Raw genomic sequence first — 56,086 nt, 5'->3', positions numbered from 1 at the left:
ATTGGCCCCGGCTGCTGGCAGATTTTCAGGCGTTTTCGGCGGAGCAAATTTCGCTTTTCGGCGGCTTTCCAGTCGCTGATTATCACTTTCTTAATCAGTTCTTATCCTATAATCATTACCACGGCGTAGAGCACCACAACTCGACCGTGATTGTGCTGGGGCCAGCCGAAGCGCTGATGCAGGAGGCACTGTATAAAGAGCTGCTGGGCGTGAGCTGCCACGAGTTGTTTCACACCTGGAACATCAAAGCCATCCGGCCGGCCGAGATGCAGCCCTATGACTATGCCCGCGAGAATTATTTCCGCACCTGCTACATCGCCGAGGGCCTCACCACCTATTACGGCGAATACCTGCTGGCGCGCAGCCGCGTGCGGACGCCGGCCCAGTACTTTGAGGAGTTGAATACCGTGCTGCGCAAGCACTACGACGACGCGGGCGGCCAAAACCTGAGCCTGGCCGATGCCAGCATGGACCTCTGGCTCGACGGCTACCGGCCCGGCGTACCCGACCGCAAGGTGAGCGTGTACCACAAAGGCGCGCTGGCCGCGCTGCTGCTCGACCTGACCATCCGGCAGCTGCACGGCCACGCCCGCAGCCTCGACGACGTGATGCGCCGCCTCTACGAAGAATTCGGCAAAACCGGCATCGGCTACACCGAGGACGATTACGCCCGCATTGTGAGCGAGGTGGCCGGCCGTAAGATGCAGGTCTATTTTGATAAATTCATCAACGGTACCGCGCCCTTACAAGAGCCGCTGGATAAGGCGCTGCGCACCGTGGGCTGCCAGCTAGTGGCGTATGAAAACGCCTCGGCCTCGGAGGGAATCTTCGGCTTCCGCACGCTGACGAAAGGCGGCCGCACCGAGGTCACCTACATCTGGCCCGGCTCGCCGGCCGCCGCCTTCCTCACCGTGGACGATGAGCTAGTGGCCATCAACGGCCGCCGCCTCGATAGTAATTTACAGTCCCTGCTCAGCACCGACGCGCCGCACTACGAAGTAACCGTATTCCGCCAAAACCGACTGCTGCTGGTGGACCTGGTGGCGCAGCCGGGGGTAGGGTTCGGTCCGCGCTACGCGGTGGAGAAGCTGACGGAGGCCGATGAGGCGCACCGGGCAGGGTTCGAGAAGTGGCTGGGGTGGGAGTTCTAGGCAACTTGCTTCTCAGCTAGTAAGCTGATACTTTTCCCCTATGAAACACTCTTATTGGCTGTTACTGGCATTGACTGCGTGCGAACCTATTACTCCTGATTCTCAGCAGGTAAGCCAGCAAGTCAGGCCGCGCCGTGCCGATAAGCAGCCAACTACTAAGGTTAAGCCCACGATATCTTTCACTTCCGGCGACCGCACTACTTATGGGCCACATGACACGTTGCACGTTGGCCGGGGCATCGTGCTTCGGCTGGAACTAGGTAGCAAAAGCGACTTTGCCAAAGTATCGCGCAGCCGAATGCCTTATTCAGAGGCACGTACTATGCGGCAAGAGGGAAATGGCCGGGTGTACCGCGCAGGCCATACGCTGGTCCTAAACCCTTTTAATCATCCGGCATTGCGATTTCCTGATAATACTTCTCAAATACGAGGAGATGAGAATGAAGTCGAAGGTATTAGTTATACGTTTTCAGGCAGCGTCCCTGGCCGACCTTATTGGATGGTAGACAGCCTAATGTACGAATACTATCACCCCTTTCTCATCAACAAATATTCAGGCCGTGCAACGCCTTTGTGGAACACTCCGGATATTTCACCGAATCGGCAGCAAATACTGGTTGCTACGCCGGGATTAGACGGTGAGAGTTCACCCAATGGCTTACAGCTATTTATTATATCTAGGCAGTCAGTCCATTATGGATGAGGGACTTCCTCAACTGGCAACCGCAGCAGGTCCGGTGGCTCGATAATCATACCATAGCCATTGAGCAGTTGCGTTTCGAGCCTAAAATGGATACCACTTATGTACGGCTGCTGCTTCCTAACTAAAAACGCCCCGTTTCATCGGCAGACCGATGAAGCGGGGCGTTTATCTAAAGTGTTTGCTCCTTAATGCTTGGCGTCGCCGCCTTTGCCTACTTTGCCTTTATTGACGGACATTGGATTGTTGCCCTGCGGGTTGCTGCGAATCTTGTTGACACCGTGGCCGGCATCGTTACCGTCGGTCGTGTTGCCGTGGCTCGATACCTGGTTGTCATTCGGATTTTGCACCTGCGTGCTTTTCTTCTTGGTATTCTCAGCCGGGTTGACAGACGAGGATTTATCTTGTGGGCCGGATTTTTTGTGAGCTAAGGACATGGCGGGAAAAGGATTAGTGAGCGTATCCTTAGTGTACCTCCCAAGCGGTAGCAAAGTTGCCTTTACCCCTCCAAAGCACCGTTCTCCTGGCAATACCAACTCATTCAGCCAGCTTCTCCAGCGCCGCTCGGAATTCCGGCGTATCGTAGTCGGCCATCCCGTCGTGGCGGTCAGCCAGCCGCCCGGCGGGCGTGAGAATAACAGTGGACGGAATTGAGGGCGAATCGAACGGCGCGAGTAACGGCGCGGCCGGGAAGAAAACCGGCAGCGTGTAACCCTTGCGCTTTAGTAGCGCCCGCGCCTTATTGGGGTTGGCATCGAGCGAGATGAGCACGAAGGCGACTTTGGCGGTGTCCGTTTTTTGGTAGAGAGCTTGCAGGCCGGGCATTTCGGCCAGGCAGGGCGGGCACCAGCTGGCCCACAGGTTCACAAGTACCGCCTTGCCCCGAAACTGGCGCAGGTTGGCCGGGCGGCCATCGAGTGTGTAGAGTGGTAGGGGGTAGGGATAGTCGGCGCGCACGCTGGCAAAGCGCACAGGTAGCGTCTCCCTACCCCCCGCTGGCGCGGCGGGCGGCGCGGCGCGCCACAGGCCGGTGGCTAGCAACCCGCGCTGCATGGTGCTGAGCACGGGCAGGCGCAGGCTGGTCGTCATCACTAGCGCGAAGGCGGCGAAGAAGAGCATTTCGCTGAGGTTTTTGCGCAGCCAGGTGGGCATAGGTTGAATTTCTAAAAAATCAAAAGAACTTCCTGCTTCCTTCGTCAGCAGGAAGTTCTTTTGATTTAACGGCTCTACGCCGGGACGCTCATTGGCTGCACGCGCACCAGCTCTTCAAACTGCGCTTCGCGGGCTTCTATTTCTTCCTGCGTCAAATTCAATAACCGCTCGGTGCCGAACTTCTCGACGCAGAACGAGGCCATTGCCGAGCCGTGGATAACGGCGCGCTTGAGGTTCTCAAACGAGCAGTCGTCGGTGGCGGCGATGTGGCCGATGAAGCCGCCGGCGAAGGTGTCGCCCGCGCCGGTCGGGTCGAAGACTTCCTCCAGGGGTAGGGCCGGGGCGAAAAATATTTTGTTCTTATGAAAGAGTAGCGCGCCGTTTTCACCCTTCTTAATAACCAAAAACTTTGGTCCCAAAGCCAGGATTTTGCGGGCCGCTTTCACCAGTGAGTGCTCGCCGGAGAGCTGGCGGGCCTCTTCATCATTGATGCTGAGTACGTCAATCATCTCGATAGTGGCCAACAGCTCATCAGGAGCCGAGTCCATCCAGAAGTTCATGGTGTCGAGCACGATGAGCTTGGGCCGGTTGATGAGACGTTCAATGACGAGGCGCTGTACCTGCGGGGCCAAGTTGCCAAGCATCAAGAACTTGCAATCCTGGTAAGCATCGGGAATAATAGGGTCGAACGAGCCGAGCACGTTCAGCTCAGTGGTAATGGTTTCGCGCGAGTTCAGGTCCTGGCTATACTTGCCGGACCAAAAAAACGACTTTTCATCGGGCTTAATTTGCAGGCCCTCGGTATCCACGCCGTGGCTTTGCAGTGTCTGAATGTCGGACGGCGGAAAGTCACCGCCCACCACGGCCACCAAGTGCACGGGCTTGGTCGAGTACGAGGCCGACAGGCTGATGTAGGTAGCCGCGCCACCGATAATTTTGTCGGTTTTGCCGAAGGGAGTTTCCAGGGCATCAAATGCCACGGAGCCGATAACGAGCAGACTCATTGCGGGAAATTAGAGTGGGTAGGGAGTTGGGCGATGGGTACCCAACTATGCAAATAACAAAAAAAGTCCCCGGACTCGCATCCGGGGACGTTGAAGAGGGTAAATAATGGGGCTCGAACCCACGACCTTCGGAATCACAATCCGACGCTCTAACCGGCTGAGCTATATCTACCGTGTGTGCTTTAGGAATGCAAAGATACGCGAAGGGCACGGAAACTCGCAAAGAATTTCAACGAAAAACGTCTGTCCTTGCGACCGCAACGCAGTGGAGCGCGGCAATCTTTCCTTCCCATCGGACTACTAATCCCAACGGGGAGGAAAGATTGCCGCGCTCCACTGCGTTGCGCTCGCAAGGACAGGGGAATCGCGGTTGCGCAGCAAAATAGCCCGACCTTTGCCCGATGGATACCCCCGCCGCGTTCGCCGATTTCAAGCTTAATAAGCAATTACTCACCGCCGTAGCCGAGGCCGGCTTCACGGAGCCTACCCCCGTGCAGGTACAGACGATTCCACTGCTGCTGGCCGGGCACGACGTGCTGGGCATCGCCCAAACCGGCACCGGCAAGACGGCTGCCTTCGGCCTACCCCTACTCATGAAGGTGAAGTACGCGCAGGGCGAGCACCCCCGCGCCCTGGTGCTGGCCCCCACCCGCGAGCTGGCCATTCAGCTCGAAAAACACCTCAAAGCGCTGGCCACGCACACCGATTTGCGCATTTATGCCATTTATGGTGGGCTGGGGCCGAAGACGCAGATTGAAACCATCAAGGCAGGACTAGATATTCTCATCGCTACCCCCGGCCGGCTGCTGGAAATTTATTTGAAGGGCGATTTAGTTTTCAAAAGTATTCAGACGCTGGTGCTGGATGAGGCCGATAAAATGATGGACATGGGCTTCATACCTCAGATTCGGCGCATCCTGGAAGTGATTCCGCGCAAGCGGCAGAACGTGCTGTTTTCGGCTACCATGCCGGAGCGGGTCACGATTTTGAGCGAGGAATTTCTGGAATTCCCGGTGCGGGTGGAGGTGACGCCGCCCGCCCAGCCGGCCCAGACGGTAACCCAAAGCCTGTACGAAGTGCCCAACCTGGCCACCAAAATCAACCTGCTCGACTACCTGCTGCACCGCGACGCGGCCGAGATGACGCGGGTGCTCTTCTTCACCCGCACCAAGGAAAGTGCCGACGAGGTAGCCCGCTTTCTGCAGCGCAAAGCGCCTGTGGGCGAGGTGCGCGTCATTCACGGCAACAAGGGCCAGAACGCCCGCCTCAACAGCATGGATGCCTTTAAGGAGGGTAGCATCCGCTACCTAGTAGCTACCGACGTGGCCGCCCGCGGCATTGACGTGCCGCAGGTAAGCCACGTAGTCAATTTCGACGTGCCGCTGATTTACGACGACTACGTGCACCGCATCGGGCGCACGGGCCGGGCGCGGCACACGGGCGCGGCCATCACCTTCGCCAACCCCGCCGAGCGCCAGCACATCGAGCGCATCGAGGAGATGATTCGGCAGGAAATTCCGCTGTTGCCCATCCCGGAGGAAGTCGAAATCACCAATACCCCCTTTGTGGAAGGCCAGCAGCACGCCCGCGTGCTCGACGAGCAGCGCCGCCGCGAAGACCCCGAATTCAAGGGCTCCTTCCACGAGAAAAAGGAGTGGATAAAGCCCGGCGTGACGATTGACAAGCGCACTGGCAAGCCCTTCGAGGAAGGCAAGCACCACAAGAAAAGCCAGAAGGGAGCCAAGAAAAACCCCGGTAAGAAAGGAGCGTCCGCACCGGGCATGAAGGCCATCAAGGCGCGGCCTAAGCGACGGAGTAGCTAGTCGCTTTGCCGGGAGCGAATGTTACTGTTTTTCCAGCTTGGTTACTTGGATGAATCTATCACATCCAGTAGAAATAGTTACGTAGGTAACTTTAACGTAAAATGGAAATGTTTGCTGAGGACTAATATTCAAGTCAGCCATGTTGCTTATGATCTTAAACGCGCTGGAGTAAGGTTTTGGGTCGTTGGTGAAAGTTATCATAAATCCCCCGCAACATGCACATAGCTGATTATTATAGCCGGTGATAATGGCGCTCGTCATGGGCGCTGCTTCTTTCTTGCAAGAGCTACCAAGCAGCAGGAGTATTGCCAGGCCAGACAGGGGTAGGGAAGACAATTTCATGGCGCGTTTCTTCTCACGACTTCCTGAAGGCCGCTAAGGTTGCATTACCCACGAAAAAATCCTTGATAGCCAGCAGCTTACGCCTCCAAAACCTAGTGGTGGTGCAGCAAATGCCCGATTTCGGCGCTAGCTAGGGTGAGGATGCTGCCCCAGAGCACAGCACTCCACAGCATGTGCAGCATAATGCGCTGACGCGGCACGCCCAGCAGGGTAGCAATGACAGTACCGCCAATGGGCGAGAGCAGCAGCGGAGTCAGAAACGCGATACCGCCCATCCCGAAGCGCTTAAATACCTTGATGATGCTGCGCGAGCGCTTGGAGAAAACCGGCATCCGGCGCAGGCGGCGCTGCTGCTGCCGGTGCCGCACCCAGGCCCTACCCACCCCCGAGATAATAAAGACGCTCGTCATCATACCCGCCACGGTGAGGCCCAGCGTGGGCCAAAAGCCCAGCCCCATGCTGCTGCCCGCCAGCGGACCGCCCAAAAACTTGACCGTGCTAAGCAGAAAGACCGAGGCGAGTTTCATAGTATAATGTAACACTAACGCAGATACGTAACAGTCCCACTCACTTACGAGATAATAACCGAAACGGAACAACCGCGGCCCCGGCTTTTTATTGCCTTTTGGTTAAACTTTCGCTAGTTCATGCGAGGTTCAGGAGCCGGGCGGGGCCAAGCTACTTTCGTGCCGAAAAAGGGCTCCGTTATATTTTACTACCAAAAGCCAGGTCACCGGCGTCACCCAGACCCGGAATAATATAAGCTTGCTCGTTGAGCTTCTCATCCACGGCGGCTATCCAGAGCGTAGCCTCCGGTATTTCGCGCATCACGTAGGCTACCCCCTCGGGTGAGGCGATAACGGCCGCGATGTGCACCTGCCGCGGCGTGCCGAAGCGCAGCATGGCGCGGTAGGTTTGCACCAGGCTCTTGCCGGTGGCCAGCATAGGGTCGGCCAGGATGAGCACGCGCTCATCGAGGCGCGGGGCGCTGAGGTAGTCGAGCTGCACCTGCACCTGAGCCGTGCCCTCGATGCGGTAGGCCGCCGCGAATGCACTGGGGCTCTGGTCGAAATAATTGAGAAAGCCCTGATGAAAGGGCAAGCCGGCGCGCAGCACGGTAGCCAGCACCGGAAAATCGCGGAGCAACTGGCTGGGAGCCTCGCCCAGCGAAGTGCGCACCACCTGCGGCGTGTAGCTGAGCTGCGCACTGATGCGGCAGGCAATAATCTCGCCCAGGCGCTGCAGGTTGCGCCGAAAGCGTAGGCTGTCCTTTTGAATGTCTACGTCGCGCAGCTCAGCCAGGAAATGGTTGGCGATGCTGGGCTCGGCGCACACCACGCGCAGGCGCTCGAACGGTTCGGAGGGGGTAGGAGTCATAAGTAATGGGTAATGCGCAACACGCTCGCAATGACACTATTTTTCAACCAGAAACTTTTAAAAACTAAGGGCCGGATACAATACGGGCCGCGCCCCGAAGTTGGCGAAGAAACGGCCAATGGCCGGCAGGCTACCCCCCTCAAAGTCGAGCACCTGGCCCGGCTGCCCGGCGTGCCGCCCGATGGCCTCGTCGAGTAGCAGCAGCGGCGCGCCCGCCGCCCTACCCGCCGCCGAGGCCGCCGCAAACAGGTAAATCAGCCCGCCATCGTACCTAATAAACAGCGCCCCGGCCAGCAATTCGCCGGTGGCCGGGTGGCGCACCCGCCGCAATTCGGCCAGCCCGCGGGCCCGCGCGGCGGCCCAGAGGCGACGCAAGGGCGCGTAGTGGCGCGGGCGCAGGCCGGTATGCTCGGCGGAGCGGTAGCTGAGGAAGAGGGCGAGCAGTTCGTCTAAATTATCGGCAGCAGCCACGGTGAGCGGAGCTTGTAGCTCGTGGTTGCGGCGCAGGCGGCGGCGGTAGTCGGCGGCGTAGCCCTGGCGCAGCACCTCAGTGGCCGGGCCCAGGCTAAGGTGGTAGGTGAGGCGCTCGGCCACCGTGAAGGGAGGGGGTAGGCCGGGCAGCGGCCGGGCAGCGGGCGGCAATTGCTGGTAGAAGCTATGGCAATAGTTTTTAATAATCGCCAGATAATCAGCTAGCTCGCGCTGCTGGCTGGCGGGCGTTAGTACCAGGCCCAGCTGCTGCGTGAACAGGGGCTGGTACCCTACCCTACCCCGGATTCTGCGCTTGGTAGGTAGTGGCAGCAGCGAGCGGTATTCGCCGGCCGGGCCCAGCTCGACCACCGCCGCCCAGCGGCCGGCCGCAGCGGCCAGCCACCACGCCTGCACGTAGGGCGGCGCGCCGGGGCTGGCCGCCACGCAGGCATCCCAGCGAGTGAGGTTGAGGTCGGCAAAACGGAGCAGATGCAGCACGGCGGGTAGGGCCGCCGGGGCGGGCGGCGGGGCCAAAGTTCGGGGCTAAAAGCCGGGGCGGCGCGGCCGACGTAATTTTGGGCGACTTGTTCTCTTCGTGATGATTTTTAGTTGATGAAATACTACTTATCCCTCTTATTACTCGGGTTGGCTGGTTCGCTCGCGGCGCAGACTGCCCCTCCCCCACCCGCGCCTAACTCGGCCAACTGGTATATTTTTAACAAGCCGCTGCCGGAAGATACCAAAGCTCAGCAGCCCGAGCCCTCCGACGCGAAAGCACTGCGCACGTATGGCCGCCGCGCCCTGCGCGCGGCGCGCACGCCCTACCAGGGCAATTTATACGTGCCGCTCGACCCCAATACCTACCGCCTGCTGGACCGCTACGCCATCAAGTACGGCCCCGATTCGTTGCACGACCCCCACACCAGCGTGCGGCCTTACACCCGCGCGGCGGCGGCGCATTTGGGCGAACGCATGCTGGGCGAGGAAGCGCCGGACTCATTCAACCCGGATAAGGCAGCGCCGGGCTTGTCGCGGGCTGATTTATTCAACGCCCAGTACTTGCTGAAGGACAACTGGATGTACGCGGACCAGGGCGACAGCCTCAACCGGAGCCAGCAACCCATCCTCACGTATTTCTACCGCGACCAAACCGACCTCTACCACGTTCAAACGCCCGATTTTGCCTTTCGCCTCAACCCCGTGCTGCTGCTGCAAGCCGGCGCGGACCGGGGCGATAACAGCATTGGCGGCCTGCGCTACGTGAATACCCGCGGCGTGAGCTTTGAAGGGCTGATTGACCAGCGGCTGGGCTTCTACGGCTTTTTTGCTGATAACCAGGAGGCCGTGCCGAGCTGGGTACAGGCCCAAATTCGGCGCGACAACATCGTGCCGCATGAGGGCTACTGGAAAGATTACAAGACGATAGGCGGCAGCGCCTACGACTTCTTCACGGCGCGGGGCGGCATTACTTATGCGGCCACTAAGCACATCAACATACAATTTGCCCACGACCGCAATTTCATTGGTAACGGCTACCGCTCGCTGATTCTTAGCGACTACAGCGCACCGTATTTCTTTTTGAAGCTGAATACGCGGATTTGGAAATTTAATTATCAGAACATTTTTGCGGAATTAACTGCTCGCCGTACCTACGATGCCAACGGAAGCCCTGTCGATTCGCTCTATCCCAAGAAATACCTGGCGCTGCACCATTTGAGCCTCGACGTGACCGATAACTTCAACATCGGCGTGTTTGAGTCGGAGGTGTCGGGCGGGCCGGGGCGCGGGTTGGAATTGCAGTACCTGAACCCAGTGATTTTCTACCGCGCCATCGAGCAGCAGGTAGGCTCGTCGGATAACGCGCTGCTGGGCCTCGATTTTAAGTGGAACATCAAGCACCGCGCCCAACTCTACGGCCAAGTGGTGCTGGACGAGTTTAAGATTAAGGAAGTGCTGGCCGGCAATGGCTGGTGGAGCAACAAGCAGGCGATTCAGCTCGGCGGCAAGCTACTGGACCTGGGCGGCATCCGTAACCTCGATTTGCAGGTAGAATTCAATTACGTTCGGCCCTACACCTACCAGCACGAGAGCCTGTACACGGCCTACGAGCACTACCAGCAGCCGCTGGCTCACCCGATGGGCGCCAACCTGGCGGAGATACTGGGCGTGCTTAGCTATCAGCCCCTACCCCGCCTGAATCTGGTAGCCAAGGCGTTTTATACCAAGCAGGGCCTCGACTTTACGTATAGTATGGTGGGCCAGCCCGTGCCCAACAGCAACTACGGCTCCAACCCGTTGCAGCCTTACAACAACCGCCCCCTTGACGCCAGCGGCCAGCCCCGCGAGTACGGCTACCGGGTGGGTAATGGCAACACCAGCCATCTATTTCACGGCGACCTGACGGCCACCTACCAGCCGCGCCTCAACCTGTTCATAGATGCCACGCTCATCGTGCGCCGCCAGCTTATCGACCAGCCGCTAATCTACCCCAACGGCGGGATTATTAGCAACGGCACGGAAGTGTACCCATCCATCGCGCTGCGCTGGAATATCGCCCAACGGCTGAACGAGTTTTAATCGCAGATTCAAACGGATTTAACTGATGTCGCGGATACGCCGCTAAAGCGGCTGGCGCTGCTTTTGGAGAGAATTTCAAGATAGAGAAGCGTAGAAGACAGACTTTTTGTATGGCGTGAGTTGTCCATCGGGCAACGCCAACCCGTTCGCGTAGCCAGGCAGCGCAGCTGCCGCATCCGCGAAATCAGTTAAATCCGTTTGAATCTGCGGTCTATGAAGACTTACCTCCGCCTGCTAAGCTTTGCCCGTCCCTACGGCAATTTTCTACCCCGCTATATACTATTCACTACGCTAGGCATATTTTTCGGTATTGCCAATTTCACGCTGCTCATCCCACTACTCAGCGTATTATTTGACACCAAGAATATAGTAGCGACGGCGGTCCCGCCTACCCTGCCTCATTTTGTAGCTTCCTTTTCTTACTTCATCGAACTAGGGCATTTTCTACAGAAAGCTTTTTCCATTAGCTACGTCAAAGACCTTTTTAACTACCATCTTGCGCAGGTAGTCGCTACGAATGGCCGGCAAGGTGCCCTGGCCTACGTATGCGCCATCATTATAGTATCAGTTTTTTTTAGCAACGTATTTCGCTACCTGGGTGGCCGGTTGCTGGCCGGCGTGCGGGCGCGGGTGGTGCGCAACGTGCGCGGCACGCTCTTCGGCCGCATCACCGAGCTGGAGCTGGGCTATTTCTCCAACGAGCGCAAGGGCGACCTCCTCTCGCGCCTCACCAACGATGTGCAGGAGGTGGAAATATCGGTCGTGAACACGCTCACGGCGGTATTCAAAGAGCCCCTCAACATTGTGGGCATCTTCCTGATACTGCTGTCTATGTCGGTGCAGCTCACGCTGTTTTCGCTGGTGCTGCTACCTATTTCGGGCGGCATCATCGCTAGCGTCTCGAAGCGGCTGCGGCGGCACGCCACTATCAGCCAAACCACGCTCGGGGCCATGCTCTCGGTGATTGAGGAAACCCTAGGCGGGATGCGGGTCATCAAGGCGTTCAACGCCCGCCGCTACGTGCTGGATAAGTTCGAATTTCAAAATGACCTCTACGCCCGCACTACCCGAGACATCGACAACACCCGCGACCTAGCCTCGCCGTTTTCTGAGTTTGCAGGCGTCACGGTGGTAGCAGGACTGCTCTACTACGGCGGCTCGCTGGTGCTGAGCGGCCAGGCAGGGTTATCGGCCGAAGCATTTATAGGGTACATCCTGCTGTTTTCGCAAATTCTAACGCCCGCCAAAAATCTCTCGGGTGCCTTCGGCGGCATTCAGCGCGGGCTGGTGGCTGGGGCGCGGGTGCTGGCCGTTATCGATACCGAGCCTAACGTGCGCGACCGGCCCGATGCGGTAGTCCTACCCCCCTTCCGGGAGCAGGTCGAGCTGCGCAATGTGAGCTTCCACTACGGCGACGTGCCGGTGCTCTACGACCTGAACCTGACCGTGAAAAAGGGCCAGACCATTGCGCTGGTGGGCCCCAGCGGCGGCGGCAAAAGCACGCTGGCCGACCTGCTACCCCGCTTTTATGACCCCAGCGCCGGGCAGGTACTCATCGATGGGCTCGACGTGCGCGCCTGCACCCTGCATTCGGTGCGCGCCCAGATGGGCATCGTGACGCAGGAAAGCATTTTGTTTAACGACACGATTTATAACAATATTAAATTTAATACCGAAGCCACGGAGGAAGAAGTAATTGCCGCTGCCAAAACGGCCAACGCCCACGACTTCATCATGGCCTCGCCCGAGGGCTACCAGACCAGCATCGGCGACCGGGGCGGACGGCTGAGTGGCGGCCAGCGGCAGCGGCTCAGCATTGCGCGGGCCGTTTTGCGCAACCCGCCGATTCTGATTCTGGACGAAGCCACTTCGGCCCTCGACACCGAGAGCGAAAAGCTGGTGCAGGAAGCCCTCACGCGGCTCATGGCGGCGCGCACGTCGCTCGTTATCGCGCATCGCCTCAGCACGGTGCGCCACGCCGACGAGATTATCGTGCTCCAGCATGGGCGCATTGTGGAGCGCGGCACCCACGCCGAGCTGCTGCTACGCCCCGGCGGCCTCTACCAGCGCCTGAGCCAGCTGCAAACCAACGCCGCGCTGGTGTAGAAGCCGCGCCGGCCGGCTCCCGACTGGGAACGCTATCTTTCGGCCCCTACCCCTTCTTTTTTCATTCACCATGCTCTTTCTCAAACGTATCGTCACCGTGCTGGCGCTGATTTATTTGCTGCTGGCGCTGCTGATTCTGTTCTTCCCCTTCGTTCGCACGTCCACGGTGGGCATTTTCAGCGCGTACAGCCTGCCGATGGAGGTCAATATGCTGCTCGGTTTTTCTTGGGCCAGCGTGGCGGTTATCGGCCTGCTGCTGCTGATTGAGAACCTGGACAGCGGCCTGCTGCGCCGCCGCGTGGGCAAGCAGGAGCAGAAAATCAACGAGCTGAAGGCGCAGCTTTTTGATGCCCAAAAGCCGCTGGCTGCACCCGGCGCCTACCCCCCGCCGCCCGCGCCAATGCGCCCACCCGGCGTATCGTATCCTACCGCCGACCAAGAGCGCCGGGCGGGGCCGCCGCCGTTCCCTACCCCCCCTCCCACTACCTACTAGCCCACCCCGCTTGCACCTTCCTGACCTCATTCGCGCCGAGCTGACCGAAGCCCGCGCCGTGCTCGATTCCTTTCTGGCCGACGAGGCCAACCTTCAGCGCATTGCCGACGCGGCCCAGCTTTTTGCCACCAGCCTGAACAACGGCGGCAAGGCCCTGACCTGCGGCAATGGTGGCAGCCTCTGCGACGCCCAGCACTTTGCCGAGGAGCTGAGCGGCCGCTACCGCCAAAACCGCCGCGCCCTGGCCGCCATCGCCCTCACCGATGCCTCGCACCTGACTTGCGTGGCCAATGACTTCGGCTTCGAGTTCGTGTTCAGCCGCTTCGTGGAGGCGCTGGGTCGACCCGGCGACGTGCTGCTGGCCATCAGCACCAGCGGCAACTCGCCCAACATTCTGCGCGCCGCTGAAGCCGCCAAAGCCCTGGGCATGAAGGTAGTAAGCCTCACCGGTAAGGACGGTGGCCAGCTCGCCGCGCTCAGCGACGTGGAAATCCGGGTGCCCCACGCCGGCTACGCCGACCGCATCCAGGAAATCCACATCAAGGCCATTCATATTATGATTTTACTCATCGAAAAGCTGGTAGCGGCGTAATTACAGACAAAAAAGAACGTCATGCTGAGCCTGCCGAAGCATGACGTTCTTTATAAATATCTTATCAAGCTATGCTTACCAAAACCTACGGCTCGGCCGTGCAGGGCGTCAATGCCTACACCATTACCATTGAGGTGGTGGTCACGGCCGGGACGCTCTTCTACGTAGTTGGCCTGGCCGACTCGGCCATCAAGGAAAGCCAGCAGCGCATCGAGTCGGCGCTGAAGTTGCGCGGCTACCGGATGCCGCGCACCAAAGTGGTGGTAAACATGGCCCCGGCCGATATTCGCAAGGAGGGCGCGGCCTACGATTTGCCCATCGCGCTGGGCATTCTGCACGCCTCGCAACAGCTGAATACCGAGGAGCTGGAGCGCTACATCATCATGGGCGAGCTGGCGCTCGACGGCGCGGTGCGGCCCATTAAGGGCGTGCTGCCGATTGCTATTCAGGCCCGCAAAGAAGGGTTTAAGGGCATCATCTTACCGAAGGAAAACGCGCAGGAGGCGGCCATTGTGAATAACCTGGACGTGATTCCGGTGGAGACGATGCAGCAGGCCATCGATTTTTTGGAGGGTAGGGAAACCATTGAGCCCGTGCGCATTGACACCCGCGATATTTTTCAGCACACCGCCAACCAGTATGCTGCCGACTTTGCCGACGTGCAGGGCCAGGAAAACATCAAGCGGGCGCTGGAAATAGCGGCGGCCGGCGGCCACAACGTTATCATGATTGGGCCACCCGGCGCGGGCAAAACCATGCTGGCCAAGCGCCTGCCCACCATCCTACCCCCCCTGAATATGCCGGAGGCGCTGGAAACCACTAAGATTCACTCGGTAGCCGGCAAGCTGGGCACGGGCCAGGGGCTACTGAACCAGCGGCCCTTCCGGGCTCCGCACCACACGATTTCGGACGTGGCGCTGGTGGGCGGGGGTAGCAACCCGCAGCCGGGCGAAATCTCGCTCTCGCACAACGGCGTGCTGTTTCTGGACGAGCTGCCCGAGTTTAAGCGCACGGTGCTGGAGGTGATGCGCCAGCCGCTGGAAGAGCGCCGCGTCACCATCTCGCGGGCCAAAGTCAGCATTGACTTTCCGGCTAATTTTATGCTCATCGCCAGCATGAACCCCTGCCCGTGCGGCTACTACAACCACCCTGACAAAGAGTGCGTGTGCGGGCCGGGGGTCGTGCAGAAGTACCTCAATAAAGTGTCGGGGCCGCTGCTCGACCGCATCGACCTGCATGTGGAGGTGACGCCCGTCACCTTCGACCAGATGACCGAAACCCGCAAATCCGAAACCAGCCACGATATTCAGCAGCGCGTGCAAAAAGCCCGCGAAGTCCAGACCCGGCGCTTCGCCGAGCAGCCTGATGTTTATTCCAACGCCATGATGCCCTCGCAGATGGTGAAGGACATTTGCGAGATAAGCCAGGCCGGCCGCACCCTACTTAAAACCGCAATGGAACGCCTCGGCCTCAGCGCCCGCGCCTACGACCGCATCCTGAAAGTAGCCCGCACGATAGCCGACCTCGCGGGCACCGACGAAATCCAGATTCAGCACCTGGCCGAAGCCATTCAGTACCGGAGCCTGGACCGCGAAGGCTGGGCGGGGTGATTTTCAATTATCAACTGTTTGTTGAGAGTAGCTGTTTGTAAATTGCCTTTGCTAATTGGTCATTGACAATTAAAAAGATGTTGCCGCACTCAATCGATTATATCCGTCAGGTTTTAGCCGAGTGCTTCGCCGATAAGCCGGTGCGGCGGGTGCAGGTGTTCGGCTCCTACGCGCGGGGCGAGGCCACGGCCGAGTCGGATTTGGATTTGCTATTGAGCTATGAGCCCACCAACTCTCTATCGCTCTTTGATTTGGTTGATTACCAGGAAGATTTGCAGCGAAAACTTGGATTGTCCGTTGACTTAGGTACGGCGCTGTCGCCCTACGCCCTACCTTTTATTGAGCCCGATTTGACGACAATGTATGAGCAAGCGGCTTGATTCGACCATTTTGCAGAAGTTGTTTTATGCCGCTAGCCAGACGCAGCACAGCAGCCTACCGGCTTTTTTGCAAGACGAAGATTTACAAGATATTGTGCTACGGCAACTCACGATAGTGGGTGAGGCTGCGGCCAGAGTCTTAGCTGATACCCGGCAGCACTACTCCCAAATTGATTGGCGGCGCATTACGGGGATGCGCAACTTTGTAGCCCACAAATACTTTCGGGTAGATTTTACGCTTATCTGGAATGCCGTTACAACCCTTTTGCCGGCATTGCTGCTTGAGCTACCGGGGGTGCTGGCTCACGTTTTAGCCGACGAGCAATCGCGGCAAACTCCGGATGTATAAGTCTGTCGTTAAGCCGCTGCTTTTTAACCTCGACGCGGAGCGGGCGCACCACCTCGTATTCGATAACCTGAAGCGGGCGGCGCGGCTGCCGGGAGCCGGCGCGCTACTGCGCGGCCTCTATGACTACCAGCACCCAAGTTTGGCGCGGGAGGTATTTGGGCTGAAATTTCCGAACCCCGTGGGGTTGGCGGCGGGCTTCGATAAGAACGCGGTGCTGACCGATGAGCTGGCGACGCTGGGCTTCGGGTTCGTGGAAATCGGGACGGTGACGCCCCGGCCGCAGCCCGGCAACCCGCAGCCGCGCCTGTTTCGGCTGCCGCAGGATGCGGCGCTGATTAACCGCATGGGCTTTAATAATGACGGGGCGGCGGCCGTGGCGGCGCGCCTGGCCGGGCGGCACAACCGGCAGCTCATCATCGGCGGCAACATTGGGAAGAATAAGGACACACCCAACGAGCGCGCGGCCGACGACTACGTGGCGGCCTTCGAAGCATTGGCCGAAGTGGTCGATTATTTCGTGGTGAACGTTAGCTCGCCTAACACGCCGGGCCTGCGCGAATTGCAGGACAAGAAGCCGCTTATCAACCTCTTGCAGCAGGTGCAGGCCCGTAACCTGGCCCGCCCTACCCCCCGCCCGCTGCTGCTCAAAATTGCGCCCGACCTCACCGACGCGCAGCTCGATGACATCCTGGAAATAGCCTGCGAAACTAAGCTCAGCGGCCTCGTGGCCACGAACACGACCATCGGCCGCACCGGGCTACGCACGCCTACCCCCACCGTGGCGGGCTACGGCGCGGGCGGCCTCAGCGGGCGGCCGCTGCGGGCGCGAGCCACGGAAGTCATCGCCTACCTCCACCAAAAAAGCCGGGGCGCGCTGCCCATTATCGGAGCGGGCGGCATCCACTCGGCCCAGGATGCGCTGGAAAAGCTGGCCGCCGGCGCGGTGCTGGTGCAGCTCTACACGGGCTTTATCTACGAAGGGCCAGGGCTGGTGCGGCAAATAAACCGGGCGCTGGCCCGGCGCTAAGCCGCGCTGGCTTCCCGCAGCACCAGCCGCTCGGGCTTGGGGCCGGTGCCTCCCACGTAGTGGCGCTGGGCCCACAGCAGATAGGGCACGCCCAGGAGGGTAGGCCACAGAAAATTCCAGGGCCAGGGAATGAAGTGCAGGCTAGTGGCCGAAAATGCCGATACCGCCGCGATGTATGCACCCATAAAGCCCGAAATGTGGTTGCGCAGCCACTGTCCCGGCTGGGGCGGGCCACTGCGCAGGTAGCCGCGCAGCTGGCGGCCGGCCGTCATCACCCCAATGCCGCCAAACACGATGGCCGGCACCGCGCCGTGCCGCACGCCCCACCACGCAAAAAAGCCGAATATCAGCAGGCCTGCCCCCACGGTCAGCCAGTCATAGAGGGCGGGGCGCTGCCCGTCGCCCAGGCGCTTGAGGTAGAGCGACCGGTAGCCAAAGCCGGCCAGGTAGAGTGTAAATAAACCCGTGAGCAGCAGAAACTTGAGCCCTGATGCATTGGCCGCCGTTAGGGGCAGCAGCGTGAGCTTGAGCCCAGCCAGCAGTAGCGAGGTAAGGCCGGCCACTACCATCGCCCAGAAAAAAACCTGCCCCCAGCGCCGGTGCGTAGCCCCACCCTTGCGCATGGCCAGCACCGCCGGGGCCACAAAAAAGCCCGTAAAGCCCGCCGCGATATGCAGGTAGAGGATACTTGATAGCAGGGTAGTCAGCATGGGGTAGGCCAGCGCCGAGAGGCCCGCGGCGGCTAGCAGACCAAAGGTGCAGCGGCTTTCGCAGCCTACCCTCGCTTATCTGCCCCAAGCGTGGCTCGGGCCCGCCGAAACGCCCTAAAAGCTCCCCTGAGCGCTACAGCTTCACGCCCACCTTAAACTCTATCACGTCGGCGATGGCCCGGTGGGCTTTGAGGTCAATATCGGCGAAGAGCAGGTTGGTAAACTGGTATTTCAGCCCGACGCGCTCGTAGAGAAAACCATTCGACTTGTAAGGATTATAGAAATACACCCCCAGGTGCGTCACCAGCGCCAGCCGCCCAAACAGCAGCTCGTGGCCCGCAAAGGCGCTGGCCTTCTTCACATCGGGCAGGTGCTCGCCGGGGTGGCTGGCCGAATCGTGCAACATGGCTAGCAGCGAGCGGTCGTAGAAGCCCTCCACGCCCACCAGCAGGTTGCTTTTGCGGCTCACGCGCCGGCCGGCGGCCAGCGTCACCGAGTTCACGAGGTAGTGCGTCTGGTCGCCGCCGCTGCGCTGCTTGTAGCCCAGGCTGGTGCTCAGGTTCCAAAAATTGTGGCCCACGTCGGCCGGGTCGGGGGCCAGGGCCGGGGCCGTGGGCACCGGCCGCAACTGGTGGTAGTTGAAGCCCAGCAGCAGGGTAGGCAGGTTGATGCCAAAGTTGGGCTTGGCCGTGGCCCCGTTGGAGTAGTGGTTGAGGCCCAGCCCCAGCAGCAGGCCCAGGTGCGGGCTCAAGGCCAGGTCGTACTCCAGCCGGAATTGCAGCGTGGCATTCAGCGCCGAGCTGACGAAGTTGTTCTTCCGGTTGGTATACAGGTCGTAGTGCTGAGGAAAATACGCCAGCCCCGTACCCAGCCGAAAGCTCAGGTCGTGGCGGGCCGTGCGGCTGATGGCCTTGCTGAGATACACCGAGGCCGCGTAGCTCTGGCCCAGGATAGGGTTGTGAAAGTCGTAGTAAATCAGGGCCAGGCCCACTTTGGGGTACTTATACCAGCCGTGCCAGGGCGCGGCCCCGGTGGTCTGGTGCTGCGCGTTCAGCTCAAAGCCCGTGGGGTGCGAGGCTACCAGGTGCGCCACCGGCGGCGTGTGGCTGATAATGATGGCCCCCTGCGCATAGGCACCAAAAATAATTTTACTGGCCGGAGCCGCGCTTTTCACCGAGTCGGCGGGGGGTAGGGTTTGGGCCCGGCCCGGCAGGCCGCCGCTCCACCAGGCGGCGATAACTAAGTAAAAACTAACGCGCTGCAAACGCCCTTTAAACCGAAGTATCACGCCTTGCACAAACCAATTCCAAAGCTACGCCCCGCTTCGGAGCCCTCGCAAGCGCTCCCATTAAAAGCCCGAATTTTATTCATTTTGTAACCCCCGCGACCCTGGCTAGTATAAGGCGAAATCCTGGCTGTTTCCTCCCATTATTCTATCATTCAACTGGCCAGGAGCGAATAAATCCATTTTTCTGTCATGAAAAAATTACTGCTTTCCCTCGCTCTGTTTACCGGCTTGGCCGATGCTGCTCACGCCCAAAGCGGCGTTTTAAAATATGGTGTCAAAGGCGGCTTCAACCTCAGCTCCTACACGGGCGGCGGCGACACCGGCTCCAACACGGGCTTCAAGCCGGGCTTCGCGGCCGGCGTACTCGTCAATTATGGTCTCTCGGACATGACCTCGCTTCAGATTGAGGGCCTGTACTCGCAGAAGGGCGCTTTTATTAACCAGGCCAACTACTCCGCCGGCAACTCGCTGGCCCCCTACAACGGCCAGCAGTACCGCTCTACCCTATCTTATATTGACGTGCCGGTACTGTTCAAAGTAACCACCGGTGAGGAAGGCAAGGGCTTGTTCTTCGAGCTGGGCCCGCAGGCTAGCTTTGCGCTCGGCGACCGCGAGTTTTTCCGCCCGCAGGGCGACAAAGCGGGTAGCCCGAACGAAGTGACGGTATTCAACACCCGCGACCGTCTCGTGCCGGTAGGCGTCGGCTACGTGGGCGGCATCGGCTACCAGCTCACCAGCGGCCTGGGCCTGGGCCTGCGCTACACCGGCGACTTCTCGAATGTATATAAGGATGGCTTCGGCACCGGTAGCGCCCCGCTTCAGGGCAGCAACAACTTCCACAACGGGGTATTCCAGTTACAGGTGCACTACCTGTTTGGCGGTAAAAGCTAGATTTCTGTCCGACTTTTCAAAAAGCCAGCTTCCTGGTGGAAGCTGGCTTTTTTCATTTTTTGGTATTTTATTATACTATTTTACTAAAAAGTGAATCATCAGGTTTTTGGCAATAGCTTTGCTAAGCAATTCACACACATTTCATTTTTTCAACTCATTTATGAAAAAAGTTTTTTTACTATTAGGATTGGCCGTTGGGTTAGCTGGTACCGCACAGGCACAGAGCGCTCATTTTGGTATTAAAGCCGGGGCGTCGCTAACTAATTTTACCGGTAAAGGGTCAGACGGAGCCGATTACAAGTTTGGTTTCAATGGTGGCTTGGTCGCCAATTTTGCCGTAAACGATGCTTTCTCGGTGCAGCCGGAAGTATTGTTTTCAATGAAAGGGTCTAAGGTTACCGATAATTCTACCGGAAGCAATTACACCGGCAAGCTTAAGCTTAATTACATTGACGTACCAGTTTTGGCGCACATCAACGCGGGGGGATTATTTTTTGAGCTTGGCCCACAAATTGGCTTTTTGGCATCGGCTAACGCTTCCGTCGATGTCAGTGGTCAATCAATATCCCAAGACGTTAAAGACCAGATAAAAAGCGTAGACTTTGGCTATGCGGCTGGCTTGGGTTACCAGGTTGCAAGTGGCCCAGGCATTGGCCTGCGCTATAATGGGGGTTTCACCGACATCAGCAAAGGAAATACGAGCAACAGCGATGCCGTTCGCAACGGTGCTTTTCAACTGTACCTGACCTATATGTTTGGCGGCAAGTAATAGTCACTATGCCTAGCAGCAAAAAGCCGGCTCCCTTGCGGGGGCCGGCTTTTTGCTGCTCCCCGCACCGAGAGGAGCCGTAGCTTTGCCCGGTCAACCTAGTTCGCTTCCCTTTTTATGAAAAAAGTAGTTCTATTCCTCGCCCTGGCCCTGGGCGCTAGCACGGTCGCTCACGCGCAGTACCGCGGGCGCGGCGGCAACGTGTCGCTGGGCCTCAAGGCCGGCGCGTCGCTCACTGACCTAGTGGGCAAGGATGCCAGCGTCTTCAGTAGCCGCTTCGGCTTTAATGCCGGCGTATTCGCCAATATTGGCTTTGCTCGGCTCTTTGCCTTTCAGCCCGAAATTATTTACTCGCAGAAGGGCGCGCATCTGGGCAACAACAGCGACGTAAGCCTGCGCCTGCACTACATCGACGTGCCGCTGGCCTTTCACGTCAACACCGACGGCTTTTTTTTCGAGGCCGGGCCACAGGTAGGCTTTCTGGTCGCCGCTAAAAGTGAAGTGGGCAATACCTCTGCTGACGCAACTAATAGCTTCAAAACCATTGATTTTGGCTACTTAGGCGGCCTGGGCTACCAGCTCAAGCACGGCCTGGGGGTAGGGCTGCGCTATAACGGCGAGTTTACTAACGTGTATAAGAATTACCTTGTTGGGCCAGTTACGGTCCAGCAGCGCACGCGCAACAGCGCCTTTCAGCTCTACGCTACGTACTCGTTCAACTAAGCGCGGCAGCTCCCTACCCCCCTCAAAAAGCCCGGCCGCTATACAACGGCCGGGCTTTTTAGCGGGGGTAGGGCGGCGCGAAACTTACCGCGCCGCCGCGTATTCTTTGTAGAATTCGGGGATGGTTTCGATGCCTTTCAGGAAGTTGAACACGCCGAAGTGTTCGTTGGGCGAGTGGATGGCGTCGCTATCCAGCCCGAAGCCGAGCAGCACCGAATCGAGGCCCAATTCGCTCTTAAACATGGCCACGATGGGGATGGAGCCGCCGCCGCGGGTGGGCACCGGTGCCTTGCCAAAGGTAGTAGTGAGGGCCTTGGCGGCGGCGCGGTAAGCGGCCGAGTCGGTGGGCGTCACCACGGGCTCGCCGCCGTGGTGGGGCCGCACCTGGACGGTGACGCCGGCCGGGGCAATGCTGGCGAAGTGCTTCTGGAAGAGCGCCGTAATCTCGTCGCTGGTCTGGTGCGGCACCAGGCGCATCGAGATTTTGGCGAACGCCTTGCCGGGAATCACCGTTTTGGCACCCTCGCCGATGTAGCCGCCCCAGATGCCGTTCACGTCGAGCGTGGGCCGGATGCTGGTGCGCTCGGGGGTAGTAAATCCTTTTTCGCCTACGGCGGCGGGCAGGCCGATGCTCTGCTTGAAGTCGGCTTCGGAAAACGGGGCCTGGGCCAGCTCGGCACGCTCGGCGGGGCTCAGCTCAGCCACGTTATCATAAAAGCCGGGGATGGTGATATGGCAGTCCGCATCGTGCAGGCTGCTAATCATATCGCAGAGCGCGTTGATGGGGTTCAACACCGCGCCGCCATAGAGGCCGGAGTGCAGGTCGCGGTTGGGGCCGGTCACTTCCACCTCGTGGTAGCTAAGGCCGCGCAGGCCCACCTCAATGCTAGGCACATCGTTGGCTAAAATACCGGTGTCGGAGATGAGAATGACATCGGCTTTAAGCTTTTCCTGGTTGGCTTTCACAAAGATGCCCAGGTTGTCGGAGCCTACTTCCTCCTCGCCCTCAAACATGAATTTGAGGTTGCAAGGAACGCCCGCGCCGCCGTCGCGCAGCATCATTTCCAGGGCCTTCACGTGCATGTACACCTGGCCTTTGTCGTCGCAGGCACCGCGGGCATAGATGTTTCCATCCTGAATGACCGGCTCGAAGGGCGGCGAATTCCATAGCTCGTAGGGGTCGGCGGGCTGCACGTCGTAGTGCCCGTATACAAGCACGGTGGGCCGGTCGGGGCCCACGAAATACTCGCCGTACACGATGGGGTTGCCGGCCGTGGAGCACAGCTCTACGTTGGCCGCGCCGGCTTCTTCGAGCCTGGCTTTCAGAAAGTCAGCGGCGCGCAGCACGTCGCCGTGAAACTTCGGGTCGGCCGATACGGACGGGATACGGAGCCAGTCCATTAGCTCTTCGAGAAAGCGATTTTGGTGCTGGGTAAGGTAAGCGGGGGTAGTCATAAGGTGGAACGGGGATAAAGGGGAGCGCAAAAGTAGGCCGCTGGTCATGAGCAAGGCATGGCTTACGCTCAACCGCCCCTTCCAAGCGACCAGCGCTTCTTTTTCCCGTGCAAATGAATCTGCCTTATGTGCTATCGTGCTGACGCGCGGCCCACGTACTCCGCCCGCAGCAGCCGATATTGCCAGAGGTCGTGGTAGCGGCCGTCGCGCTTGGTATGCTGCGCCAGCTCGCCTTCCTTCACCATCCCGTTTTTGAGCATTACGCGGCCTGAAGCAAGATTTTCGGCGAAGTGCGTGGCATAGATTTTATTCAGCCCCAGCTCCGCAAAGCCGAAGCGCAGCAGCGCGCCCAGCGCCTCGGTGGCCAGCCCCCTACCCCAGTACGGCCGGCCCAGCCAGTAGCCCGCCTCGGCCCGGTCGAAGCGCGGTTCCAGGTTGAGACCAATGCCGCCGATGAACTCGCCGGTGGCGCGCAGCTCCAGGGCAAAGGTGTAGGCCGCTTGTTGCTGAAAACTCTCCCGCGTGTGCTGTACCCACTGCCGGGCATCTTCCTCGTGGTAGGGATGCGGAATGTTGAGCGTGTTTTTGGCCACCTCGTAGTCATTAGCCAGCGTTACGATGGTCGACACGTCGGTCGGGGCGAAGGCGCGCAGCCGCAGGCGTGGGGCTTCGAGGCTGGGGAAGGGGGTAGGCGGCATGGCCGGGTTCAGCGCTTGCCCCACAGCGGCACGCGGCTCTCGGTGCCGGCACGCAGGCGGCCGATGTTGGCCCGGTGGGTGTAGATGAGCATGGCGGCCAGCAAAAAGCCGAACCACACTTGCAGCGGGTTGGCGGGCCGGAAGGGGGGTAGGAGCTGCAAGAGCGCGAAGGCCCCACCGGCCGTCATGCTGCTGAGCGACACGTAGCGCGTGGTGCCCAGCACCGCCAGAAATATCAGCAGCGCCACGCCCACCGTGGCCGGCGCGATGGCCAGCATCATCCCCAAGATAGTGGCTACCCCCTTGCCGCCCCGAAACTGCGCGAACACCGGATAAATGTGCCCCACCACCGCCAGCACCCCGCAGGCCAGGCGGTAGTAAAACAGGTTTTCGGGGGCGATAACGCCCTGGGTCAGCAACATATCAGGCAGAAAATAAGCCGCCGCGAAGCCCTTTAGCGCATCTACGAGCAGCACGAAGCTGCCGGCTTTCTTGCCCAGCACCCGGAAGGTATTGGTGGCCCCGGCGTTGCCGGAGCCGTGCTCGCGAATGTCGTTCAGGTTGAAAAACGCCCGGCCCACCCACAGCGCCGTCGGAATGGAGCCCAGCAGGTAGGCGGTGAGCAGCGCCAAAAGTATCCACAGCATGAGCGTAAAAGTAAGCCGCCCCGGATGGCTCCGGGGCGGCTTACTTTTTTACGAATCACCGAAGGGGTCTTCCTCGCCCTTCTTCTTTTTCTTCTTCGACTTCTTATCCGGGTCGGGCGCAGGCTCGGCATTGGGGTCCGCGGCCGGCTCGGTGGGCTTGGCCTTTTCCTTCTTCGCCTTTTTGGCGGGTTCGGCAGTCGGCTCAGCATTGGGGTCGGCGGCCGGGTCGGTGGGCTTGGCCTTTTCTTTCTTCGCCTTAGTAGCGGGCTCGGCGGCCGGGGCGGGGGTAGGCGCTTTTTCCTTGCCCTTCTTGGCCGGCTCCACCGGGGGCGACTCAATCACGCCGTCGCCGAAGGGGTCATTATCCTTCTTCTTTTTCTTGCGGCTCGCCTCCACCGGCGGCTCACCCAGGCCGGCGTCGGTGTTGGCGGCATCGTCGGCGGCCTCGCCGGGCTTCTTACGGCGGTTTTTCTTGGCCTCGATGGCGGCCAGGGCGGCTTCCTCGGCGGCAGCTTTCTCCTGCGCAATCTGCTCTTCGGCGGCGGCCGTGGCCTTGCGGCGGGCCAGGGCATCTTTGGCCGACTCGCCTAAATACGTCTTACGGAAGCGGGTGCGGAAGGCTTCTACCTCGTCCAAATCGCCCAGAAACACGCCGTACTCGGTGGCCGTGTTGTAGTCGTACTTGGCCTTGGAGCTGATGGTATAGTTATACTTCTCGTCCAGAGACTGCGTAACGAGCACGTTTTTATCGTAGCGGAAGTAATAGAACGCGCCCGGCGAGGGCTCCAGGTACAGCTCCACGTAGTCCTGCCCGTCCACGCGCTTGATTTCGAGCAGGCCGTTCATTAGGGCGTTGAAGGGCTGCTTGCCCACGCCGCCTACCCCCAGCGGGCCCACCGAGTACCAGGCCCGCTCCTGGGCATTCCAGCGCAGGTCGGCGCGGTTCAGCACCAGGGTGCGCAGAAATTTGGGCGAGAGCTTTTGCAGCGCGTCGGGGGCCGCACCCATCTTGTGGTCGGCAAAGTTGCGGCCGGCCGGGTTGCCGCCAATCTGCGCCACGTTGTACACGTCGTCGGGCGAGTTGCCGATGGCATCCGTGGACGACTTCGTGAGCTTGGCCAGGTTGGCGGCCAGCGTTTCCACGCTCTTGGCCGGCATAGTGGCCTCGAAAGTCAGCAGCGTACGCACCCGGTAGGCACCGGAGTCGGGCGCGGCCACGCCCACGCCGGCCCCGGCCAGGGTGAAGTTCTTGCTGGGGTTGGTGAAGGTCATGGGGCCGCGCCAGGTCAGGTGGTCGGTTGTCTCGTTGTAAGTCAGGGTCGCGCCCTCGTACTGGTTAGGGTCGGCCAGGTCCTGGCGGGCCAGCGTGTAGATGCCCGCCTTGGTGTCGTAGTGCAGCATCCCGTCTACCTTGAAAATCGGCAGGTCGGTCGGGAACGAGGGCCGGCCGAAATACAGGGGGTAGAGGCCGGGCTTATCGTCACCCCAGAACAGGCCCGCCAGCAGCGGCTCGCCGTCCTCCCCCTTGGCTTCCTTCAGGTTGATATTGATGTTCTTAGGGTTCACGGTATCGCGCATGGCTACCCACTCCGAGGCCGTCTTATTCTTGCTGAAATTCAGCCGCACGTCGCCCTCAAAGGCCAGGCCGCGCCGCTGCGAGTTCAGCGTTACCTCGCCCCGGTAGCCCAGGCGCGGGGCCAGGTTGAAGTGGTCGTCGGCCGCCACCTTGGCCCCGCCGGTCAGGCTCACGCCGGGGGGAGGCCCGGATATATCGATGGGTTTGCGGCTAGCCATCGCCAGCAGGCCGCGCTTGCGGTTGGCCGTCACCGCAGGGTGAAAGGCCGCCGAGTCGGGCCGGAAGTCGCTGAATGTGATGGAAGTAGAATCCCCGTTGGCGTACTTAAACGTGTACTTGGCCTGGCCCGTGAATTCGAGCCGCGACTTCAGCACGAGCTTGCCCAGGTAGAGCTGGTGAAACTTGGTGACCGAATCCATGAGGATGCGCGCCCGCTGAATTTCCTGAAAGCGCCCGCCCGGCAGCACCGCCAGCCGGCCCGAATCGGGCAGCACCCACGAGTCGGCGATGGCCACGTAGGGCACGCCGCGGGCTTGCAGCTTGTACTTGGCCAGGTCATACGTCGCGGCCGTGGCCTTAAACTTGAGGCCCAGCTGCTCGGGCATGGTGGAGGTAAAGTACGAGCGCGCCGAGTCGGCCCCGGCGGCCCGCAGCTGTACGCGTTTGCGCTTAAAGTCCCAGCGGCCCTCGCTCAGCGAGCTACGGAACGCACTGTACGGCAGGTCGATATCGGCCTTGCTGCCGTCCTCGCGCTTGAATTCGGCGAAGCCCTGCTTCAAATCGTAGCGAAAGCCCACGTCGCTGGCTACCAGCGCGGGCTTGCCCGCCTGCGCCGACTTAATGCTCAGTAGCGCCTTCTGGCCGGTGTAGGAGTCGCTCTTAAAAACCAGCTCCTCGGAGCGCACGTAGCTCTGCGGCCCATCCAGGCGGCCGGAGCCGCCCACCAGGGCGGGCGTCACCAGCAGCGAGCCCTTGAAGGTGTGGTCGGCGTAAAGTTTGGCCGGGGTGCCGCTGGCCGGCGTGCGCAAATGCAAGGAGTCGGTGCGCGCGCCCCAGTTGATGAGGTAGCCGGGGGGTAGGCTCACCTTGGGTGAGGTGGCGCTGGCCGCGATGGAACCGGCCTTGCCCTCGCCGGTCAGCGAGTCGTTGTACATCACGAAGCGGTCGCTTTCGAGCTTCGCCATGAGGTAGGTCACGGTGCCGTTCGACTGCAAGCCCTGCCCGTTCAGCTCCACCTTAGCCCCGCCCGAGAGGTGGCCCTTGCCGCCGTAGAGGGGGTAGCCCCCGGCCGGCACGATATGCTTAAAGCCCATCGAGCCGTCTTCCTGGGTCGTGAGGGCGGTTTTAATCGGGGGCAGCGCCGGGCTGTGAAATGTGCCGATGAAGCGCCCCGTGGAGCGCCCGGTACCCATCGAATCGAAGCTGAACGGCGGCACGTCGAAGTAGGTGGTCGAGTCGTACACGCCGCCCAGCACGTCGGGCTTGTTGAAGTACACGAAGGCACCCGAAGTGGAGGTAAACGACGGATACTTAGGCATCTTTTTGCGGCCCGAGCGGTTGGTCGGCTCATTCAGGTACAGCCGGCCGGTTTGAAATTTATTCTTGTTGGTGAGCGTGAATTTGGCCGTGAGCGCTACCCCGTCGGCGGTGGTGGAGTTGCGGGCCTTCTTGTTGTTGCGCCGCCGAATGGTAAGCGAGTCAATCTGCGGCATATCAATGTAATAGCCATCATAGTCGAAGTGAAAATCCCGGCCCTTGAAGCCGTAAATCGTCGTCTTCACCCGCCCGCCAAAGCTCAGGTCGCGGTTGCGCAGCAGCCGCACCACGCCGCTATCGGGCTGCACCACCACCGACGAAGAGTCATCGGAGAAGCTGAACTGCTTTACCCCGCGCAGCTGGAGCTGGTTGGAAGCCAAATCGAGGGTAGCGCTGCGGCCCGAGCCGGTCAGCGACTTGATATCAATGTGGTCGAAGTCCTTTTTATCGCGGGCCGCGCCCACGTAGTGCCGGCCCTTGCGCAGCAGAATTACCTCCCCGGTCTGCTGGTTGATGTCTACGTAGCCCTCGCGGGCCAGGCCCTCCGCCGCCGAGCGCAGGTTGGCTTCCGAGGTGTGGGTAGCCTCGGCCACGTCGTGCAGGTTCAGCACGCTGCCGTGGCCGTGGGTGATGCTGTAGCCCAGCAGCATTTGCAGTGGGTGCAGGCGGTTGATGGTTTTGAGCTGCTGGTAGCGGGTATCGGAAAAGAAATTCTTGCTCTCAAAATCGGCCGAAACCTGGGTCGGCGTCGTGATGATGCTGAACTCCATCTTGGGCTCACGCAGGTTCCAGACCAGCATCTGGGCCCGGATATCCACCTGGTGGTAGGAGTCGGAGTACGGCGCGTTGCGGTACAAGCCCTTCTCGTACAGCAGCTTCAGCTGCTCCTTGCCCTTCAAATATTTCAGCTCTACCCCAGGGTGGGTAATGGAGTCGCCGGTGCTGGTATACAGGGCGATGCCCGCCCGGCCGGCCGCAATCACCGAGTCGCTCAGCTCAAACTTGCGCGAGGCGGCCCGGAAGCGCAGCATTTGCTCTTGGCGCACGCTCAGGTGCGAAAACGAGCCATCGAGCGCCGCCGACAGCAATTGGCTACCCGCGATGGACACGCCGCCCCGGTACGTAATACCCGGCCCCAGGTCCTTGATGCGGGCATCATTGGTGAGCGAAATAAAGCGGGGGTAGCTGCTCTCCGTCGCGCCCGGCTTGCGGCGCACGCTCTTGTAGCTGAGCGCGCCCTTCACGGGCGCTTCGAGCAGGGCCGCGTAGGTCAGCGTCACGGGCTGGGCCGTGAATTCGGGCTTGCTCAAATCAAAGTCGAAACCCGCCAGCGCGGCCGACACGGGGTTACCCTTGATGGTCCAGTCGAGCTGCGCGCTGGTGGCTACCAGCCGGCTGCTGCCGGGGGCCACGGTGCCGCTCACGTGGTGCAATACAATAGAATCGCCCTTGGTGCTCAGCACTAGGTCGGCATCTTTCAGCTCGATAACCGGCCCGCTCACGGCGGGGGGGTAGTAGGCATCGTAGGCCGCCGCCGCCGAGGGCACGAAGGGCTGGTCGAAGTCGCTGGTGCTCACGGCGGGGGTAGCGGGCTTGGCAGCCACGGGCCGGGCGGCCGGCTTGCCGGGCCCTTTGGCCACGACCTTGGCCGGCGTTTTCTTCTTCGCGGACGCGCCCCAGCCATCATTGGCGGGGGCACCCCAGCCATCGCTGGCGGCTTTTTTCTTGGGCGCGCTGCCGATGGGCGGGCCCCAGCCATCGTCCTTGCCGGCCTTGCTACCGGTACTCCACAGGTCGGGCGCGTCCCAACCGTCGCTGGCGCGCTTCTTTTTGGCTACTGGTTTGGGCTTCGGCTTGGCGGCGGGCTTGGCCGCTTTGGCGGGGGGTAGGGCGGCCGGCTTGGCGGCCGGGGCCGGCGCGGCCGACGTATCAAACGAGGCGTTGGGGTCGGGCGCGGCGGCGGCTTTGTACGCGAACGACAGCTGCCCGCCGGTCGTCCGCAGCGTGTTGAAGCCCGAGTGGTACACGTAGCCGCCGTTTAGCACCTGCGCGGTAGCCATCAGGTACTTGTCCACGGCGGCGGCCGGGTCCTGGGCTACCGACTGCCCCAGGGTAGCCAAGTACTGGTCCATTTGCGCGTCGCTGAGGCCAGCCTTGGTTTTGCCGCCCACCAGCGCGCTAAAAAACGCCGTGAGGTGCGGAATAGGCCGCAACTTCTTATCCAGCATTTTTTGCGAGAGCGCCGCGATGGTCGTCTGCTGGCTGGCCGTGAGCTGGTTGCTGCCCCAGAGCTGCCGCAACTGGTCGCCGAGGGCCTTGGCCCCGGCATTATTTGTGGCCAGCATCATCGTTCGCACGTCGATGATGAACTGCGCCGGGTCGGGCGAGAGGTGGCCCGTGAAGCGGGCTACCGCCACCTGGGCCGGGCGCACCTCGCCAGCCACGCGCCCGGCCGGGGCAGGCGGGGCAACTGGCTTAGCGGTTTGGGCCCACAGGGGGGGTAGGGATAGCGATAAACAGGAAAAAATAATAAATAGACGCTTCATAAAAATAGGACTAAAACCAGATTAATCTGGCGAAAAAGCCCCAGCAATACCGAAGCGGCCTACAATTTCGTGAAAATTACTGAAACCCAGCTACGCAGGGTCCGGTGGCGGTTATAAACCAGCCCTAAACGCGTGGCTTCGACAGTTATTTTAGGTAAATCTTCCTCGTAAAACCCACTGAATAAAATTGGGTTCCCGCTAGGTAGCAGCCGCACGTAGGCGGCCATATCTTCCAGCAAAACGTTGCGGTTGATGTTAGCCAAAATAATATCGAAGGGCACCTCGTCGGCCAGCAATTCGGCCCCGCCGAGGCGGCACTCGATGGTGCGGCAATGGTTTTCCTGGGCGTTATCGCGGGCGTTTTCCACGGTCCAGGGCTCCACATCGATGGCCAGCACCTGGCGCGCCCCCAGTTTTTCGGCCATAATGGCCAGGATGCCCGTGCCGCAGCCCATGTCCAGCACGCGCTTACCCTGGTGGTCCAGGTCGAGCTGATTCTCAATCATGAGGGCCGTGGTTTCGTGGTGGCCGGTGCCGAACGACATGCGCGGCATTATCTCCATATCGTACTCCACGCCGGCCGGCCGGGGGTGAAACGGGGCGCGCACCGATACGCGCCCGGCGATAACGAGGGGCTGAAAGTTTTTTTCCCACTCGGCATTCCAGTTCTGCCGGGTTATCACGCGGTCCGAAAACTCCAGCTCACCGATGCCTTGGTAGCGGCTCATAATCTCGGCCACCGCGTCGCGGTCAAACGCTTCTTCGGTGGTGTAGGCGCAGAAGCCGGCGTCGTTGTCCTCGAAGGTGTCGAAGCCGACTTCGCCCAGCTCGGCCACCAGGATGTCGGCCAGCTCGGGCGGGGCCTGCACGGTCAGTTCAATAAAATCCATTGTAATGCGGGGGGTAGGGCGAGCGATAAAAAAGCAGAATGCCCCCAAAGTTCGCCGATAACCGGCCGCCAGGCCGGGCCGGGCCACTACATTCTCTTACCCAAAGCCTGCTACCCGTGCGCTAACCCCTTTATTTGCAAGCGAAAACTCCCCTCACTGTTCTTCTTTTCTCATGATGACATCTCGCCTACCCCTTCTGGCCGCGCTGCTACTAGCCGGCGGCCTCAGCGCCTGCGGCAATAAGGACAAAGCCGCCGAGCAAACCACGGCTGCCACCCTGCCCACCGCCGGTAGCGGCACCCCTACCCCCGTGCCCGCCGCCGGGGTAGCCGCCACCACGCCGGCCGCCACTCCGGCCACCGACGCAACGTTTGACCTGAGTTCGGTGCCGGTTTCGACGGCCAATATGGGCAGCTTTCCCTACCTCGCCAAGCTGCCCGGCTACCACCTGAACGTGCCCTCCGACAGCACGGACTATGAGTTTGACCGTCTCTACGTGTATGATGGCAAGCAGATGCTCCCCGTGGAGGGACACGTGCTACGGCGCCAATATGTGTCGATTAATCAGCAGAAGGAAACCTCGGAGCTCATGATGGAGCGCAACTACGAAAACCTGGTGAAAACCTTGGGCGGAGTCAAGGTATGGTCGGGCGAAATTCCCGGTGAAGCGCGGGATAAGGTCGGCGACGACTACAGTAAGTATCACGGCCTGGATGCCGGCAAGTCGGCGGACACCTACCTCATCCGGCAAAAAGACAAGGAAGTATGGGTGCAGCTAGTACCCGACCACTATAGCTATACGCTCAACGTGGTGGAGCGGGCCGCTATGCCTCAGAAGCTAACGGTGACGCCCGCCGCCGAGCTAAAAAAAAACTAGCGACGGAGGGCCACGTGGCCCTTTATCTGAATTTCGATCCGGATAAAGCCACCCTGCGGCCCGATGCCCAACCCGTGCTGGCCGAGGTGCTGACGCTGCTTCAGCAAAGCCCCGGCCTGCGCCTGGCCGTGCAGGGCCATACCGACAACACGAGCACGCCCGCCCACAACCAGCAGCTGAGCGAGGACCGTGCCCGCGCCGTGGTGGCCGCCCTCACGACCCAGGGCACCGCCCCCAGCCGCCTGAGCGCCAGCGGCTTCGGCCAAACCCGGCCGCTGGCCGACAATGATACCGAAGCCGGCCGCGCCCAAAACCGCCGCGTGGAACTGGTGCGGCAGTGAGGAAAATTGAGAATTAAAAATGATAAATTAAAAATGAGGTTAGTGACTCCTTCATTTTTAATTTATCATTTTTAATTCTCAATTCTCCCTGCGCCCTACTGCCTACAGCCCGCGAACGAGCGCACGGTAGTGTAGTGAATGGCGAAGTCGGCGCGGCTGCGGTCGGTGGTGACGTAGAGCACATAGTCGGCAAACTCGCGGTTCTCGGACGGACACCAGAGGCCGGCTTTGTCGGCGAAAAGCTTGTTGGTTTCGTTGAATATCAGCACGTCAGCAAAGGCTTTTTCGGGCTCGATGTAGACCACGGCAAAGCAGGCGTTGGCCCGGTGCGGGTCGTACTCCAGGTACACGGAGCCAAAAATCTTGCAGGGCTCCACGGTACCCAGCGGGTGCGGGGCCGCCCCTACCCCCCGCGCGGCGGGCGGAGCTAGCAAAAGCACTAGCGAAAGCAGGAAGGAAAGCATGGCCGCTCGGGAGTTGAAGGTGAGGAAAGATGCTCGGAAGCAGATGGCGCAGCCAACAAAAATGCTGCCTGAATTGCGGCCGCCCTACCCCAACAACTGGGTTAGAACGACTTACTGATATCTACAAAATCGCGCGCCTTGAGCGACGCGCCGCCGATGAGGCCGCCGTCTACGTCGGGCTGGGAGAAGAGCTCGCGGGCGTTCTGGGCGTTGCACGAGCCGCCGTATAAAATCGTGGTGTTGGCCGCGATGCCCGCGTCGTAGGCCGCCGCCACCTGCTGCCGGATGAAGGCGTGCACCTCCTGCGCCTGCGCGCTGCTGGCTGTGCGCCCCGTGCCAATGGCCCAGATGGGCTCGTAGGCAATCACGACCTGCTCCATCTCGGCGTCGCTCAGTCCAAACAAGCCTTCGGCCAGCTGCTGCCCGATGAAGTCGAAGGTTTCGTCGGCTTCGCGGGTTGCCAGGCTTTCGCCCACGCAAAAAATCACCTGGAGGCCGGCCGCCAGCGCGGTTTTGAGCTTTTGCGCCAGTAGCGCATTGTCTTCGCGGAAGTGCTGGCGGCGCTCCGAGTGGCCCAGAATCACGTACTGGCAGCCTACCGAGTGCAGTTGCTTGGCCGAGACTTCGCCGGTGTAGGCCCCGCTTTCCATCTGGTGGAAGTTCTGCGCGCCCAGGGCCGGGCCGCTTTGACCCAGCACCTCGCCCACGGCCAGCAGCAGCGGAAAGGGCGGGCAAAGTACGAGCTGGGGCCGGGCACCGGGCAGCTCATCGGCCAGCAGCCGCACGATGTCAGTGGTCAGGGCCCGCGCTTCGGGCAGGGTGAGGTTCATTTTCCAGTTGCCGGCAACAAAATTCTGGCGCATCGGGGTAGGGCTAAAGCGAGAAAGGCGGCCCACCGCGGGCCGCCGCAAAAGTAACGCTACCCGCCCCTACCCCCTCCTACCCGGCCAAGGCCGCCGCATCTGGCTGCGCCACCGGCGGCCGCTGACGGGGCCAGCCGGCCAGCACCGCGCCCACCAGCAGGGCCACGGCTGCCCCTAATGCCGTGCGGGCCAGGTCGGGCGCGGCCGTTTGTTGGGCTACCCAGGTGCCCACCAGGCCCCAGGCAATGGGCAGGGGTAGGAGCGCATCGCGGAAGTGCCAGGCCAGCGCCACGCCCAGCCCGGCCGCCACTATGAGGAGCGCGTAGCAACCCAGCAGGCTGCTTTGGGTTGACCACTGCCAGCCGTGCGCGCCGAAACCATCGCGCAGGCCGAAGATGAAATTGAGTACCGCCGCCAGCGTTATCCAGCCCAGGTACAGGCTCAGAAACCACACTGGCCAGGCGGGCGCGTACAGCAGCCGCACCAGCCGGCGCGCCCGCCCGTAAGCCTGGGCCAGCAGCAGCAAAATAAACAGCATCACGGTGAGGCTGAGGCCGATGAGACCGTAGCTAAACACCAGCGTCCAGGCGGTGGTCATCAGCACGGCGCACGTCAGCAGGCTGTTGAGTTGCGTGGGGAGGGCCGCGCCGCGCTGCGCGGGCAGCCATTGCCAGACGGCATACCCCACGAGCCCCGTGAAAATGATGCCCCAGATGCTAAAGGCATAACCCGCCGGCGTGAGCAGGGTAGGGTGCCGCGCCGACATGGCTCCGTTGGAGAGCGCGCCGGCCGGCGGGTGGGCGTTGTAAACGTAGTTGACGTAGAGACAGGCCACTACCGCCACGGGCAGCAGCCAGCGCCAGAAGCGGCCAGCCGGAGTTTCGAGGTTTTCCATGAAGTAGCATACGCTTTAGCGTGTGCGGGGTAGCATCCGGGCCGGAAGTTACCGGCTTATTCAAATGCCAACTCGCACACGCTGAAACGTATGCTATACGAATAGCCCCTCGACCGACAAATACCGCTCACCGGTATCGTAGCAGAAAGTGAGCACCTTGCCGCCCTGGGGCACCTCGGCCAGCTTTTTGGCCACGGCGGCCAGCGACGCGCCCGATGAGATACCGCACAAAATACCTTCTTCCTTGGCTGCCCGGCGCGTCATCTCAAAGGCTTCGTCGCGGGTTACCTGAATGGTGCCGTCGAGCAAATCGACGTGTAGATTCTCCGGGATGAAGCCCGCGCCAATGCCTTGCAGCGGGTGCGGCCCCGGCGCGCCGCCACTGATAACGGGCGAAGCTTCCGGCTCCACGGCGTAGGTTTTCATCTTCGGAAAAAGCGGCTTCAGCACCTGCGTGACGCCCGTGATGTGGCCGCCCGTGCCCACCCCCGTGATGTGCATGTCGAAGCCGCCCTCCGGCGCATCGGCCAAAATTTCCTGCGCCGTGGTATCGATGTGCGCCTGAATATTGGCGGGGTTGGAGAACTGCATGGGCATCCAGGCTCCCGGCGTGTTGTCCACCATTTCCTGGGCCTTGGCGATGGCTCCTTTCATGCCGCCCTCGCGGGGAGTCAGCTCCAGGCTGGCCCCATAAGCCTGCATCAGGCGGCGGCGCTCGATGCTCATGCTCTCGGGCATCACCAGCGTGAGGCGGTAGCCCTTCACGGCGGCCACCAGCGCCAGCCCTACCCCCGTGTTGCCCGAGGTAGGCTCGATAATGTGGCTGTCCTTGGTCAGAATTCCGTCTTTTTCGGCCTGCTCAATCATGCGGAGCGCAATGCGGTCCTTGATGGAGCCGCCCGGATTCTGGCGCTCCAGCTTCATCCACACCTCCACGTCGGGGCGCTCGGCGGCGAATAATTTAGTGAGTTTAACCAGCGGCGTGTGGCCGATAACGTCGAGAATGGAATTGGCTTTCATGGGTAAAATTAGATGGGTGGACTGTTGGACTATTAGCTGGGTGAATTGCTCGTTAAAACCAACTTGACAAGCTACCCAGCCGTTAAACCATTTTTAAATGGAGAACATCAGCTCGCCGGCGGGGTCATCCTGGCGGGCCATGCGGAGCTGGGCGCGGTGATACACCCGCGAGTGCGAGGGTACGCTCTCGGTCAGCCACACGTTGCCGCCGATAACGCTGTGCGGGCCGATAACGGTGCTACCCCCCAGAATGGTCGCGTTGGCATAAACCACCACGTGGTCCTCGATGGTGGGGTGGCGCTTGAGGCCCTGCAACGCTTTCGTCACGCTGAGCGCGCCGAGCGTAACGCCCTGGTAGAGCTGCACATGCGCCCCAATTACGGCCGTTTCGCCGATAACGATGCCCGTGCCGTGGTCGATGCAAAACGCCGGCCCAATGCGCGCCCCCGGATGAATGTCAACGCCCGTGCGCTGGTGGGCATACTCGCTCAGCAGGCGGGGTAGGCGCGGCACGTCGCGCTGGTGCAGGGCGTGGGCCAGCCGGTGCAGGGCCGTGGCGTAGAAGCCGGGATAAGTACTCAGAATCTCGGCCAAATCCTGGGCGGCGGGGTCGGCGGCCAGCGTGGCCTGGGCGTCGAGCAGTAGGGCGGCGCGCAGCGCGGGCAAGCCGCCAAACAGGCCAGCGGCCAACGGCGCGGGCGGGGTAGGCAGGCCAGGTACCTCGCTTAGCAGGGCAGCCAGCTCGACTTGCAAGTGGTAGAGAGTAGCGGCTACGGCATCGGTGCCGGCCAGCGGCCGGGCGGCGCGCTCCGGGAAGAGCACCGCCAGCACCTGCTCGGCTAGCGCGCAGAACGCCGGCCCCGGTAAGGCGGTGGGCACGGCCGCGTGCGCCCGCGCCAATTGCTCAGCAAACGTTTCGAGGGCGATAGCAGACACGGCAGAATCATGGGGGTAGGCGGAAAAATAAGCGCGCCGCGCCGGAGGGCACGAGCGGCTTGGGTCTCTTAACCCGACGAGCTTACCGAAGGTTTTGGGCTGGCCGCGACACAACCGCCGGCCCGGCCCCGCCGTTTAGCCAAGCCGGGAGCCGGCCGCTGGCCTATCCTTACTTTTTGCCGATGCGGAATACCCGCGCCGTTTTTACATTTTCCTAACTATGTCTACTCCCAACATCAACGCCAATACCGCCACCCCCGATGCCGATGGGGCCAAGCACCTTGCCGCCGGCCAACATGTCTCGCTCCGCCTCTGGGAAAACGAGCAGCCCGGCGAGTCCAAGCCCCTCAGCAGCCGCCCCTATGAAACGGTCGGTTACGTGCTAAAAGGCCGCGCCGAGCTGCATCTCGAAGGCAAAGTAACCCCGCTGGAGCCCGGCGCATCCTACCTCGTGCCCCAGGGAGCCTCGCACACCTATAAAATCCTGGAAGCTTTCACGGCCATCGAGGCAACATCGCCTCCTCAGTAAATGAGTAGGTAAGTAAGCAGATGAGAGCCGTTTTGTCATTGCGAGCGCAACGCGGCAATGACAAAACGGCTCTCATCTGCTTACTTACCGCTAAAGAACTCCACGGCCCGGCGCTCGGAATAATACGAGCCAGCCGGGCCGTTATCGTTGAAGCCCACGTGGCCGCCCGCAGCAGGCGTTTCGAGGTAGAAGCACGGGTTGGCGCGGGCCGCCTCGCGGGGGTAGCAACTGGGGGGTAGGAAGGGGTCATTCAGGGCGTTAACCAGCAGCGTGGGCACCCGAATACCCGCCAGATAGCGCCCCGAAGCCGCCCGCTCGTAGTAGTCATCAGCCGAGACAAAGCCGTGCAGCGGAGCCGTGTAGCGCGCGTCGAACTGCGGGAAGTCGCGCAACTCGTCAAGGGCAGTCAGGTCGAGCTGGCCGGGCAGGTATGCGGCTTTAGCCCGCATTTTCTCGCGCAGTGAGTGCATGAAGCGCCGCAAATACACTTTATTCTGCCAGCGACTGATGTGCAGTGAGCTGGCCTTGAGGTCGGTTGGTACCGAGAATACAGCCGCTCGCCGCACCTGCGGCGGCACCCGCGCCGGGTCTTCGCCCAAGTATTTCAGCGTCACGTTGCCGCCCGCTGAAAAACCGGTCAGGTAAATTTCCGGGTAGTCTTTCTCATTGATAGTATGACTGATAACAGTGGCTAGGTCGTCGGTATCGCCGAGGTGGTAGGCGCGCAGCAGGCGGTTGGTTTCGCCGCCGCAGCCGCGGTAGTTCCAGGCCAGCGCGTCGAAGCCCGCCTGGTTGAGCGCGCGCACCATGCCGCGCACGTAAGGCCGCTCGCTGCTGCCTTCCAGCCCGTGCGAAACAATGCCTAGCCGCCCGCCCGGCGCAGGCCCGGCCCACGACCAGTCGAGGTCCAGAAAATCGCCGTCGGACAGCTCTAGGCGCTCGCGCCGGTAGCGCACCTCCGGCACCCGGCGTAGCACGCTGGCCGCGATGGTTTGCAGGTGGCCGTTGGCTAGCCAAGCCGCCGGGTGGTAACCAAGAGAAGGTAGCAAAGGCATATAATTTTAACGATTAAGGGCTACTGATTGGTAAGTAATGGTTTGATAGGCAGCGCAGGATTTACCGTGAGTCACTGCGGTGTCGTGGCAAACTTTGGCGGAAAAATACTGGGACATCTGCACATTGAGCCAAAATTTTATAGCGCCAGTGCTGGTAAATGTGAGAATATTTTCCTACCTTTGCCCTCCCAAAGCGAAAACCCACGGCCCATCGGTCGTTCCAGTTATAGAATCTTTTTTGTCATGGCAAATCACAAGTCGGCTATTAAGCGCATCCGTAGCAACGAAGCGAAGCGCGTACTAAACCGCTACCAACACAAGTCTACCCGCACGGCCATCAAGAAGCTGCGTGGCACCACCGATAAAACGGCCGCGCAGGAGCTACTCCGCAAAGTGTCGTCGATGCTGGACCGCTTGGCCAAGAAGAACATCATCCACAAAAACAAAGCTGCCAATAACAAAAGCAAGCTGACAAAACTCGTCAACGCGCTTTAGCGCGAGACGAGTTCTAGCGGGGCCGGACTCTGCCGCCCCACCGTTCGGTCCCGCGCTTCTTACCAAAAAGCCCTGCCCTCCCCGGCAGGGCTTTTTGCGTGAAGGTTGAATTAAGAATATTCTTCGGTATTTTGCCTGCGCTATTCACCTCTTAATTGATAAGCGCGATGCGGCACGGCTACCTGCTACTTCTCTTACTACTGAGCCAACTGGGTGGCTTTCGAGCGTACGGCCAAGCCCCGACGTGGCGGCCGTTTCGGCCGGGCTTCGTTTATAGCTTCGCGGCCAGCGACCCTACCCCCTCTACGGCGGTGCACACGCTGCGCGTCGATTCGGCCTACGTCACCCCGGCCGGCGACTCGGTGTATGCCTTCAACCGACTGCTGCGGCCCGTGCCAGGCAGCACCTACCCCCTCCGCAAGAGCCGCAACAACCTACTGGGCGCGCGCCTGCGCTGGCACCCCGGCACCGCCGACTACTACCTCGAAGCCGATGCTGAGCCAGCGCTGGGTGGGCCGGCCGCACCGGTAGCGCTGCTACTGCGGCCCCGCGCCGCCGTGGGCAGCACCTGGGCCGCCAGCACGCAGCCGGCCCTCACGGCCACGCTCACGAGCCGGGTGGCGGACCCGGCCGGCGCTACCCCCGATTCGGTAGCCACCATCACGCTCAGCAACGGGCAGGTGCTACGGCTGAGCCGATTGCACGGCCTGCTGCAAGGGCCGCCGTGGCTGGCGCTGCCGGCCAGCGGCCCCCTACCCCCCGCCTGGCAGCAATACGGCCCGCCGCAACCGGGCCTGGGTCCTTATGACCCGCGCGTGCTGTTCGCGCTGAGCGCGGGCGATGAGGTAGGCTACGAGTTGTCGCCTCCCGTATTCGCGGCGCTGCAATGCCAGCACGGCTACCGGCTGCGGCGCATTCTCAGCCGCCAACAAACGACTGATAGTCTGATTTTTACTCACAGTGAGCAGGACCGCGTGACGAATACCCTCGCGCCTAGCTGCATCGGCCCGCTGGTTACGACGCTTAGCCCGGTGAAGCAGGGGCGCTGGGCCTTTTCACTGCGCACGGGCGCTTCGCCGCAGTGGCCGTTCTTGGGACTCCTCGCGGGCGAATACCGACCAGATACCGCTCCTACTTCAGGCACCTTGCTGATGGGCCGGGGCTACGCCTTGCAAACCGGCCCTAGCTCGTGCCTGGCCGAACCTGAGATGCTACCTTTCCTGAAAGTCTACGCCTCTAACGCCGACGCGAGCCAATACCTGCCGGGGCTTGATTTTCTGGCAGTAGGCCAAACCTTCGGGCCGACGCTGGGGGTAGGGCCCACTTACTTTATTGATTATTACGAAAATGTGTTGGCTTACTACCGCCGGGGTGCGGTAAGCTGCGGCCAGCCAGCCGACTACGCCAGCCTGCTGCCAACCCGCGCCGCACTGGCCGCCGCGGCGGCCACCCTCGCGCCCAATCCGGCCGCGGAGGCGGCTATCCTCACGCTGGCCGCGCCCGCGCCGGCGGGCACCACGCTGACCCTCACCGATGCGCTGGGCCGCCGCGTATGGAGCGTGCCGGTATCGGCCGGCCAAACGGCCCTACCCCTCCCCGTAGCTACCATCCCCGCCGGCCTCTACCTCGTGCAGCTATTCATACCTAATATGCTGCCCTTAACCTGGAAACTAGACCATTGATTAGCACGAATTTCACAGATTTCACAGATTTTGTGGACGATTCGCAACAACTAAAAGGCCGCCCACTTGGGCGGCCTTTTTTGCTTAATGAACTATCTGTGGCTAAGCGAAAGAGCCATTGCGAATCGTTCACAAAATCCGTAAAATCTGCTAAAATTCGTGCTAATTAGTGGTCTAAGCGACGGTTACTTTCACCATGTTGGCGCGGCCGCGCTCAGTGATGGGCATGGTGCCGGTAGTCACGAATACGTCGCCTTCCTTGAGGTGCCCGGTGGTTACGAGCACGTGGCGGATATCCACGATGGTAGCGTCGGTGCTGTTGAAGCGGTCGTAGTAGAAGCCGCGCACGCCCCACACCAAGCTAAGCACGGTGAGTAGCGGCCGGTTGTCGGTGAAGATAAAAATAGCGGCTTTGGGACGGTATTTGGACAGCTCGAAGGCCGTGTAGCCTTCGTGCGTGAGGCCGGCCAGGGCCTTAGCCCCCGTGTTTTTGGCCAGGTGGCACGCAGCCGACAAGATGCTATCGACGATAAACGTGGGGGCGGTAGCGTCTACCGGCCACCACTTATTGAACAGCTTGGGGCTGCGGCTTTCCACGCTCACGATGGTGGCCACCATCGAGCGGATAACTTCGGCGGGGTAGGCCCCCACGGCGGTTTCGGCCGAGAGCATCACCGCGTCGGTACCGTCAATTACGGCATTGGCTACATCGCTGGTTTCGGCGCGGGTCGGGCGCGGGGCCGTTATCATGCTCTCCATCATCTGGGTGGCCACGATAACGGGCTTACCGGCCTTGTTGCACTTCTCGATAATCATTTTCTGCGCCATCGGCACCTCCTCCATCTTCACCTCCACGCCGAGGTCGCCGCGGGCCACCATCACGGCATCGGTGATGGCGATAATCTCGTCAATATTGCGCAGGCCGTCGGGCGTTTCAATCTTGGCGATAACGCGGGTGGTTTTGCCCGCCTCGGCAATCAGTTTCTTGATAAAGCGAATGTCGTCGGCCTTGCGGGCGAAGCTCAGTGCCACCCAGTCCACGTCGTTAGCCAAGCCAAAGTGCAGGTCCTCAATGTCCTTCTCCGTCATGCTGGGGGCCGAAACATCCGAGTCAGGCAGGTTGATGCCTTTGCGGGGTTTCACCGTGCCGCCGTATATCACCTCCACGTCCACTTCGTGGTCGCGGTCGGTGGCCAGCACTTTCAACTCAATCTTGCCGTCGTCAATCAGAATCTGGTCGCCGGGCTTCACGTCGCGGGCCAGGCCCATATAAATCGTGCTCAGGCGGGTAGCGGTGCTGGTTTCCTTCTCGCCGCACACCAGCTTGATTTTATCGCCGCGCTTGATTTCGACGCTGCCGCCCTCTACCTCACCCAGCCGGATTTTTGGTCCCTGCAAATCTTGCAGCAGGCCCACGTTGGTGCGCAGGTCCTTATTCAGGCGGCGCACGGTGTTAATAACGGACAGGTGCTCGTCGTGCGCGCCGTGCGAGAAGTTGAGCCGAAATACGTCTACCCCCTCACGGATGAGCATCCCCAGGCGCTCGTAGGTATTGGAGGCGGGCCCAACCGTGGCCACGATTTTAGTCTTGTTGAAGGAGACGGTGGATGGTTCCATTTTAGTAGCTGATGGCTAATACCGAGTGGCTAGTAGCTTTTTTCTGAATAAAGTGAGGTAGAACGTCTAGGGCGGGTGGGCAGGAGGGCGCGCGGGTCAAAAAATCAGGTTCTCTTTGTATTTCAGTTCGTAGGGGTCCAGCTCGCTGGCGTACTGCACCACCGGTAGGGCCGTGAGGCGGTCGAGCAGCTCGGTGCCAGCTAGCTCGTCGGCCCCACCACACACTTGCAGCAAGTAGTCGTACTCCCGAATATCGGGGGCCAGATACGGCTTGGCCAGCACCGAAGGCAAGGCCGCCCGGTTGCGCAGCAGCCGCAAGGTAAGGACATCCGTGCCGTAGAGGTAATAGCTGAAGGCTAGCGCGCCCTGCTGCACTAAGTTCAGCACATAGTCGGGCTGGCGCAGCAGGCGCAGGCGCAGGCCGCGGTTGAGGCTCCAGGCCAGCGTGTAATCGCGGGTGCCGGAAACCAGGCCGTATAATGCGAAGTCGCAGTCGTACTCGGCCTCTAGCGTTAGGGTTTTCATGAGTCAGCGGCGAAGTGCAAAGCTACTGCTTTCGGCCGGGCACATGGGACGCGCCGAGGGGGGTAGGCCAAAATATTGTACGCCCTCGCTGAAGGCAATTCGCTGGGCAGTTGGAAAAAGTAACGTTACTTTGCAGGCAAGTTTCCCCTTAACCACGACTGCAATGTCTGAAATCGCCGAAAAAGTAAAAGCCATCATTATCGATAAGCTGGGTGTTGAAGCCTCGGAAGTAACCCCGGAAGCCAGCTTCACCAACGACCTGGGTGCCGATTCACTCGACACCGTGGAGCTGATTATGGAATTCGAGAAAGAATTCAACGTCAGCATCCCCGACGACCAGGCCGAGAACATCCAGACCGTGGGCCAGGCGGTGAGCTACCTCGAAGAACACGCCAAATAGACCGCAGATTCAAACGGATTAAACTGATTAAACGGATACGCCGCTCCGCGGCTAACTGTTTTTTGGAGGCAGGCGTTTGAATTTCTGAGTTTGTGTTTGTGAACCGGCCGGCTAGCTGCCGGCCGGTTTTGGCATTTTGGGCCAGCCGCAGGCTGCCCAACTGCTCGTCCGCCCGCTTAGCTAGTCAGCCGCGGAGCGGCGTATCCGTTTTATTCGTTTAACCAGTTTGAATCTGCGATGAATGTTCGCCGCGTTGTCGTAACCGGCCTGGGGGCCATTACCCCGCTGGGCAGTACCGCCCCCACCTACTGGGAGGGGCTCAAAAACGGCGTGAGTGGGGCCGCGCCCATCACCCGCTTCGATGCGGCTAAGTTTAAAACCCGCTTCGCCTGCGAGGTTAAAGACTACAACCCGGACGCCTACTTCGACCGCAAGGAAGGCCGTAAGATGGACCTATTCACGCAGTTCGCCGTCATTGCTGCCGACGAGGCCATCGCCGACGCGGGCCTACTGACGGGCGGGGTAGATAAGGACCGCGTGGGCGTTATCTGGGGCTCGGGCATTGGGGGGCTGAAGTCGTTGCAGGAAGAATGCTTCCAGTTTGAGCGCGGCGATGGCACGCCCCGCTACTCGCCCTTCTTCATCCCACGCATGATTGCCGACTCGTCGTCGGGCAATATTTCCATTAAGAACGGCTTTCGCGGCCCCAATTTCGTCACCACCTCGGCCTGCGCCTCGTCTAATGACGCGCTCATTGCCGCCTTCAATAATATCCGCCTTGGGCTGGCCGATGCCATTGTCACCGGCGGCTCGGAGGCGGCCATCACCGAATCGGGGGTAGGCGGCTTCAACGCGCTCAAGGCCATGAGTGAGCGCAACGACGACCCGGCCACCGCCTCGCGGCCCTACGACAAGGACCGCGATGGCTTCGTGCTGGGCGAAGGCGCGGGCGCGCTGGTACTCGAAGAATACGAGCACGCCAAAGCCCGCGGGGTAAAAATCTACTGCGAGGTTATCGGCGGCGGCATGTCGTCGGATGCCTACCACATCACGGCTCCCGACCCCAGCGGCTCGGGCGTGGTGCTGGTGATGCGCAACGCCCTGCGCGATGCTGGCATTCAGCCCGAGGACGTGGACTACATCAACACCCACGGCACGAGCACGCCGCTCGGCGACGGGGCCGAGATTAAGGCCATCGAAACCGTATTCGGCGAGCACGCCACCAAGCTCAATATTTCCTCTACCAAGAGCATGACCGGCCATCTACTGGGCGGCGCGGGCGGCATTGAGGCAGTGGCGAGTATTCTGGCCATGCAGTACGGCCTAGTGCCGCCCACCATCAACTTGCACACGCCCGACCCGGAAATCAATCAGGCCCTGAATTTTACGCCCAATGTGGCGCAGAAACGCAACGTGCGGGTAGCCATGAGCAATACGTTTGGCTTCGGCGGGCACAATACGTCGGTTATTTTTCGTAAGCTGAGCGAGTAGTAAAGCCAGATGAGCATGACGTTCTTTTTTACTCTATTAAGAAGCTAATTGCCAACGGTTATTTTCTAATGCCCCTACCCCTCTTTGGCTTGTTCAGGCGGCTGCTGGGCAGCGACAAGCAGTTTCGGCAGGCCGTGGCTATCGTCATCGGCCAAAACCCGGATAATACCCGGCTCTACCAGTTGGCGTTCACGCACTCGTCGGTGGTGCGGGCCGAGCCGGGGGCGGGCCGCCACCAAAGCAACGAGCGGCTGGAATTTCTGGGCGATGCCGTGCTGGGCACGGTGGTAGCCGAGTATTTATTTAAAAAATTTCCTCACGAGCAGGAGGGTTTCCTGACCGAGACGCGCTCGCGCATCGTCAACCGCGAAAGCCTGAACGCCATCGCCCTCAAAATGGGCCTCGACAAGCTGGTGCAGCTCGATTCGGCGCAGAGCCGGGTGGCCCGCTCACGCTCCGTGAATGGCAACGCGCTGGAGGCGCTGGTGGGCGCGGTGTACCTGGATTTGGGCTACAAGGCCGCCCGCAAGTTTGTGCTCAAGGGCTTGATAAAGCCCTTCGTGGACGTTAATAAACTAACTACCACGACTTCCAACTATAAAAGCAAGCTCATTGAGTGGGCGCAGCGGCGGGGTAAGGAGGTGCGCTACGAAATCAGCGGCGAGCCCCGGCCGGGCGGCGTCATGGAGTTTACGGCTACCGTGCTGCTGGGCGATGAGGTAGTGGCCACTGGCATGGGCCTCAATAAAAAGCAGGCCGAACAGCTGGCCGCCGAGCGGGCCTTAGTTGCGCTGGGGGCGTGAACTGACAAAGGGGCGGCTGTTATTGCGAGCAAAGCGAAGCAATCGCATCAGAACGAAACCCGCGCCGATTGTTCTACTATCGTTCTGGTGCGATTGCTTCGCTTTGCTCGCAATGACGGACGAAAAATGATTTAGGTCCCTACCCCTCTTTACCCATGCGTATCGCCGGAGCCGCTCTCAACCAGATTCCTTTCGATTGGGCGCATAATATTCAGAATATCAGCACCGCCATTGAGCAGGCCAAAAGCGAGGGGGTAGGGCTGCTGTGCTTGCCCGAGCTGTGCCTGACGGGCTACAACTGCGAGGATTTATTTCTGAGCGACTGGCTGCCGGCCTCGGCGCTGGCGCATTTGCAAAAAATCCGGCCGCTGACGGAGGGTATTTGCGTGGTGGTGGGGCTGCCGGTGCGGCTGGCGCACCGCACGTATAACACGGCCGCCGTGCTGCGCGACGGGCAGATTCTAGGCTTCGCAGCCAAGCAGTTTCTGGCCAATGACGGGGTGCATTACGAAACGCGCTTTTTTGCGCCGTGGCCGGCAGGCGAGACGACGACGGTAACGTTGGAGGGCGAAAGCTGGCCGCTGGGCGACCTCACGTTTGAGCATTTGGGCGTGCGGTTTGGGTTTGAAATCTGCGAGGATGCCTGGCGGGCGGACGACGTGCGGCCCGCCTGCCGCCTGGCGGGCAAGGTCGATTTGATTATTAATCCCTCGGCCAGTCACTTTGCGATGAGCAAAACGGATTTGCGCTATAAGCTGGTGCTTAACGCTTCGCGTAAGTTTGCCTGCACCTACCTCTACGCCAATTTGCTAGGAAACGAGGCGGGCCGCATTATTTATGACGGCGAGATTCTGATTGCCCGCAACGGCCATTTGCTCAAGCGCAACCAGCTCTTGAGCTTCAAGGCCGTGGACCTAGAGTGGGCCGATGTGGATTTTGCTACCCCCCTCGCAGTGGCCGATGTCATCGTACCGCTGCCCGAGCCCGACGAGTACCGCGAGCTGAACCAGGCCATGAGCCTGGGTTTGTTCGATTACCTGCGCAAGGCGCGCAGCCGCGGCTTCGTGCTGAGTTTGAGCGGCGGGGCAGATTCGTGCTTCTGCGCCGTGGGCGTGGCCGAAATGGTGCGCCTGGGCGTGGAAGAGCTGGGCGTGGAAGAATTTAAGCGCCGTAGCGGGGCCTTCGACGAGGCCAAAAAAGACGTGGTGCAGACCGGCGCGGGCGGCCCGGCGGAGCAAGTGGTAGTGGAGCCAGTGGCCCCTACCCCCTCCCTTACGGCCAATCAGGAGTTGGTCAACCACCTGCTGACCTGCGCCTACCAGGGCACGGTCAATTCCTCCGACGATACGTTTAATTCGGCTAAAGAATTAGCGGAAAGCATTGGGGCGCGGTTTTTTGACTGGACGATTGACGACGAGGTGCGCGGCTACGTGGGCAAGATTGAGGGCGCGCTGGGCCGCGAATTGACTTGGCAAACCGACGACCTGGCGCTGCAAAATATTCAGGCGCGGGTACGCGCGCCCGGCATCTGGCTGCTGGCCAACGTACAGAACTGCCTGCTGCTCACCACGAGTAACCGCTCGGAGGCCAGCGTGGGCTACTGCACGATGGACGGCGACACGGCGGGCAGCATCTCGCCCATTGCGGGCGTGGATAAGTACTTCGTGAAGAAGTGGTTGTGCTGGGCCGAAACCGAGCTGGGCTACGCCGCCCTGCGCCACGTGAATGCCCTGCAACCCACCGCCGAGCTGCGCCCGCTGGCCGATAACCAGACCGACGAGCGCGACCTCATGCCCTACCCCCTGCTTAACCGCATTGAGCGCCTAGCCTTCTACGACCGCCTGGCCCCCGCCGCCGTGCTGGCCCAGCTCGTGGCCGAAGACCCCCACGCCGACCCCGACCAGCTGCGCACCTACGTGCGGCGCTTCTACACCCTCTGGAGCCGCAACCAATGGAAGCGCGAGCGCTACGCGCCTAGCTTCCACCTCGATGACTACAACGTGGACCCGCGCTCGTGGCTGCGCTTCCCCATCCTCAGCGGCGGCTTTGGGGAGGAGCTGGCGGGGTTGTAGCACGGGCTGACGCCTTTGGCAAAAAAGCGCGTTAAACTCGTACATTCACGCCCCGTTGCTCCTCACCCCCATGTCTGACGCGCTTCAAGAACTGTATGCCAGCCAAGCCGCTTACCGGCTGCCGCTGTACACGGTGCAGCAGGCCGCGCATTTAACGGGGCTTCCGCTGAAAACTACGGCCCGGTGGGCGGCGGCTGAGACGGGCCTACTGGTGCGGCAGCCGGGCAAAGCCGGCTTATCCTTTCTAAACCTGGTGGAGCTGCACGTGCTGGCTGCCATTCGGCGCTTGCACCGCGTGCCGCTGGGCAAAGTTCGCCAAGCGGTGCAGTTCGTGCGCAGGAGCGCGGGTACTGACTACCCCCTGGCCGAGCAGCAGTTTGAAACCGATGGCGTTGACTTATTCATCCGCGAGTTAGACGTGCTTATCAATGCTTCGCGGCACGGGCAGGTAGCTATTCGGGAATTGGTAGCCGCTTATTTACAGCGGATTGAGCGCGACGCGACTGGTTTTCCACTTCGCCTCTACCCCCTCTACCGGGCCGATGCGGAAACCGCGGCTGACGTTAGCCAATCCCCCATGCTGATAGCGGTAGACCCTACCATTTCGTTTGGAAGGCCGGTACTGGCCACTTCCGGCATCGCGGTTGATATTGTTGTTTCGCGCTACCGGGCTGGCGATTCCATCCGCGATTTAGTGGCCGACTACAACCTAACGGAAGCGGCTATTGAGGAGGCTTTGCGCTATGAGCTTGGAGCAGCTGCCTGAGTTTACGCTATTTCTGGACCGAGGTGCCTCGGTGCACTTGCTAATGAGTGCGCTCCGCGAGCTTGGCGTTAATTTTGTGCGGCACGACGATATCTTTCCACAAGCCACGCCCGATACGGAGTGGCTGGCCCACGCCGGGCGAGCGGGTTGGCTGGTGCTGACGCTGGACCAGAATATCAGTTACAATAACCTGGAGAAAGCTGCCCTCCTGAGCAGCGGGGTAGGCAGTTTTGTACTGGTTGCCAAGAAGCTGAATGGCCAGCGAATAGCTAATTGCATCATAAAAGCGCTGCCCGCGATGCAGGCATTTGCTAAGCATACGACCCGGCCCTTCATCGCCAAGATTTACGCCGATAGCCGGGTACTGGCCCAACCGTTAGCGTAAAAGCTCTAATCTGAAGAGAATAATTTTGCGCTCGTAATTACTTTAATTAGCAGATATTTTGATTCCCTACAGACGCGGCAGTAGCAGGCCAAAATTGCTGGCACTGTAAATAATACGAATTGTTAGTCAGCACTTTACTCATTAATAATCCGAAGCCGCGCAAGTAATTTAGCCTATTAGCACCTAAGCTTCCGTAACGCCCGCCGCTACTAGCGGCAGGTGCTACGCACTCCTTCAATCGGACTTGCCGCTTTGGTTTTATGGCGCTTAGCCTCTCGCTACTTGATACCCCCACGCCGCCAGCTTACCATTCCGATGGGCACGCCGCTGTGGCCGATGCCGAGCTAGTGGCGCAGCTCCGCGAAGGTAGCGAGGCGGCATTTCGCACCCTGGTAGCGCGCTACAAGGACCGGATTTATGCCACGGTTTATTCCCTGCTGCGGTCGGCGGAGGAGGCTGAGGATGTGGCGCAGGAGGTGTTTGTGGAAGTATACCAAACGGTAGCGCAGTTTCGGGGCGAGGCTAGCTTGAGCACCTGGCTCTACCGGCTGGCCACGTCGCGGGCCTTGCAGCACCGCCGCCGCGGGAAGGCCCGCAAGCGCTTTGCTTATTTCACCAGCCTGCTGGGCTTTGACAACCAAGTGCTGCACGAGCCGCCCGACCACGCGCACCCGCTGGCGCTGCTAGAAGGCCAGCAGCAGCTGGCTTTATTGCTGCACCACATTGGCCGCCTGCCCGGCCCCCAACAGGTGGCTTTCACTCTGCGCCACGAGCAGGAGCTTAGCTACCAGGAAATAGCCGCCGTGCTCGATACCACAGTTTCGGCGGTCGAATCCCTCCTGTTTCGGGCACGGCAGACGTTGCGGCGATACCTTCAACCCCCTGCTACCCATGTCTAACTCCCCCGTTCGCCCCGGCTCCGATGAGGAATGGGAGGCGCTGCTGCGTCAGCTTCGGCACCAGCCTAAAGCCCAGCCCCGACCGTTTTTTTATGCCCGCGTGCACGCCCGGCTCGCGGCAAGCGCGGCGCTAAAAAGCCCCTGGCTGCCGGACTGGGTGCGCCGCCCGGCCTACGTAGCGCTACTCGGGGCGTTGGGATTAGCGGTAAGCGGAGATGACGTAGCCTCGCGCCCGCTACTGGCAAACAATCAGCACAATACCTATCAGCTCAGCCAACCTGCCCCGCTGCTACCCCGCTAATTCGGTCAATCAGCGCGTTCCTACCCCTGGCAGGCTAGCATAGGCCAGCCGCCTGGCGAAATGGGATGCCGGCGATGACCAGTACCTTTGACCCCTCTTTCTTCTTTGTTCATGACCGCCTCGCTCGCTTATATTACCTGGACCGCCGACCCCATCATTGCCCACCTGGGGCCGCTGCTGCTGCGCTGGTACGGGGTGCTGTTTGCGGCGGGCTTCGTTATCAGCTCGTTTGTCATCACCGACATGTTTAAGAAAGAGGACGTGCGGCCCTACTGGGTCGATGTCCTCACGTTTTACATGGTGGTGGCCACGGTGCTAGGGGCACGGCTGGGCCACGTTTTCTTCTACGACTGGCCTTCGTACAGCGCGCATCCGTGGGAGATTCTCAAAATCTGGCACGGCGGGCTGGCCTCGCACGGGGCCACGATTGGCATTTTGCTGGCGGTGTACGTTTTTAGCGTGCGCAATAAGTTTGATTATCTCTGGGTGCTCGACCGCATTGTGATTGTGGTAGCCATCGCCGGAGCCTGCATCCGGCTGGGCAATTTGATGAACTCCGAAATTGTGGGCAAGCCCACCGATATGCCCTGGGCCTTCGTGTTTCCGCTCGATACCGAGCACCTGCAAGCGCCCGTCACGCCCCTACCCCCCGGCGCGGCGCTGGTGCAGCGCAGCCGCCTGGCCAGTGGCGAGGAGCACACCGAGGTTTTGCCCGTCGGCACCGCCCCTGCCCCCACAATGGAGATGGCCGTACCGCGCCACCCTACCCAGATTTACGAGTCGCTGTTCTGCGTATTCCTGTTCGTGCTGCTCTATAGTCTGTGGAATAAGTACCGGGCGCGCACGCCCCGCGGCCTACTCTTCGGGCTGTTCGTGGTGCTGCTTTTCACCTTCCGCATTTTGGTGGAGTATTTGAAAGAAAATCAGGTGTCGCAGGAAACGGGCATCATCGCGCAGTACCACCTCAACATTGGGCAGCTGCTGAGTATCCCGTTTATTCTCATTGGCTTGTGGGTGCTGCTGCGCGCCGGCAAAGACCCGAAAAATCCCTACGGCTACGCCCCGCGCGACTTGGCCGAGGAAGAGGCAGCACTAAAAGTTAAGGGTTAAATCCCTAGCTCATACACGTCGCCCTGCTCGGTGGTGATGAGCAGCGTGTTGGCATCCTTAAATGCCACGCCTTCAGTCTGGCCCGCGCCTTCGAGGCTGATGTGGCGGGGGGTAGCTTTCAGGATTTCCTCCCAGGAATTACCACTCAGAATGAACAATTCCTGGCGGGCCAGCAGCACGAGGCGGCGGCCATCGGGCGAGAGGGTAGCGTCGGTGACCTGGCCCGGAATAACGAGCTTGGTCACGAGCTTAGCGGTGTAGCTGCCGGGCTGGTCGGGCACAGTGTATACCTTGCAGGTACTCGACTGGCCCCGGTCTTTGGTGAATAAATAAACCTGCCCGGCGTGCCAGAGGCTGGCTTCGCAGTCGAAGTTGCGGCCCTTCTTGCTGGGCGGAAACTCGATTTGGTCAGGGTATTTGAAGTTGATTTTGCCGACTTGGGCGGGGGTCTCGGGCCGGAAGCGCAGGATGGCCAGGTTCTGGCGGTCGTTGTTGTTGTTGCCGCAGTCGCCCATGTAGTAGTTGCCGCTAGGGTCGCGGCTTAGGCTTTCCCAGTCGTGGTTGGGCGCGCCCAGCGTGAACTCGCCCACCTGCTGGCCGGTAGCATCCACGCGCCACACGGTGGGCGGGTTGCCATCGTCGCCGAAGGTGAGGTACGTGCCTACCTCGGGCGCGGCGCACAGCCCCGAGCTTTCCCGGATGCCATCGGTGAGGCGGCCTACCCGACGCAGGCCGCTGGGCAGGTTTTCGGCTTCTTCTTCGTGCTTTTTGTGGCCCTTTTTACCCTTTTTACCGGGGTGCGTTTGAGTAATATCCTGGGGCTGGCCGGCGCTACCCGCATTGTCGGCAGCCGAGGAGCAGGCGGAGGAAAGGCAGAGGGGTAGGAGCAGGAGCAGCGGAAGTTTCATACGCAGCCTTGTACGCGCCGACGTGGCGGAGCGGCTGACTGAGGGCCGCAAAAAAGCGCGCCCGGCGTAGGCCGGACGCACTTTTTTAAGATGATGGAATAAGCAGCGGCGCTTTCCACCCACGAAACGATACCGCGGCTTTCCCTCCCCTACTCCACTGGCCGGGCGGCCACCGCAATCTTGGAGTCGGCGGTGCCGTAGTAGAGCAGCCACCGGCCCTGGAAGCGCGCCAGCCCCTCCAGAAAAACCACCTGGTTGACCTGGCCCGTGGTTTCGTAGGGGCGCTCGGGGCGGATGAAATACGTGTCGAGGCGCTGGAGCAAGTGGGTCGGGTCGTTTTGGTCAAACAGCGCCTGGCTGGCAGTGTAGGTGCCCAGAGGCAGGGTTTTATCGCCGAAGGCGGGGTCGTTGCGGCTGTTGTATACCAGCCGGATGCCCTGGTCGGTGAGCATAGCCGGCGGGCCCGACTCCACCAGGTCGCTATCGAACTTGCCGGCGCGGGTAGGCAGCATAATCTTCAAATCAGGCATGGTCAGGGCCTGGGCGCGCAGGGGCACGGGCGGCTTTTCGCCGGCGGCCATCTCCACCGGTGTCCAGTGAATAAGGTCGTCGGAGGTAGCTAGCCAGATTTGGGCATCGCCCCAGTACATCCAGTACTTGCCGTTGATTTTGGCGGCTACAATGCGGCCGTCGTCTTCGTAGCGCGACACGATGGAGCCCGATTTGCTCCACTTATCCAGGTACTTACCTCCGTAGGCTTGGGCAAATGCATTACCGTACTTGGTCCAGTGCACCAGGTCGGGTGAGGTAGCTACGTGCAGGCGGGCCAGGGTGCCATCGTAGGCCGTGTAGGTCATGTAGTAGCGGTGGTCGTCGCCTTCCACCACGCGCGGGTCCTCGGTGCCACCGGGCCACTCATACTTCTTCTGGGCATCGTTATCGGGGTAGAGCACCGGCTGCAGCTGGCGAACGAAGTGCAGCCCATCGGTGCTGACGGCCAGGCCAATACGCGAGGCTTTACCAATCGTGCCCACCAGGTTTTCGGCCCGGTACAGCATGTACACTTTGTTGTCCTTCACCACCACGGCGGGGTTAAACACGTCCTTTTCCTCCCAGTGCACGGGCTGTTTCAAGATGGGGTCGAGGAAAACCCCGACCGCGCTGGGACCCATGATGGGGTTAAGGCTGTCGGCCTTTACGAAGCCGAGGAGCGGCCAACTGGTGGAGGTAACGGCGGCAGTGGCCTGCGAGCTATCTGCCTTGGTGCAGCCCAGCAGGGCCGCCAGGGCCAGGGTAGCGGCCGCAGCTAAGTTTCGCGCGTGGTGGGTGGGCATCCGCATTCGGGTGGGGAGGGCTAAATCAGGGAGAAAAACTATCCGGCCGCATTCACCCCCTCCTACCCCGACTGAGGGGTAAGGAGGGGGGTAGGGCGGGGCTTACTGCGTACTCTCGATGGTGTAAATGGAGCTGACCTCCGCATCGGTCAGGGCGCGGTTGTAAATGCGGATATCGTCGAGCTGGCCCACGAAAAAGGCCGCGCCGTAGTACTGAAAATAGTCGGCGGCCTGGCCCCCGGTGGGCACGCTGTTGTAGATATCCTTGGGCAGCTGCTGGCCCAGGCACAGGTTCACGGGCTGGGGCACTACTTTCATGGCTCCCATCACGTCGGTATAGGTTTTTATCAGCTTGCCGCCGATGTAGAATTTCATGGTGCCATCGACGTAGGAAGCCACCACGTGGGTCCAGGTATTGAGGGGCACGATGCCCGAGTCGTCGTCCTTATCGGCGGTAGCCACGGTGGTGGTCACGGTCAGGAAGGGCTTGCTAAAAGACTGTAATTGAAACTTATATCCCGTCCACCGGTTCAGCGACACCATATAGTTGTCGGCGTGGCTGTCGGTGCGCTTGCACCACACGCTCACCGTAACGGCCTGCGGGTTGAGCGCCACCTTGTACGGCACCTCAATGTAAGCCCCATTCTCAAAATCGTACGCCTGGTTGGCTACCCCGAAGCGGTCGGGCACCAGCATCGGCAACACCCCGCCGTCGCCGGGCGCGGTGGCCGGGCCGTTGGGGCCGGTTTTGAGCGTGCCGTTGTTGCCGTTGGCCGTCGCGTCGTTGGCGTTGCCATTAAACTTCCACTGCGCCACCAGGTTAGCCGCCGACACTTCCTGAATGAGGCTATTTTGGAAGGCCACGGCGGCCCGGCGCAGGTTGGCCAGCGCCGTATTCACGGCCGCCTGGGTGGCGGCCGCGTCGTTCTTAGTAGTCGTGGCCAGGTCAATCGACGTTTTCAGGGTTGCCTTCGAGCCGACGGCGTAGGAGCCGGGCTTGGTACCCTCCGCAGCGGCATTGTAGATGGCATTCACCGAGTCAATCGTGGCCGTGAGCTGGGTTTTATTAATGACCACGACCGGGGCCACCGGGTCACTGTTTTTAGAGCACGAGGAGATGACGCTCAGCGTGCCCAACGTCAGCAGCGACAGCAGGAGCAGGTAAAATCTTTGCTTTTTCATGGGAAAAGAAGGGTGGGAAAAATGGAAGTTAAAAGACTAAAAGCTCAGATACCCAGCTTTTTATTGGTATCCCGCTCGCTCTGCGGAATGGGGAAAAACCGGTTTTTGGTGTAGTTGAAATTGGGCTTGCCGCGCAGGGCCTGGGTCGCGTAGGCCTGCCCGTAGCGGATGATGTCGAAAAAGCGCTGAAACTCGGTAGCCAATTCTACGCGCCGCTCCTGCCGGATGAGGTCGCGCAGCTGGCTCTGGTCGGTGGTGGTGATGTCGGGTAGCAGGCCCGGCGGCACGGTGCCCGCGCCCGGCAGGGTAGCGTCGTAGAGGTAGCTTTCGCGGGCCCGCTTGCGCACCTGATTGAGGGGTGCCAGGGCGGCCGCCCCGTTGCCGGCTTCGTTCAGGGCCTCGGCCTCTATCAGCAGCACCTCGGCGTAGCGGATGGCCTGGAAGTTGAGGTTGCCATCGCCCTTGGTAGCGGCCGGCACTTCGGTCAGCGGCTGCAAGTGCTTCTTCGACAAGTAGCCCGTCGTGGTCCAGGTCGTGTCGAAGGGCACGCCAAAGAAGTCCTGGCCCTTGCGGCCCAGCGTGTAGTCGAGGCGTGGGTCTACCACCCCGGCCGGCGACTGCTCGAAGCTGGCTGCCAGGCTGGGGGTAGGGTAGTAAAAGCCGTAGCCGTTCTGCACGCGCGGGGCAAACCACTGGTTGAGGCTATTGCCCTGGCCGGGGCTCAGGTTGCTGGTGTGCTGCACCGCAAACACGGCTTCGGTGTTGTTCTTGGTAGCCGCCCGAAAGTTGTCGGCAAATACTGGCAACAGCTTGTAGCCCAGCCCATCTACCTGCTGCGCGGTTTGGGCGGCCATCACCCATTTCTTCTCATACAAGTACGTTTTGGCCAGCAGCGCCAGGGCCGCACCCTTGGTGGCGCGCCCCACGTCGGTGCCCGTCCAGGTGGGGGGTAGGGCGGCGGCAGCGGCCTGGCAGTCGGCCTCCACCTGCGCAAAAATCTGGGCCTGCGGCACCACCGGGCTTTGCAGCGCCTCGGGCGTTTCCACCGTCAGGTGCAGCGGAATATCGCCGTAGATGGTCGTGAGCTGAAAATAGTACCAGGCCCGCAGAAACTGGGCCTGCCCCACGGCTTGGGCCAGCACCACCGGGCTCACGCTGGTGTTGGTGGCGGGCAGGCCGTCGAGCACCACGTTGCACTTGAATACCCCGTCGTAGTCGCGCTTCCACTGCGCCTCCACGGCCGCGTTGATAGGCGTGGTGTTAAAATCCTGCACGCTCTGAAAGTCGGCCTGGTCGCCGGGGTTGCTGCCCTTCAGGGCATCGTCCGAGGCCAGGTCGCCCAGCACCCACAGCACGTTGGAAGAAGCGTCGCGGAACGAGAGCGGGACGTAGGCCGCGTTCACGGCCAGGATGGCGTTGGTGTCGGACGTAAAAAACTGCCCGGCCGCGTACTGCCCCAGTACCGGCTGCTCCAGAAAGTTTTTGCACCCGGCCGCGGCCAGCAGCAGGCCACCCGCCAGGCCCAACGCAAGATAGGGAGTTTTCATAAGTCAGAAAGGGGGAAATTTCAGCGCCCGCGCCGGCCGTCGCCGGCCCGCGCCGCTTTGCTTTTTTCTCAAAAACCCGCGTTGATACCCACCGTGAAGGTGCGCGCCGAGGGATAGGTACCGAAGTCGATGCCGGTGGCCCGCACGCCGTCGCCGAGCGAGTTGCTATTAGTGCCCTGCTCGGGGTCGAGGCCCGTGTACTTGGTGAACGTTAGCAGATTCTGGATACTGGCGTACACCCGCACCGAGGCAATGTGGAGCGGGCTCAGCAGCTGGTCGCCGAGGGTGTAGCCGACTTGCAAGTTCTTCAGGCGCAGATAAGAGCCATCTTCCAGAAAGCGGGTCGAGGGCTGCTTGTTGTTGGTGGCCCCGGTCCAGGACAAGCGCGGAAACTCGTTGGTGCTGCCCTCGCCGGTCCAGTAGTTGGTGGCCGCCCGCTCGGTGAGGTTGAAGGCCCGGTAGAAGCCCTCGATGTCGGTGTTGACCTGGTTGTAGAGCTTATTGCCCTGCACGCCCTGAAAGAAGATGCTCAGGTCCAGGCTTTTGTAGCGCACATTACCCGTGAAGCCGTAGGTAAACTTCGGAATGGGACTGCCCACAAAGGTGCGGTCGCGGCCGTCGATTACGCCGTCCGGCACCCCGTCGGGGCCGCTGATATCCCGAAACTTCACGTCGCCCGGCTGAATGCCCGGCCCCTGGTAGGCGT

54 protein-coding genes and 1 tRNA gene (2 of these 55 running past the window's edge) are annotated in these 56,086 nt (G+C 60.8%); 28 read left to right on the top strand and 27 right to left on the bottom strand.

What is annotated here, in order from left to right:
• Together LC531_RS02195 and LC531_RS02190 are read left to right on the top strand one after the other, a co-directional pair.
• Positions 1 to 1,151 carry the 3' portion of a M61 family metallopeptidase gene (locus LC531_RS02195; RefSeq protein WP_223648694.1) on the top strand. Its footprint begins 586 nt before the window's first position, so the window shows 1,151 of its 1,737 coding nt (coding positions 587-1,737); its start codon lies off the left edge, out of view; its stop codon occupies positions 1,149 to 1,151.
• Between the two features lie 40 nt (positions 1,152 to 1,191).
• Positions 1,192 to 1,854, top strand: a complete 663-nt coding sequence (locus LC531_RS02190; RefSeq protein ID WP_223648693.1) for a hypothetical protein — start codon at positions 1,192 to 1,194, stop codon at positions 1,852 to 1,854.
• A 185-nt stretch (positions 1,855 to 2,039) separates the two neighbouring features.
• Here the strand turns inward: LC531_RS02190 and LC531_RS02185 are convergent, their stop codons facing one another.
• From LC531_RS02185 to LC531_RS02170, 4 genes are all read right to left on the bottom strand, one after another.
• The gene (locus tag LC531_RS02185) at positions 2,040 to 2,288 is read right to left on the bottom strand and encodes a hypothetical protein (protein WP_223648692.1); all 249 of its coding nucleotides are present in this window, start codon (positions 2,286 to 2,288) and stop codon (positions 2,040 to 2,042) included.
• A gap of 100 nt (positions 2,289 to 2,388) precedes the next feature.
• Positions 2,389 to 3,003 (bottom strand): TlpA family protein disulfide reductase, encoded by a 615-nt coding sequence (locus LC531_RS02180; RefSeq protein WP_223648691.1) that lies wholly within the window; start codon positions 3,001 to 3,003, stop codon positions 2,389 to 2,391.
• 74 nt (positions 3,004 to 3,077) lie between these two features.
• Positions 3,078 to 4,007, bottom strand: coding sequence for a PfkB family carbohydrate kinase (locus tag LC531_RS02175; protein WP_223648690.1), 930 nt, complete (start codon positions 4,005 to 4,007; stop codon positions 3,078 to 3,080).
• Between the two features lie 98 nt (positions 4,008 to 4,105).
• A tRNA-His gene (locus LC531_RS02170) sits at positions 4,106 to 4,179 on the bottom strand.
• Positions 4,180 to 4,408: 229 nt separating this feature from the next.
• Between LC531_RS02170 and LC531_RS02165 the strand changes: the two genes are divergently transcribed.
• On the top strand, positions 4,409 to 5,830 hold the full coding sequence (locus LC531_RS02165) for a DEAD/DEAH box helicase (protein WP_223648689.1): 1,422 nt from the start codon (positions 4,409 to 4,411) through the stop codon (positions 5,828 to 5,830).
• A gap of 434 nt (positions 5,831 to 6,264) precedes the next feature.
• On the opposite strand, the gene LC531_RS02160 is transcribed toward LC531_RS02165, so the two are convergent.
• The 3 genes from LC531_RS02160 to LC531_RS02150 form a co-directional block, all read right to left on the bottom strand.
• Positions 6,265 to 6,699 carry a hypothetical protein gene (locus tag LC531_RS02160; protein WP_223648688.1) on the bottom strand — a complete coding sequence of 145 codons (435 nt, stop codon included), beginning with the start codon at positions 6,697 to 6,699 and terminating at the stop codon, positions 6,265 to 6,267.
• A 178-nt stretch (positions 6,700 to 6,877) separates the two neighbouring features.
• On the bottom strand, positions 6,878 to 7,549 hold the full coding sequence (gene upp / locus LC531_RS02155; RefSeq protein WP_223648687.1) for a uracil phosphoribosyltransferase: 672 nt from the start codon (positions 7,547 to 7,549) through the stop codon (positions 6,878 to 6,880).
• Positions 7,550 to 7,606: 57 nt separating this feature from the next.
• Positions 7,607 to 8,554, bottom strand: a complete 948-nt coding sequence (locus LC531_RS02150; RefSeq protein ID WP_223648686.1) for a GNAT family N-acetyltransferase — start codon at positions 8,552 to 8,554, stop codon at positions 7,607 to 7,609.
• A gap of 111 nt (positions 8,555 to 8,665) precedes the next feature.
• Here LC531_RS02150 and LC531_RS02145 point away from each other — a divergent pair, with 111 nt between their 5' ends.
• The 8 genes from LC531_RS02145 (at position 8,666) to LC531_RS02110 (ending at position 17,154) form a co-directional block, all read left to right on the top strand.
• Positions 8,666 to 10,597, top strand: coding sequence for a capsule assembly Wzi family protein (locus tag LC531_RS02145; RefSeq protein ID WP_223648685.1), 1,932 nt, complete (start codon positions 8,666 to 8,668; stop codon positions 10,595 to 10,597).
• Positions 10,598 to 10,810: 213 nt separating this feature from the next.
• Entirely contained in the window at positions 10,811 to 12,703 is a 1,893-nt protein-coding gene (locus LC531_RS02140) for an ABC transporter ATP-binding protein (RefSeq protein WP_223648684.1), read from the top strand.
• 70 nt (positions 12,704 to 12,773) lie between these two features.
• A complete protein-coding gene (locus tag LC531_RS02135) occupies positions 12,774 to 13,196 on the top strand; it encodes a hypothetical protein (RefSeq protein WP_223648683.1) in 423 nt (140 codons plus the stop codon).
• A gap of 10 nt (positions 13,197 to 13,206) precedes the next feature.
• Positions 13,207 to 13,788, top strand: coding sequence for a D-sedoheptulose 7-phosphate isomerase (lpcA, locus tag LC531_RS02130; protein ID WP_223648682.1), 582 nt, complete (start codon positions 13,207 to 13,209; stop codon positions 13,786 to 13,788).
• A gap of 71 nt (positions 13,789 to 13,859) precedes the next feature.
• Entirely contained in the window at positions 13,860 to 15,398 is a 1,539-nt protein-coding gene (locus LC531_RS02125) for a YifB family Mg chelatase-like AAA ATPase (protein WP_223648681.1), read from the top strand.
• A gap of 77 nt (positions 15,399 to 15,475) precedes the next feature.
• Positions 15,476 to 15,778: a nucleotidyltransferase family protein gene (locus LC531_RS02120; RefSeq protein ID WP_223648680.1), complete on the top strand. Its 303-nt coding sequence runs from the start codon at positions 15,476 to 15,478 to the stop codon at positions 15,776 to 15,778.
• Positions 15,762 to 16,127, top strand: a complete 366-nt coding sequence (locus LC531_RS02115) for a HepT-like ribonuclease domain-containing protein (protein ID WP_223648679.1) — start codon at positions 15,762 to 15,764, stop codon at positions 16,125 to 16,127. The genes LC531_RS02120 and LC531_RS02115 overlap by 17 nt, the downstream gene beginning before the upstream one ends.
• The gene (locus LC531_RS02110; RefSeq protein WP_223648678.1) at positions 16,120 to 17,154 is read left to right on the top strand and encodes a quinone-dependent dihydroorotate dehydrogenase; all 1,035 of its coding nucleotides are present in this window, start codon (positions 16,120 to 16,122) and stop codon (positions 17,152 to 17,154) included. Before LC531_RS02115 ends, LC531_RS02110 begins: the two co-directional genes overlap by 8 nt.
• Here the strand turns inward: LC531_RS02110 and LC531_RS02105 are convergent.
• Together LC531_RS02105 and LC531_RS02100 are read right to left on the bottom strand one after the other, a co-directional pair.
• The gene (locus LC531_RS02105) at positions 17,151 to 17,864 is read right to left on the bottom strand and encodes a DUF2306 domain-containing protein (RefSeq protein WP_223648677.1); all 714 of its coding nucleotides are present in this window, start codon (positions 17,862 to 17,864) and stop codon (positions 17,151 to 17,153) included. The genes LC531_RS02110 and LC531_RS02105 overlap by 4 nt on opposite strands.
• A gap of 133 nt (positions 17,865 to 17,997) precedes the next feature.
• Positions 17,998 to 19,152, bottom strand: a complete 1,155-nt coding sequence (locus tag LC531_RS02100) for an acyloxyacyl hydrolase (protein ID WP_223648676.1) — start codon at positions 19,150 to 19,152, stop codon at positions 17,998 to 18,000.
• Between the two features lie 189 nt (positions 19,153 to 19,341).
• Between LC531_RS02100 and LC531_RS02095 the strand changes: the two genes are divergently transcribed.
• The 3 genes from LC531_RS02095 to LC531_RS02085 all read left to right on the top strand — a co-directional run bounded on the left by LC531_RS02095 (position 19,342) and on the right by LC531_RS02085 (position 21,535).
• A complete protein-coding gene (locus tag LC531_RS02095; RefSeq protein WP_223648675.1) occupies positions 19,342 to 20,043 on the top strand; it encodes a porin family protein in 702 nt (233 codons plus the stop codon).
• 160 nt (positions 20,044 to 20,203) lie between these two features.
• Positions 20,204 to 20,812, top strand: a complete 609-nt coding sequence (locus LC531_RS02090; RefSeq protein WP_223648674.1) for a porin family protein — start codon at positions 20,204 to 20,206, stop codon at positions 20,810 to 20,812.
• A 117-nt stretch (positions 20,813 to 20,929) separates the two neighbouring features.
• Positions 20,930 to 21,535: a porin family protein gene (locus LC531_RS02085; protein WP_223648673.1), complete on the top strand. Its 606-nt coding sequence runs from the start codon at positions 20,930 to 20,932 to the stop codon at positions 21,533 to 21,535.
• An 84-nt stretch (positions 21,536 to 21,619) separates the two neighbouring features.
• Here LC531_RS02085 and LC531_RS02080 read toward each other — a convergent pair whose 3' ends face one another.
• From LC531_RS02080 to prmA, 5 genes are all read right to left on the bottom strand, one after another.
• Positions 21,620 to 22,990, bottom strand: a complete 1,371-nt coding sequence (locus LC531_RS02080; protein WP_223648672.1) for a dipeptidase — start codon at positions 22,988 to 22,990, stop codon at positions 21,620 to 21,622.
• 131 nt (positions 22,991 to 23,121) lie between these two features.
• Entirely contained in the window at positions 23,122 to 23,688 is a 567-nt protein-coding gene (locus LC531_RS02075; protein ID WP_223648671.1) for a GNAT family N-acetyltransferase, read from the bottom strand.
• Between the two features lie 8 nt (positions 23,689 to 23,696).
• The gene (plsY, locus tag LC531_RS02070) at positions 23,697 to 24,335 is read right to left on the bottom strand and encodes a glycerol-3-phosphate 1-O-acyltransferase PlsY (RefSeq protein ID WP_223648670.1); all 639 of its coding nucleotides are present in this window, start codon (positions 24,333 to 24,335) and stop codon (positions 23,697 to 23,699) included.
• Positions 24,336 to 24,383: 48 nt separating this feature from the next.
• The gene (locus LC531_RS02065; RefSeq protein ID WP_223654029.1) at positions 24,384 to 29,993 is read right to left on the bottom strand and encodes a hypothetical protein; all 5,610 of its coding nucleotides are present in this window, start codon (positions 29,991 to 29,993) and stop codon (positions 24,384 to 24,386) included.
• A 59-nt stretch (positions 29,994 to 30,052) separates the two neighbouring features.
• The gene (prmA, locus tag LC531_RS02060; protein ID WP_223648669.1) at positions 30,053 to 30,883 is read right to left on the bottom strand and encodes a 50S ribosomal protein L11 methyltransferase; all 831 of its coding nucleotides are present in this window, start codon (positions 30,881 to 30,883) and stop codon (positions 30,053 to 30,055) included.
• A gap of 172 nt (positions 30,884 to 31,055) precedes the next feature.
• Between prmA and LC531_RS02055 the strand changes: the two genes are divergently transcribed.
• Positions 31,056 to 31,760, top strand: coding sequence for a hypothetical protein (locus LC531_RS02055; protein ID WP_223648668.1), 705 nt, complete (start codon positions 31,056 to 31,058; stop codon positions 31,758 to 31,760).
• Between the two features lie 14 nt (positions 31,761 to 31,774).
• Positions 31,775 to 32,101, top strand: coding sequence for an OmpA family protein (locus LC531_RS02050; protein ID WP_223648667.1), 327 nt, complete (start codon positions 31,775 to 31,777; stop codon positions 32,099 to 32,101).
• Between the two features lie 95 nt (positions 32,102 to 32,196).
• Here the strand turns inward: LC531_RS02050 and LC531_RS02045 are convergent, their stop codons facing one another.
• The 5 genes from LC531_RS02045 to LC531_RS02025 form a co-directional block, all read right to left on the bottom strand.
• Entirely contained in the window at positions 32,197 to 32,541 is a 345-nt protein-coding gene (locus LC531_RS02045; protein ID WP_223648666.1) for a 7(1) septoil knot domain-containing protein, read from the bottom strand.
• Positions 32,542 to 32,666: 125 nt separating this feature from the next.
• The gene (gene tpiA, locus LC531_RS02040; protein WP_223648665.1) at positions 32,667 to 33,428 is read right to left on the bottom strand and encodes a triose-phosphate isomerase; all 762 of its coding nucleotides are present in this window, start codon (positions 33,426 to 33,428) and stop codon (positions 32,667 to 32,669) included.
• A gap of 76 nt (positions 33,429 to 33,504) precedes the next feature.
• Complete coding sequence (locus LC531_RS02035) at positions 33,505 to 34,323, bottom strand: tryptophan-rich sensory protein (protein WP_223648664.1); 819 nt, start codon at positions 34,321 to 34,323, stop codon at positions 33,505 to 33,507.
• Between the two features lie 93 nt (positions 34,324 to 34,416).
• Entirely contained in the window at positions 34,417 to 35,343 is a 927-nt protein-coding gene (cysK, locus tag LC531_RS02030) for a cysteine synthase A (RefSeq protein ID WP_223648663.1), read from the bottom strand.
• Positions 35,344 to 35,436: 93 nt separating this feature from the next.
• Positions 35,437 to 36,279: a serine O-acetyltransferase gene (locus LC531_RS02025; RefSeq protein ID WP_223648662.1), complete on the bottom strand. Its 843-nt coding sequence runs from the start codon at positions 36,277 to 36,279 to the stop codon at positions 35,437 to 35,439.
• Positions 36,280 to 36,499: 220 nt separating this feature from the next.
• On the opposite strand from LC531_RS02025, the gene LC531_RS02020 reads away from it, so the two are divergent.
• Positions 36,500 to 36,808 carry a cupin domain-containing protein gene (locus LC531_RS02020; RefSeq protein WP_223648661.1) on the top strand — a complete coding sequence of 103 codons (309 nt, stop codon included), beginning with the start codon at positions 36,500 to 36,502 and terminating at the stop codon, positions 36,806 to 36,808.
• Positions 36,809 to 36,888: 80 nt separating this feature from the next.
• Here the strand turns inward: LC531_RS02020 and LC531_RS02015 are convergent, their stop codons facing one another.
• Positions 36,889 to 37,863, bottom strand: coding sequence for a YheT family hydrolase (locus LC531_RS02015; protein ID WP_223648660.1), 975 nt, complete (start codon positions 37,861 to 37,863; stop codon positions 36,889 to 36,891).
• A gap of 243 nt (positions 37,864 to 38,106) precedes the next feature.
• Between LC531_RS02015 and rpsT the strand changes: the two genes are divergently transcribed.
• Together rpsT and LC531_RS02005 are read left to right on the top strand one after the other, a co-directional pair.
• Entirely contained in the window at positions 38,107 to 38,358 is a 252-nt protein-coding gene (rpsT, locus tag LC531_RS02010; RefSeq protein WP_223648659.1) for a 30S ribosomal protein S20, read from the top strand.
• Between the two features lie 155 nt (positions 38,359 to 38,513).
• Positions 38,514 to 40,040: a hypothetical protein gene (locus tag LC531_RS02005; protein WP_223648658.1), complete on the top strand. Its 1,527-nt coding sequence runs from the start codon at positions 38,514 to 38,516 to the stop codon at positions 40,038 to 40,040.
• A gap of 174 nt (positions 40,041 to 40,214) precedes the next feature.
• On the opposite strand, the gene pyk is transcribed toward LC531_RS02005, so the two are convergent.
• Both pyk and LC531_RS01995 read right to left on the bottom strand, forming a co-directional pair.
• Entirely contained in the window at positions 40,215 to 41,657 is a 1,443-nt protein-coding gene (gene pyk / locus LC531_RS02000) for a pyruvate kinase (RefSeq protein WP_223648657.1), read from the bottom strand.
• Positions 41,658 to 41,753: 96 nt separating this feature from the next.
• A complete protein-coding gene (locus LC531_RS01995) occupies positions 41,754 to 42,182 on the bottom strand; it encodes an IPExxxVDY family protein (RefSeq protein ID WP_223648656.1) in 429 nt (142 codons plus the stop codon).
• Between the two features lie 163 nt (positions 42,183 to 42,345).
• Between LC531_RS01995 and LC531_RS01990 the strand changes: the two genes are divergently transcribed.
• From LC531_RS01990 to lgt, 9 genes are all read left to right on the top strand, one after another.
• Complete coding sequence (locus LC531_RS01990; protein WP_068229068.1) at positions 42,346 to 42,582, top strand: acyl carrier protein; 237 nt, start codon at positions 42,346 to 42,348, stop codon at positions 42,580 to 42,582.
• A gap of 237 nt (positions 42,583 to 42,819) precedes the next feature.
• Positions 42,820 to 44,073 carry a beta-ketoacyl-ACP synthase II gene (gene fabF, locus LC531_RS01985; RefSeq protein ID WP_223648655.1) on the top strand — a complete coding sequence of 418 codons (1,254 nt, stop codon included), beginning with the start codon at positions 42,820 to 42,822 and terminating at the stop codon, positions 44,071 to 44,073.
• A 68-nt stretch (positions 44,074 to 44,141) separates the two neighbouring features.
• On the top strand, positions 44,142 to 44,876 hold the full coding sequence (rnc, locus tag LC531_RS01980) for a ribonuclease III (RefSeq protein WP_223648654.1): 735 nt from the start codon (positions 44,142 to 44,144) through the stop codon (positions 44,874 to 44,876).
• 155 nt (positions 44,877 to 45,031) lie between these two features.
• The gene (gene nadE, locus LC531_RS01975) at positions 45,032 to 46,948 is read left to right on the top strand and encodes an NAD(+) synthase (RefSeq protein WP_223648653.1); all 1,917 of its coding nucleotides are present in this window, start codon (positions 45,032 to 45,034) and stop codon (positions 46,946 to 46,948) included.
• Positions 46,949 to 47,018: 70 nt separating this feature from the next.
• Positions 47,019 to 47,714, top strand: a complete 696-nt coding sequence (locus LC531_RS01970; protein WP_223648652.1) for a DUF433 domain-containing protein — start codon at positions 47,019 to 47,021, stop codon at positions 47,712 to 47,714.
• Positions 47,692 to 48,099 (top strand): PIN-like domain-containing protein, encoded by a 408-nt coding sequence (locus LC531_RS01965; protein ID WP_223648651.1) that lies wholly within the window; start codon positions 47,692 to 47,694, stop codon positions 48,097 to 48,099. Before LC531_RS01970 ends, LC531_RS01965 begins: the two co-directional genes overlap by 23 nt.
• A gap of 260 nt (positions 48,100 to 48,359) precedes the next feature.
• Entirely contained in the window at positions 48,360 to 48,998 is a 639-nt protein-coding gene (locus LC531_RS01960; RefSeq protein WP_223648650.1) for an RNA polymerase sigma factor, read from the top strand.
• Positions 48,991 to 49,299, top strand: a complete 309-nt coding sequence (locus LC531_RS01955) for a hypothetical protein (protein WP_223648649.1) — start codon at positions 48,991 to 48,993, stop codon at positions 49,297 to 49,299. The genes LC531_RS01960 and LC531_RS01955 overlap by 8 nt, the downstream gene beginning before the upstream one ends.
• Before the next feature lie 111 nt (positions 49,300 to 49,410).
• Complete coding sequence (gene lgt / locus LC531_RS01950; RefSeq protein ID WP_223648648.1) at positions 49,411 to 50,409, top strand: prolipoprotein diacylglyceryl transferase; 999 nt, start codon at positions 49,411 to 49,413, stop codon at positions 50,407 to 50,409.
• Here the strand turns inward: lgt and LC531_RS01945 are convergent.
• The 5 genes from LC531_RS01945 to LC531_RS01925 form a co-directional block, all read right to left on the bottom strand.
• Positions 50,406 to 51,317: a hypothetical protein gene (locus LC531_RS01945; protein WP_223648647.1), complete on the bottom strand. Its 912-nt coding sequence runs from the start codon at positions 51,315 to 51,317 to the stop codon at positions 50,406 to 50,408. The two genes, lgt and LC531_RS01945, sit on opposite strands and share 4 nt — an antisense overlap.
• 149 nt (positions 51,318 to 51,466) lie before the next feature.
• Positions 51,467 to 52,651, bottom strand: a complete 1,185-nt coding sequence (locus LC531_RS01940; RefSeq protein ID WP_223648646.1) for a glycoside hydrolase family 130 protein — start codon at positions 52,649 to 52,651, stop codon at positions 51,467 to 51,469.
• Between the two features lie 102 nt (positions 52,652 to 52,753).
• Complete coding sequence (locus LC531_RS01935) at positions 52,754 to 53,833, bottom strand: LamG domain-containing protein (RefSeq protein ID WP_223648645.1); 1,080 nt, start codon at positions 53,831 to 53,833, stop codon at positions 52,754 to 52,756.
• A 44-nt stretch (positions 53,834 to 53,877) separates the two neighbouring features.
• Positions 53,878 to 55,380, bottom strand: a complete 1,503-nt coding sequence (locus LC531_RS01930) for a RagB/SusD family nutrient uptake outer membrane protein (RefSeq protein WP_223648644.1) — start codon at positions 55,378 to 55,380, stop codon at positions 53,878 to 53,880.
• Positions 55,381 to 55,448: 68 nt separating this feature from the next.
• Positions 55,449 to 56,086, bottom strand: the 3' end of a protein-coding gene (locus LC531_RS01925; protein WP_223648643.1) for a SusC/RagA family TonB-linked outer membrane protein. The gene runs 2,827 nt beyond the window's last position; 638 of the gene's 3,465 nt are visible here — the last part of the coding sequence; its start codon lies beyond the right edge, outside the window; the stop codon is at positions 55,449 to 55,451.

The sequence above is a fragment of the Hymenobacter psoromatis genome (assembly GCF_020012125.1).
Taxonomy (GTDB): Bacteria; Bacteroidota; Bacteroidia; order Cytophagales; family Hymenobacteraceae; genus Hymenobacter; species Hymenobacter psoromatis.
This window is presented reverse-complemented; position numbering and strand designations above follow the sequence as displayed.

What these genes read in the sequence shown, in the direction of transcription:
- LC531_RS01935 (WP_223648645.1), bottom strand. Translation starts at nt 53,833, where the DNA reads ATGAAAAAGCAAAGATTTTACCTGCTCCTGCTGTCGCTGCTGACGTTG.
- LC531_RS02180 (WP_223648691.1), bottom strand. Translation starts at nt 3,003, where the DNA reads ATGCCCACCTGGCTGCGCAAAAACCTCAGCGAAATGCTCTTCTTCGCC.
- LC531_RS02090 (WP_223648674.1), top strand. Translation starts at nt 20,204, where the DNA reads ATGAAAAAAGTTTTTTTACTATTAGGATTGGCCGTTGGGTTAGCTGGT.
- LC531_RS01965 (WP_223648651.1), top strand. Translation starts at nt 47,692, where the DNA reads ATGAGCTTGGAGCAGCTGCCTGAGTTTACGCTATTTCTGGACCGAGGT.
- LC531_RS02175 (WP_223648690.1), bottom strand. Translation starts at nt 4,007, where the DNA reads ATGAGTCTGCTCGTTATCGGCTCCGTGGCATTTGATGCCCTGGAAACT.
- prmA (WP_223648669.1), bottom strand. Translation starts at nt 30,883, where the DNA reads ATGGATTTTATTGAACTGACCGTGCAGGCCCCGCCCGAGCTGGCCGAC.
- LC531_RS01945 (WP_223648647.1), bottom strand. Translation starts at nt 51,317, where the DNA reads ATGAAACTTCCGCTGCTCCTGCTCCTACCCCTCTGCCTTTCCTCCGCC.
- LC531_RS02165 (WP_223648689.1), top strand. Translation starts at nt 4,409, where the DNA reads ATGGATACCCCCGCCGCGTTCGCCGATTTCAAGCTTAATAAGCAATTA.
- LC531_RS02075 (WP_223648671.1), bottom strand. Translation starts at nt 23,688, where the DNA reads ATGCCGCCTACCCCCTTCCCCAGCCTCGAAGCCCCACGCCTGCGGCTG.
- LC531_RS02160 (WP_223648688.1), bottom strand. Translation starts at nt 6,699, where the DNA reads ATGAAACTCGCCTCGGTCTTTCTGCTTAGCACGGTCAAGTTTTTGGGC.
- LC531_RS01930 (WP_223648644.1), bottom strand. Translation starts at nt 55,380, where the DNA reads ATGAAAACTCCCTATCTTGCGTTGGGCCTGGCGGGTGGCCTGCTGCTG.
- LC531_RS02065 (WP_223654029.1), bottom strand. Translation starts at nt 29,993, where the DNA reads ATGAAGCGTCTATTTATTATTTTTTCCTGTTTATCGCTATCCCTACCC.
- LC531_RS02110 (WP_223648678.1), top strand. Translation starts at nt 16,120, where the DNA reads ATGTATAAGTCTGTCGTTAAGCCGCTGCTTTTTAACCTCGACGCGGAG.
- LC531_RS02140 (WP_223648684.1), top strand. Translation starts at nt 10,811, where the DNA reads ATGAAGACTTACCTCCGCCTGCTAAGCTTTGCCCGTCCCTACGGCAAT.
- LC531_RS02135 (WP_223648683.1), top strand. Translation starts at nt 12,774, where the DNA reads ATGCTCTTTCTCAAACGTATCGTCACCGTGCTGGCGCTGATTTATTTG.
- fabF (WP_223648655.1), top strand. Translation starts at nt 42,820, where the DNA reads ATGAATGTTCGCCGCGTTGTCGTAACCGGCCTGGGGGCCATTACCCCG.
- LC531_RS02185 (WP_223648692.1), bottom strand. Translation starts at nt 2,288, where the DNA reads ATGTCCTTAGCTCACAAAAAATCCGGCCCACAAGATAAATCCTCGTCT.
- rnc (WP_223648654.1), top strand. Translation starts at nt 44,142, where the DNA reads ATGCCCCTACCCCTCTTTGGCTTGTTCAGGCGGCTGCTGGGCAGCGAC.
- cysK (WP_223648663.1), bottom strand. Translation starts at nt 35,343, where the DNA reads ATGAAAGCCAATTCCATTCTCGACGTTATCGGCCACACGCCGCTGGTT.
- LC531_RS02095 (WP_223648675.1), top strand. Translation starts at nt 19,342, where the DNA reads ATGAAAAAATTACTGCTTTCCCTCGCTCTGTTTACCGGCTTGGCCGAT.
- LC531_RS01960 (WP_223648650.1), top strand. Translation starts at nt 48,360, where the DNA reads ATGGCGCTTAGCCTCTCGCTACTTGATACCCCCACGCCGCCAGCTTAC.
- LC531_RS02125 (WP_223648681.1), top strand. Translation starts at nt 13,860, where the DNA reads ATGCTTACCAAAACCTACGGCTCGGCCGTGCAGGGCGTCAATGCCTAC.
- LC531_RS02085 (WP_223648673.1), top strand. Translation starts at nt 20,930, where the DNA reads ATGAAAAAAGTAGTTCTATTCCTCGCCCTGGCCCTGGGCGCTAGCACG.
- LC531_RS02055 (WP_223648668.1), top strand. Translation starts at nt 31,056, where the DNA reads ATGATGACATCTCGCCTACCCCTTCTGGCCGCGCTGCTACTAGCCGGC.
- LC531_RS02020 (WP_223648661.1), top strand. Translation starts at nt 36,500, where the DNA reads ATGTCTACTCCCAACATCAACGCCAATACCGCCACCCCCGATGCCGAT.
- LC531_RS02035 (WP_223648664.1), bottom strand. Translation starts at nt 34,323, where the DNA reads ATGGAAAACCTCGAAACTCCGGCTGGCCGCTTCTGGCGCTGGCTGCTG.
- LC531_RS01955 (WP_223648649.1), top strand. Translation starts at nt 48,991, where the DNA reads ATGTCTAACTCCCCCGTTCGCCCCGGCTCCGATGAGGAATGGGAGGCG.
- LC531_RS01940 (WP_223648646.1), bottom strand. Translation starts at nt 52,651, where the DNA reads ATGCCCACCCACCACGCGCGAAACTTAGCTGCGGCCGCTACCCTGGCC.
- plsY (WP_223648670.1), bottom strand. Translation starts at nt 24,335, where the DNA reads ATGCTGTGGATACTTTTGGCGCTGCTCACCGCCTACCTGCTGGGCTCC.
- LC531_RS01970 (WP_223648652.1), top strand. Translation starts at nt 47,019, where the DNA reads ATGTCTGACGCGCTTCAAGAACTGTATGCCAGCCAAGCCGCTTACCGG.
- LC531_RS02190 (WP_223648693.1), top strand. Translation starts at nt 1,192, where the DNA reads ATGAAACACTCTTATTGGCTGTTACTGGCATTGACTGCGTGCGAACCT.
- upp (WP_223648687.1), bottom strand. Translation starts at nt 7,549, where the DNA reads ATGACTCCTACCCCCTCCGAACCGTTCGAGCGCCTGCGCGTGGTGTGC.
- rpsT (WP_223648659.1), top strand. Translation starts at nt 38,107, where the DNA reads ATGGCAAATCACAAGTCGGCTATTAAGCGCATCCGTAGCAACGAAGCG.
- LC531_RS02080 (WP_223648672.1), bottom strand. Translation starts at nt 22,990, where the DNA reads ATGACTACCCCCGCTTACCTTACCCAGCACCAAAATCGCTTTCTCGAA.
- pyk (WP_223648657.1), bottom strand. Translation starts at nt 41,657, where the DNA reads ATGGAACCATCCACCGTCTCCTTCAACAAGACTAAAATCGTGGCCACG.
- LC531_RS02120 (WP_223648680.1), top strand. Translation starts at nt 15,476, where the DNA reads ATGTTGCCGCACTCAATCGATTATATCCGTCAGGTTTTAGCCGAGTGC.
- LC531_RS02105 (WP_223648677.1), bottom strand. Translation starts at nt 17,864, where the DNA reads ATGCTGACTACCCTGCTATCAAGTATCCTCTACCTGCATATCGCGGCG.
- LC531_RS02115 (WP_223648679.1), top strand. Translation starts at nt 15,762, where the DNA reads ATGAGCAAGCGGCTTGATTCGACCATTTTGCAGAAGTTGTTTTATGCC.
- tpiA (WP_223648665.1), bottom strand. Translation starts at nt 33,428, where the DNA reads ATGCGCCAGAATTTTGTTGCCGGCAACTGGAAAATGAACCTCACCCTG.
- LC531_RS01990 (WP_068229068.1), top strand. Translation starts at nt 42,346, where the DNA reads ATGTCTGAAATCGCCGAAAAAGTAAAAGCCATCATTATCGATAAGCTG.
- nadE (WP_223648653.1), top strand. Translation starts at nt 45,032, where the DNA reads ATGCGTATCGCCGGAGCCGCTCTCAACCAGATTCCTTTCGATTGGGCG.
- LC531_RS01995 (WP_223648656.1), bottom strand. Translation starts at nt 42,182, where the DNA reads ATGAAAACCCTAACGCTAGAGGCCGAGTACGACTGCGACTTCGCATTA.
- LC531_RS02015 (WP_223648660.1), bottom strand. Translation starts at nt 37,863, where the DNA reads ATGCCTTTGCTACCTTCTCTTGGTTACCACCCGGCGGCTTGGCTAGCC.
- lgt (WP_223648648.1), top strand. Translation starts at nt 49,411, where the DNA reads ATGACCGCCTCGCTCGCTTATATTACCTGGACCGCCGACCCCATCATT.